The following is a 56,635-nucleotide window of genomic DNA, read 5'->3' as shown; positions in this document are numbered from 1 at the left end:
AGCTGACATCCGTGTCCGGCGGCCGGCGGCCACGGGACACCAGGTAATTCTTCGCCGTGTTGATCGCGATGCGGTACAGCCAGGTATAAAAGGCACTTTCACCACGGAAATTGGCCAGGGCGCGGTAGGCCTTGATAAAGGCCTCCTGGGCGACATCCTGGGCTTCATGGTGATCGTGCACAAAGCGCACGACCAGGGCGAAAATCTTGTGCTGGTACTTGATCACCAACAGGTCGAAAGCACGCTTGTCGCCAAGCTGCACCCGTTCCACCAGTTGCTGATCGCCTTCCGGGTTTTGCATTGAGGCTCCTTGTCGGACTCGAACCTAGCACCGGCGCAGTCAGGGCTACCCGGGAACAGATTCGTTGATTGATCGCATTGGGACATCAGAGTCCCGAAGCGTTCCGACAGTTCAGCCTAAATTATCGTCCCGTGCCCGGCCTCATTGGGCTGGGCGTCCCTGGATGGGAGGGTTGGAGCCGTTGGCCGCCGGCACATGTGCCAGGCCCGCGACACTTATCTGCGGCAGGGTGCCGCCGATAAATTCCAGGCTCTGGGTGGGGAAGGCGAACTGCACCTGCATCTCGGCAAAACGCTCCAGCAGCCCCAGGTTAATCTCCTGCTGGATATCCATGTAGCGGTTGTATTCGGCGCTGAGCACGAAATACACCACCTCGAACGTCAGCTGGTAATCGTCAAAGGTGGCGAAATGCGCCCGGTCGAAGCGCGTCAGCTCAATCCCCTGAATGATCTGCGCCACCACCGCGCCGATCTGGCGCACTTTCTGCGGCGGGGTGTTGTAGGTCACGCCGAACTTGAAGACGATCCGCCGCTGCTCCATGCGCTTGTAATTGTGCAGGGTTTGCTTGAGCAGCTCGGCATTCGAACAGACGATCTGCTCGCCGCTCAGGCTGCGAATCCGAGTGGTCTTCAGGCCAATATGCTCGATGGAACCGGCCACCTCGCCGAAGACGATGAAGTCGCCCAACTCAAAGGGTTTGTCCACGCCGATGGATAACGAGGCGAACACGTCGCTGAGCAACGTTTGCACCGCCAATGCGATGGCGATACCCCCCACCCCGAGACTGGCCACCAAGGCCGTGATGTCGACGCCCAGATTGGCCAGAACCGACAGCAGCATCAGGGTCCAGGCCAGCAGGCGCAGCAGGATCCCGATCAGCGTGGTGGTCACCGGGTTACGCACTTTGCCGGGTTCGTGCAGCAGACGGTCGACCCACAGGCGGATGCCACAATCGCACCACAGCGCCACCTGGAAGGCCAGGACGACGAACCAGCCATGGGCCAGGCTGCTTTCCCAGCGCGGCGGCAACCCCACTACCTTGAGGCCGATCATCAACGAAAAGACCAGCAGCAGGACGCCACTGGTGCGGCTGAGCATCTGCGCCGCGATGCCGTAGAAGGGTCCCCGCGACCCGCCGGACCAGCGCTCCAGCCGGCGACTGAGCAGGCCGATCAGCGTGCGCAGTATCAGGTGCCCGATCAGGGTGACCAGTAGCACCAGGGCGGCCTTGATCCACCAGGATTGCTCCAACAACATGTCCAGGTGTTCCACTGGGCGATAGCCTCCAAACCGAGCACGCCCCGTCGAGGGGCAACACTTGTTCAGGGGCCCGACAAACGGATAAGTTCACTCGGCAAGGCGCAGCCGGCCACCCTGCAGGGGTGGAGCTGGCGCACCCGGGCTCATTCAGGAGAGTCATATGAAGATCGAACAGCTACAGGGCGCCCTGACGTTTCTTAAAGAGGCCGAACGCCTCAAGGATGTGCTGAGAAGCTCGCACACTTCCAGCGGCCGTGCCGAAAGCACCGCCGAACACAGTTGGCGCCTGTGCCTGATGGCCATGCTGTTCGAGGACGCCTTCGCCGACATCGACTTCGCCAAGCTGCTGAAGATCTGCGTGATCCATGACCTGGGCGAGGCCATTGGCGGCGATATTCCAGCCGTGGAGCAACACCCCGATCAGCACAAGTCGGCGCAGGAGCGACGCGACCTGCTGACCCTGCTGGCCCCCTTGGAGATTGACCAGCAGGCGCGCTTCGTCGGGCTCTGGGACGAGTACGAGCATGCCTCCTCGCCCGAAGCACGCCTGGTCAAGGGCCTGGACAAACTGGAAACCATCCTGCAACACAACCAGGGCCTGAACCCGGACAACTTCGACTACGGCTTCAACCTGAGCTACGGCCAGAAACACACCGCGACTCACCCTTTATTCATCGCCCTGCGCCAGTTGCTGGATCAGGAGACCCGCGCCCGGGCGGCCGCCCGCGATGCCGATCGCTAAGAACCTAACGGCCATGACAGCTGTCGCCTGCCCACACCACCAATGCCGCGTGCGCGCTAGACCGGGGTCCAACCAGGGCGTAGCGAACGCTGCCAAGGAACGGCGGTCAGTTCACTTACGTCCCGCTGTTTTCCGGAGCCGTCTATGCCCCCCTCCTTGCTGTCGCGTGCCCTGCGCCACCTGCCCTCTGTCGTGCTGGCCTGCGGCATCATGCCGTGCCTGGCTGCCGACCTGATCGTCAGCCAAACCCAGGACAGCTACGATGGACTGTGCGATGCCGACTGCTCCCTACGCGACGCAATCAGCCAGGCTGCGACGCTACCAGGTCCGCAGCGCATCCGCCTCGCCGCCGGCACCTACACCCTGTCCCTGCCGCCGGCCCGCGCCGGCTTCGAGATCGTCGAGGAAAATGACAATCTCAACGGCGACCTGGATATTCGCGGCGATATCACCCTGGTCGGCGCCGGCAATGGCCTGACGTTTATCGATGCGGCGCAGATCGACCGGATCCTTGACGTGCAGCCCGGCGCGTTTTTTCGTCTGCAGCGCCTGACCCTGCGCAATGGCCTGTCTACGGGGTACGGCGGCGCGTTGCGCAATCAGGGCGAAACCATCCTGGATCAGGTCAATCTGCTCGACAACCGTGTGTATGCACCGGAACCCGCCGCCGGTGGCGGGGGCGCCATCGCCAACTTCTTCGTGCTGAGTCTTAGCAACGCCTTATTGCAGAACAACCATACCCACGCCGAGGAGCCGGGTCATGGCCAGGGCGGCGCCCTCTACAACACCAGGCAATTGAAGCTGCGCAACAGTACGTTGGATAACAACAGCAGCTCCGACGGCCTCGACACCGGCCGCGGCGGCGCACTCTACAACCAGGGCTTCGCCGATATCGCCCGCACCACCTTCACCCGCAATACCCTGGGTGAGTACGGAGCGGGTTCAGCCATTCTCAATGCCGAAGGTGGCGTGCTGCAGTTGAAAAACAGCACCCTCAGCCAGAATCGCGCGCACTACGGCCAGGGTGCGCTGGCCAATGGGCACGCCGCCAGCAATGGCAATTCCGGGACCCAGACGCTGCTGGTAAACGTCACCCTGGCCGACAACAGCGGAAATAACGCCTTGTCCAATTGGGCCTCGCTGGTGGTGCGTAACAGCCTGGTGGCCGGCAACTACTATATCCCCGATGAAGGCCCACGGCGGTCAAGTAACTGCAAACACCAAGGCAGTTATTACCTGGCCCGTGGCCTGCTGTTGGGCAGTGATGCCGGTCAGTGTCCGGCCGACCTGCCGATGGACGACAGCTTGACCTTCACCCAGGTGCTCGAGCCGCTCGCGGCGAACGGCGCGAGCACCTTTACCCACGCCCTGCGTCCGGCCAGCCCGGCGCTGGAGGCGGGCCTGGGCACTTGCACGCAAACGGATGAACGCGGCATCGCCCGCCCCCAGGACGGCAACGGCGACGGCGTGGCCGGCTGCGACCTGGGCGCCTACGAACGGGCGGCACCCTAAGTACGGAGGCCAAGACGCACCGTTTTAATCCAATCCGTATTTGACCTTGAGTGCCTTGACCGCGCGCGCCTCGCGGCGCAGGAACGCATCAAAACGCGCGATCAGCTCGGGGTGGCGGATACTGGACAAGTAGTAATGGCTGTCCTGCAGGGTCAAGAGGCTCGGCTCCACCACCAACCCTTGGGGTTTACCCATCAGGGTCAGGTGATAGCGAGCCACCTGCTGGGCCATATTGGCGCCGTCGATATAACCGGCCAGCGCCATGCGAATCAGCCCCTCAGGACCGGGGGACTCTTCGATCTTGACCTGGCCAGCGGCAATCTGCTCCTGAAATTTCCAGGGCGTGAAACCACGGACGAAACCCAGCTTGCGAAAATGTTCCAGGGGCTCGCCCAATCGGCTCGGCAACACCAGCATGGCGTCCTGGAACACCAGTACCGGTTGTGAATAGATCACCTTATGGGGCTGCTTTTGCGTGACATTCCAGCGCGGACTGTCGGGAAACACCAGGTCAAGCCGGCCAGCCCAGTAATTGTGAAAAAGCCTGCGTACCGGTAGCGCCACGTAACGCAGTTGAATGTGCTCGCGGGTAGCGAACAGGTCCAGCAGATCCCGGGCATACCCTCGGTACTGATAGTCCGGCGCCGTCACTGAGTAGATCGGGTAATAGTCGACGTCCTCGACGCCCACGCTGTACTCAGGGAGCGCCGCCCGGGCGGGCAACGTCATCAGCAGCAAAAGCCCTGACAGCAGCGACAGCCGGAACAACAGGGGGGAAGTGAACAACGACCACATGGCGGGGCTCGACGCTATCTACCGGCTCCAGTGTAGCCTGCGCCTGTCCACGTCGGTTCGTGACCGAGGGGACGGAAAAAGAAAACCCCGCCTAGGCGGGGCTTTGCAGACTGAATCCTGACATCCGTGATCTACCCGCCTTCCTGGCGGAACTCCTGCGTATCCCTGTTATTGCCTCTGCGCTTCCTGCGCTACGTCCATGGGCAGGCAGCGTACGCCGGGGTCGCGGGAGGCGCTAGCCGACATCTGCCGCAGACTGTGTAAGCCGTGACCTACACGAGAGCAAAGCGTTCAGGTGGCCGCTTTATTTTGTGACGCAAGTCTGGTTACACTGACTTGGTCCTACAAAAACAATAACCTTGGGACGGGTCGGGCTGAGGGTCACCGTATGCGCGTCGCCACTGCAATTGCCCTGACCTGCCTGACCGCCTGGGGCGCGCCCGTCATCGGGGCCGGCGGGCAGAACCGCCTGAGCGACCCCAAGGTCGCGGTGGAACAAGCCTTCTGGACCGAGCTGTATGGCGCAGGAGGCACCTCGCTCTACTGCGGTACGCCTTTCACCGCTGCGACAGACAGCCTGACCGCCAGCCGGATCTACAGCGTCAAACAGATCAAGAGCGCCATGCGCTGCAGCACCGATCGCCAATGCGCGGTGATGAATCCGCAGTACCTGTACATGCTCGCCGACCTGCATAACCTCTACCCCGCACTAAGCCGTATCGAAACAGCCAGGCGCAAGGCCCAGTTCGGTGAACTGGGTGACAGCGTGGTCAGCAAATTCGTCGAGAGCGACTGCGACCTGAAAACCAGCGTCTTATGGATCGAGCCACGCGATGGGGCCAAAGGCAATATCGCCCGGGCGCTGTTCTACATGCATACCGAATATGACCTCCCCCTGCCGGGTTCGCTGGAGCTGTTCAAGGCCTGGAACCAGCTGGACCCGGTAGATGCCGAGGAGAAACGCCGCAATGAGCGGATCGAGCAGTTGCAAGGCACGCGCAACCGCTTTATCGATGACCCGGCCGCCGCCGAGCGGCTGACCCCCTGAGCCGCTTCGGCAGCAAAGCCCAGCCATAAAAAAGCCCCGAACCAGTCGGGGCTTTTTTCATTCAACCAGGCGGATCAGAACTGCGCGGCGTCGAGCAGGAACAGCGACTCGCTACCGGCCTTGACCGAGGCGGTCAGCGAGTGGATGCGCGGCAGGATCCGCGCGAAGTAGAAGCGCGCGGTGCCCAGCTTGCTGGCATAGAACTGCTCCTGGCTTTCCTTGCCCAGCGCCGCCTTGGCCATCAACGCCCACATGTAGGCATAGGCGGTGTAACCAAACACGTGCAGGTACTCGACCGAGGCCGCACCAATCTCGTTGGGGTTGCCCTTGGCCCGCTCGATGACCCAGGCGGTCAGGTCGTCGAGGTTCTGCACGGCGGCCGTGAGCGGTTCGATGAATTCCGCCAGGCTGGCGTCGGCGGATGCGGCAAAGCTCTTGATCTCGTCGGCGAACAACTTGTAGAAATTACCGCCGCTGCCAACCACCTTACGCCCGATCAGGTCGAGTGCCTGGATGCCGTTGGTGCCTTCGTAGATCTGGGTGATCCGGCAATCGCGCACCAGTTGTTCCTGACCCCATTCACGGATATAGCCGTGGCCCCCGAAAACCTGCTGCCCCAGCACACAGGTATCCAGGCCCATGTCGGTGAGGAAGGCCTTGGCCACCGGCGTCAGCAGCGCGACCTTCTCGTCGGCCATCAGGTGGTCGACCGAGTCGTCGCTGAACTTGGCACAGTCCAGTTGCAGCGCCACGTAGCTGGAAAACGCCCGGCCACCCTCGTTGAGCGCCTTCATGGTCAGCAGCATGCGGCGCACATCCGGGTGCACGATGATCGGGTCGGCGGCCTTGTCCTTGGCCTGCGGGCCGGACGGCGAGCGGCTCTGCAAGCGGTCACGCGCATAGTCGACGGCGTTCTGGTAGGAACGCTCCCCCGAGGCCAGGCCCTGAATACCGACGCCCAGGCGCTCGTAGTTCATCATGGTGAACATGGCCGCGAGCCCTTTGTTCGGCTCGCCGACGATATAACCCAGGGCGCCGTCGAAGTTCATCACGCAGGTGGCCGAGGCCTTGATGCCCATCTTGTGCTCGATCGAGCCACAGGTCGCGGCGTTGCGCTCGCCCAGGCTGCCATCGGCGTTGACCATGAACTTGGGCACCAGGAACAGCGAGATGCCCTTGGGACCAGCCGGCGCATCCGGCAGCTTGGCCAGCACCAGGTGAATGATGTTCTCGGTCAGGTCGTGCTCGCCACCGGTGATAAAGATCTTGGTGCCGCTGACCTTGTAGGAACCGTCGGCCTGGGGCTCGGCCTTGGTGCGGATGATTCCCAGGTCGGTGCCGGCATGGGGCTCGGTCAGGCACATGGAGCCGGCCCAGACGCCGGAGTACATGTTCGGCAGGTACTTTTCCTTCAACTCGGCGCTGGCGTGGGCATTGATCGACAGGCAAGCGCCGGCGGTCAGCATCGGATAGAGGCCGAAGGACAGGTTCGCCGAGTTGACCATTTCCTCCACCTGGGCGGAGATCACCTTGGGCATGCCCATGCCGCCGTAGATCGGGTCACCGCCCACGCCAACCCAACCGCCTTCGGCATAGGTCCGGTAGGCCTCGGGGAAGCCGCTGGGGGTGCTGACCGCGCCCGCGCTCCACTGGCAACCTTCTTCATCGCCGCTACGGTTCAACGGGGCGATGCTCTTGGCCATTAACTTGCCGGCCTCCTCGAGGATGGCGTCGGCGGTTTCCGCATCCACCACTTCCGCCAACGCAGGCATCTCGGCCCAGAGTGTGGCCGCCTCGAATACTTCAGTGAGGACGAAGCGCATATCGCGCAGGGGCGCTTTGTAATCAGCCATGGCAAACCTCGTGAGAAAGTCTAGAAACGGCCCACAGGCCAGGCTGCAATTGTACCCGAACAACTTTTACGACACATAGAGTCACTGCGTGACCGCTTGTAACATCATAGTCACAGCATGCAACTCCCTGTCGCCCCCTGCCCGGTTCTGCACCCCGCGAGCCTGGCGGCCTGGCGCCTTACAGCAGAAAGTGCGCGGCCGGCAGATCCATCATGCAGGCACTGCCGGCCTGCACCGCGGCCAGATGAGTGGCGGTGCGTGGCAGCAGGCGCTGGAAGTAAAAACCGCAGGTTGCGACCTTGGTCTGGTAATACGCGGCCTCGTCGCTGCCCTCGGCCAGGCGCTGGTGGGCCACCAGCGCCATGCGCAACCAGAAGTAGCCGAGAATCACGTAGCCGGAAAACATCAGGTAATCCAGTGCGGCGGCCCCCACCTCGTCGGGGTTTTTCAGCGCGGCCAGACCGACTTGCTGGGTCATCTCGCCCCACTGCCGGTTAAGCCCGGCCAGTTGCCCGACCAAGGCCGCCAGTTGCGGATGCACCACCTGGGCCTGACAGAAGGCGTGGACGCGCTGGGTGAAACCGCGCAGCAAGCGACCCTGGCTGCCCAGCACCTTGCGTCCCAGCAGGTCGAGCGCCTGGATGCCATTGGTGCCTTCGTAGATCGGCGCGATGCGACAATCCCGAACCAGCTGCTCCATGCCCCATTCGCGAATAAACCCATGGCCACCGAAGACCTGCATGCCATGGTTGGTCACCTCCAGGCCCGTCTCGGTCATAAAGGCCTTGCAGATCGGTGTCAGCAGGGCCAGCAGGTCCTCGGCTTCCTGACGCTGATCGGCGTCCTCGGCCAGGTGCGCCGTGTCGATCAATTGCGCGCAAAAGTAAGCCAGCGCGCGATTGCCTTCGTTGAAGGCCTTCATGGTCAGCAGCATGCGGCGCACGTCCGGGTGCACGATAATCGGGTCGGCGGCTTTTTCCGGCGCCTTGGGTCCGCTCAGCGAACGCATCTGCAGGCGCTCGCTGGCGTAGCGCACCGCGCCCTGGTAGCTGCTTTCGCCCAGGCACAAGCCCTGCATGCCGGTGCCCAGACGGGCGTGGTTCATCATGGTGAACATGCAGTTCAGGCCCTTGTTGGCCTCGCCGATCAGAAAGCCGCTGGCGCCGTCGAAATTCATCACGCAGGTGGCCGAGGCCTTGATGCCCATCTTGTGCTCGATCGAGCCGCAGGCCACCGCGTTACGCGCACCGGCCTCGCCGGCCGCATCGGGCAGGAATTTGGGCACGATAAACAACGAGATGCCCTTGGTGCCCGCCGGGGCGTCCGGCAACTTGGCCAGCACCAGGTGCACGATATTTTCGCTGAGGTCGTGCTCACCGGCGGAGATGAAGATCTTGCTGCCGCTGATCGCGTAACTGCCATCGGCCTGGGGCACGGCGCGGGTCTTGATCAAGCCCAGGTCGGTGCCGCAGTGGGCCTCGGTCAGGCACATGGTGCCGGTCCAGCGCCCCTCGGTCAGGCGCCCCAGGTACAGTTGCTTCTGGGCCTCGCTGCCATGGGCATGGATGGCCGCCATGGCGCCATGGGTCAGGCCCGGGTACATGCCCCAGGAGGTATTGCTGGCGCCGATCATCTCGCTGATCAACAAGCCCAGTGACGGCGGCAAGCCCTGGCCGCCGTAGGCCGGATCGGCCGCCAAGCCGTTCCAGCCACCTTCGATGTACTGGACGAACGCCTGCTTGAAGCCAGTGGGCGTGGTGACCACACCCTGGTCGAACTGGCACCCCTCCTCGTCACCCGAGCGGTTCAGCGGCGCCAACACCTGCTCGCAGAACTTCGCGCCCTCCTCGAGGATGGCGTTGACCAGGTCCGGGGTGGCGTCGCGAGCGCCCAGCGCCGCGTAACTGCCGTGAAAGTCGAACACTTCGTCGATCAGAAAACGCACGTCACGCAGGGGGGCTTTATAGCTGGGCATGGCGATTCTCCGCGAACCAGGGGCATAAAGGCTCGACCCTACTGCGCGCGGTGGCAGGCAACAACAAGACTGCGGCTGCTGAATGCAGGGTCATAACCCGGCAGCAGCCACATCCGTGGGTTAACGACGGGCGCTGAGGCGATCTGGTTTGCGCCGTACCGGCGCCGCGTCGGCCGGTTCATCCGGCTCGTCCAGCGACAGGTCCAGAGCGGACGGCGCGTCGAGCGCCGCGACGCCCTGGACCGGCGCGCGCGCCTTGGCCGCTGGCGTACGCACCGCGCCGCGGCGATTTTGCCCCTGGGCCATGACCTTGTTACGTCCGGCGCCTTTGGCCGCGTACAGGGCCTGGTCCGCCGCCTTGAGCACTTCCTCGACCCCTCGCTGCTCGGCCTGCCGTTCAGCCACACCGATGCTGACGGTCACCGACACACTGGACGCGCCACGGGCGCCACGCTTTTGCCGGCCGCTTTTACCACTGGCCGGCCGCTGGCCCTGATCACGCAGTTGCAGCTGATAGGCCTGCACGGCCTCGCGAACCACTTCCAGGTGCGGCAGGCATTGTTCCAGGGTCTTGCCAGGAAAGACCAGGGTGAATTCCTCGCCGCCATAGCGGTAGGCCTTGCCGCCGCCACCGATCTTGCGCAGCTGCTGGGCGACCACCCGCAGCACCTGGTCACCGACATCGTGGCCATGGCTGTCGTTGAATTTCTTGAAATGGTCGACATCCGCCATGGCGATCACATAGGTGCGACCCAGGCGCTTGAGCCGTTCGTTCAGGGCGCGGCGCCCGGGCAAGCCGGTCAGCTCGTCGCGGAACGCCATTTGATAGGCCTCGTGCGCCACCGCGGCGACCAGGATCAGCATCACCTGGCTGCTGATCACCTGCAGCGCATGGGGCAGGCTGAAGACCTTGGGCAACATCCACAGCAGCCCCAGCAACCCGACCAACTGGGCCGCGTGCAACGGCCGGGGCCGCCGCAGGTATTGCATCAGCAGCAGCACGAAGGCCAGCGCGAAGGCCGGATACGCCAACTGGATCAGGCTCATGCCCGCGCCATGCAGCAGCGGCCAGCGGATCTCGCTCAGCCAGGCCTGCAGCGCCTCGGGATAGCGCTGCGCCAGCGCCAGCGCCGTGGCGGCCACCGCCAGCAACACCGCGCTGCGGGCGATCAGGTCCTGGACCAGGTGAGTGCGCTCTTCCCAGGCCGCGTACAGGCCATACAACAGCGGCAGCAACAGGCAACAAAGGTGGAACGTCAGGGCCGCGTCCGCCCGGGGCCGGCCCTGGGCATGGAAAAAATCGGTCTGGGTATCGAGCACGAAATACACCAGGTAGATCGCCAGCAGCAGGAACAGCTCACGCTGACGGCTATAGACCAGGCAATAGGCGCCCCCGAGCAACAGCAACAAGGTCGGCAGCACATTGAACAGCGACACGAAGAATTCGCTCAAGCCGCCCAGGGTGCCTGCCAGCACACCGCCGCCCAGCAACACCAGGGACGGTAGAAAATGACTCAGGCGCACAGCGGCTAGGGACGACAAGAGGACTCCGGACAGGCGAGGTGGACAACGCCCGGCATTTTGCCTGCTTGCACGGCATTAGGCACCCACCGCGCATGCATCCCCCGCCCGACGGCCGAATGGCGGGCGCCGCCGTGAAAACACAGCCCGAAAAGCAAAAAAAAGCCAAAAAAAACCGCTGACCCGAAGGTCAACGGCTTTTGTACAGGCCTTGAGTCAGCGCGGCACTCAGTAGCCCAGGGCGAAGTGCTCTTCGTCCATGTCCATCAGGTTGTTGGCGCCCGACAGCATGGTTTCGGCATGGGTGCGGGTACGCGGCAGGATGCGCTGGAAATAGAAGCGCGCGGTCTGCAGCTTGGCGTTGTAGAACGCCGCCTCCGAGGTGCCTTCGGCCAGTTTCTCGGCCGCCACACGGGCCATGTCCGCCCAGAAATAGGCCAGGCAGGCATAACCGGAGTACATCAGGAAGTCCACCGACGCGGCGCCGACTTCCTCGCGGTCCTTCATGGCAGCCATGCCGACCTTCATGGTCAGTTCGCCCCACTCCTTGTTCAGCTTGACCAGCGGCGCGACGAACTCCTTGATGGCGTCGTTGCTTTCGTGGGTCTGGCAGAACTTGTGCACGATCTTGGTGAAGCTTTTCAGCGACTCACCCTGGGTCATCAGGATCTTGCGACCCAGCAGGTCAAGCGCCTGGATGCCGGTGGTGCCTTCGTACAGCATGGAGATGCGGCTGTCGCGCACGTTCTGCTCCATGCCCCACTCGGCGATAAAGCCGTGGCCGCCGTAGATCTGCACGCCGTGGTTGGCAGCTTCGAAACCGACCTCGGTCATAAAGGCCTTGGCGATCGGGGTCATAAAGGCCAGCAGTGCATCGGCCTGTTTCTTCTGCTCTTCATCCTGGCCGTACTTAACGATGTCGACCAGCTTGGCGGTGAAGTAGACCATGGCGCGATTGCCTTCAGCGAACGCCTTCATGGTCAGCAGCATGCGACGCACGTCCGGATGGACGATGATCGGGTCAGCTGCCTTGTCCGGGGCCTTGGGGCCGGTCAGCGAGCGCATTTGCAGGCGATCACGGGCGTACTTCAGGCCACCCTGGAAACCGATTTCGGCGTGGGCCAGGCCTTGCAGCGCGGTACCCAGGCGAGCGGTGTTCATAAAGGTGAACATGCAGTTCAGGCCTTTGTTGGCCGGGCCGATCAGGTAGCCGGTGGCCGCGTCGAAGTTCATCACGCAGGTGGCGTTGCCGTGGATCCCCATCTTGTGCTCGATGGAACCGCAGGTCACGGCGTTGCGCGCGCCCACCGAGCCATCAGCCTGGGGCATGAACTTGGGCACGATAAACAGCGAAATGCCTTTGGTGCCGGCCGGGGCATCGGGCAGGCGCGCCAGCACGATATGCACGATGTTGTCGGCCATATCGTGTTCACCGGCGGAGATGAAGATCTTGGTGCCGGTGATGCTGTAGGAACCGTCTGCCTGGGGCTCGGCCTTGGTGCGCAACATGCCCAGGTCGGTGCCGCAATGCGGCTCGGTCAGGCACATGGTACCGGTCCACTCGCCAGACACCAGTTTGGTCAGGTAGGCGTGTTTCTGTTCGTCGGTGCCGTGCTCGGACAGGGTGTTCATCGCGCCATGGGACAGGCCCGGGTACATGCCCCAGGACCAGTTGGACTCACCGACCATCTCGCTGACGGCCAGGCCCAGGGACTCCGGCAAGCCTTGGCCACCGTGCTCGACGTCATGGGCCAGGCTCGGCCAGCCGCCTTCGACGAACTGTTTGTAGGCTTCCTTGAAGCCGCTCGGGGTTTTCACGCCGGACTCGCTCCAGGTGCAACCCTCTTGGTCACCCACGCGGTTCAGCGGTGCCAGCACTTGTTCACAAAACTTGGCGCCTTCCTCGAGGATGGCGTTGACCATGTCCGGAGTAGCGTCCTGGCAAGCCGGCAGGCTCTGATAATGCGCTTCGTAGCCGAGCAGTTCATCGCGTACGAAACGAATATCACGCAAGGGGGCCTTGTAATCAGGCATAGCGAATAACCTCTGCTGTAAATTCCTAATAAGGGTGACCGTCTTCTTCGGTCGCTTGCGGGATTACTCCCAGCCGCCCAGCAGCCCGCACGCGGCCTAGCGGTCAAACAGGCGTTTGAAACATACGTTTACGCCCCACCCTTGTCAAGCACCGCCAACGGCTGGATTACGCCACCAGGTCGACCCGCGGCGCGGACGACGACTCGGCGCTGCGTTGATAGAGGCTTAAATCGGCGATCGGCGCGCCAGCGGGACGCGCAGTTTTGTCCGCGGCGGTCGCTTCGGCGTCGGCCTTGGCCGCGGCCTTCTTGTCTTCCTCGGCTTTTGCGCTGTCGGCCTCGGTCTCGGCTTCGGCCGTGGCGCGCTGTTCCTCGGCCAGATCGACTCGGGCCTGGCTGGCCTGGGCTTGCGCCTGAGCGGCCACCTGGCGGTCCTGGCCGGAGGGCTCGGCGGGCGCCAGGGCGGCCCGCAGCACCACCGCCATCTTGCGCAGGGTGGCGGCGGGATCGTTGGCCACCGGGCTGGCATCGACGCTGACCTCGCCGTCCACCGCATAGCTCTTGCCGTCCGGGCCGCGCTTGAAACTGTAGGTCGGCGAACCGGTATAGCCGCCGCCAACCGCGGCATGGGCCTGCTCGTGCAGACGCACTTCGCGGTCGCGGCTGGAGAGATTCTGGATTTCCTGCAGTTCGCGCTGCTGCTCGGCGGTTTGCGCGCCGGCCGGCCGCGCCTGGGGGGCGCCCTCGCGATCAGCTTCTTCCCGGGCCGAAGCCTGACCAGGTGCGTCCTGGGCTTGAGCCGGGGTCGCCGGGGCCTGATTGCTGCGGGCCAGGTCGGGGGAAGCGTCAGGCGAAACCGGTCGCGCCGGAAGGGCGGACGGCGTGGGGGCAACGTAAGCAGAGGGGCTGCCGATCAGCATGGAAGTCTCCTTGCTCCGGGCAGCCAGCCATGGCCGTCACGGAGCCCAGGACGTTCTACTCAGGCGCGCGTATCGATCAGCGTGCCCAAGACGTCATCGGCGGTTTCGATCAGCTTGGCACCCGCCTGAGCCTGTACTTTGCCGACATTCAACTCGACCAGGCTGCTGGCCAGGTCGGTGGAGGCGCTGCGTTCGTCCGGAGCCGTGGGCGCGCTCTGCGGCGGCGCCATGCCCGGTGCGCGTTGTGCGGGGGGCAAGGCGGCACCGGCAATCTCGGTCGCGGCTTGCTCGACACGCCGCTGACCGGACTGCAGGCTGCTCAGTCCGGACGACATGACGCTGGGGGAAATTTGCATAAATGGCGCTCCGCACGATGGCGACAGATGGCACATGGCAATTAAAGCAGATACTGCTTAAAAAACGTACGACCAAAAGGCTATTGCCGCCTTCGCGGTTATATCGTCAAACCAGTGGCGCCAAATTCAGGTGCGCTGCCACCGAGGTCGCATCGGCACTCGCCAGCCAGGGTACCTGCCCCAGGCAAGGCGCCGGCAAGCGCGCGTCCAGGGTGGCCAGCACGGCCTCCAGGCGCGCCGTGTGCGGATCGACCAGGTTGGCCACCCAGCCGACCAGCGGCAGGCCGTCGCGGGCAATCGCCTCTGCCGTCAGCAACGCATGATTGATGCAGCCCAGGCGCACGCCGACCACCAGGATCACCGGCAGGCCCAAGGCCAGCGGCAGGTCGGACAGGTTGGCCTGAGCGGCCAGCGGCACTCGCCAGCCGCCCGCGCCTTCCACCAGGGTAAAGTCGGCGCCGCGGGCGAGCACCCGCTGCACCGGCCCCAGCAACGCCTCCAGGTCGAGGATCCGCCCGGCTTCCAGGGCCGCCAGGTGGGGGGCGATGGCCGGTTCGAAGGCCAGCGGATTGATCTCGTCGTAGCTCAGGCTCAGCGAGCATTCGGCCCAGAGCGCCAGGGCGTCGTCATTGCGCAGGCCCTGGGCGGTGAGCGCACAGCCGGACGCCACCGGTTTGACCGCAGCGGTGCTCAACCCGGCGAGTCGGGCGGCGTGCAGCAAGCCGGCGGCAACGGTGGTCTTGCCCACCTCGGTGTCGGTACCGGCGATAAAAAAAGCCTGGTTCATGCAGCCTCGGATGTCAGGGTGGGTGGCCTTGCCCAGCGATTCGCCGGGGGTGTTCGCGCGGGCACCAGGCCCGGCTCAACGCGGCTTCTGCAACACGCCATAGACCACCTGGTAAGTGGCCGGCAAGCCGCCGGGCTGGCGCTGCCGCTCATAGGCCTGGCGCAGGGCCTGGATCCGCGCCCGCCCGGTCAGGCCTTCCGGCCGACCCGGGTTGAGGTTGTGCGCGCCCAGGGCCTTGAGTTCCCCGGTCAGGCCGCGCAAGTCCGGATAAAACAGCACCCGCGCCTGTTGCCGCAGGCTGAACAGCTGCAGGCCACTGGCGGCGCACAGTGCCTGGTAATCCTCGAAACTACGGAAACGGTTGACATGCACCCGGCCGTCCACGGCCTGCCAGCTGTCACGCAGCTCCTGCAAGGTGCCGGTGCACAGGCTGCTGAACGCCAGCCAGCCGCCCGGGCGCAATGCTCGCCGGGCCTCCCTGAGCACCGCGGCGAAATCGGCGCACCATTGCAACGCCAGGCTGGAGAAAATCAGCTCGCAGGCGCCATCGCGCAGCGGCAGGCACTCGGCATCGCCCACCACGAATTGCCGTGCACCGCCCAGTGGCCTGGCGTGCAGCAGCATGCCTTCGGCCAGGTCCAGGGCCACCCCCTCGGCCTGGGGAAAACGCCCGGCCAACTGCCGGCTGAAATGCCCGGTGCCACAGCCCAGGTCCAACCAGCGCTGGGGCGTGCAGGCCGGTGGCAAGGTTTCGAGCAGTTGCGCGCCGACCGACCGCTGCAGTTCGGCCACGCTGTCGTAGCTGCCCGCGGCGCGGGAAAAGGACGCCGCCACCTGGCGCTTGTCCGGCAGTTCATTCATGGCCAGTCGTCACCCGATTCGTGCAGAAAGGCCTGGATCGCCGCCGCCAACTCATGGGGGCGTTCCAGCAGGAAGGCATGGGAGGCCTGCTCGATCAGACCGATTTCGGTGTCCGGCAGCAGCGCCAGCAGGTCGCCCGCCACCGTGCTGGGCAGCAGCGCGTCGGCACCGGCGAACAGGTGCAGTTGCGGCCCCTGGAACCCCTGCAACGCGCCGCGACTGTCCAGCGCGGCCAGCAGCGCCAGGCCCGCCAGCAGGTGCGGCGGCTGGCCCAGGGGCGCCGCGCTGACCAGCAGGCGGGCCAGGCCACGGGCCTCCGCGGCGCCCTGGGCGCAGAGCAGGGCAAAGCGTTTCAGGGTGGTCGCCGCATCGGCCGCACAGCCCTGCTGAAAGGTGGCGAAGGTCGCCGGCGGCATGCCGCTGGGCCAATCGGCGCGGGCCACGAAGCACGGATTGCTGGCCAGGCTGATCAGCCCGCAACAGCGCTCGCCGCGCCGCGCCGCCAGCTCGGCCGCCAGGCTGCCGCCCAGGGACCAGCCGCCCAGCCAGGTGTCCAGCGGCAGGTTGGCGTCCAGCTCATCCAACCAGTCCTCGGGGTCGCTCGAGTCGAGCAACGGCAAGGGCTCGATCTGCACCCGCAGGCGTTCATCGAGCCCCTGCAGTGCCGCGGCCAGTGGCTCGAGCGGCGCGCAACCGAGTCCCCAACCCGGCAACAGCAGCAGGCGATTACGCATCGCGGCACTCCTCAGACGGGGTCAACAACGGCCAGCACTCGGCCAGCGCTTCCAGCAACCGCGCCACCTGGGCCTCGCTGTGGGCGGCGGACAGGGTCACCCGCAACCGGGCGCTGCCCTGGGGCACGGTGGGCGGGCGAATTGCGGTGACCAGCAGGCCGCGCTCGCGCAGCAGGGCGGACAGCTGCAGGGCACGCGCGCTGTCACCGATCAGCAGCGGCTGGATCGGCGTCTGACTGTCCATCAGCTGCAGGCCGATGCGCTGGGCGCCCGCGCGGAACAGCGCGATCAGCTGCTGCAACTGGCTGCGTCGCCAATGCTCCGTCTGCAGCAGTTGCAGGCTCCTGAGCGTGGCGCAGGCCAGGGCCGGCGGCTGACTGGTGGTGTAGATATAGGGGCGGGCGAACTGGATCAGGGTTTCGATCAGCTCTTCGCTGCCGGCGACAAACGCGCCCGCGGTGCCAAAGGCCTTGCCCAGAGTGCCGACCAGCACCGGCACCTGCGCCAGGCTCAGGCCGGCTTGCTCCACCAGACCGCCACCGGTGGCACCCAGGGTGCCGAAGCCATGGGCGTCGTCGACCATCACCCAGGCCTGCCTGGCCTGGGCAGCGGCGCACAACGCCGGCAGGTCGGCCTGGTCACCGTCCATGCTGAACACCCCGTCGGTGACCACCAGGCAATTGCCCCGGGCCTTGTCCAGGCGCAGGGCCAGGCTCGCCGGATCGTTATGCAGGTAGCGGGAAAAACGCGCTCCGGACAGCAGGCCGGCATCCAGCAGGGAGGCATGGTTGAGGCGGTCTTGCAACACCGTGTCGCCAGCCCCGACCAAGGCGGTCACCGCGCCCAGGTTGGCCATATAGCCGGTGCTGAACAGCAAGGCCCGCGGACGACCGGTGAAGGCTGCCAGGGCTTCTTCCAGTGCGTGGTGCGGGCCGCTGTGGCCGTTGACCAGGTGCGAGGCGCCACCGCCCACCCCCCAACGCTCGGCACCGGCGCGCCAGGCGGCGACCACCTCGGGGTGATTGGCCAGGCCCAGGTAATCGTTACTGCAAAAGGCCAGCAGGCGCTGGCTATCGACCACCACCTCGGGGCCCTGGGGGCTGTCCAGCAGCGGACGCCGGCGGTACAACTGCTCGGCCTGGCGAGCGGCGAGACGGGCGGCAAGATCGAAACTCATGACGGTCGGCTTTCCCGGGGGGCCGCAAGGGGCGAATGGAGCGCCGCAGACCCACGGCCGCGGCGGCTCCGACAACGGCGGTCAGACCGCGGCGGCGTCGTAAAACAGCGCGCCGCTTTTCTGCTCGGTCAGCGCCTGCTCGATGGCCGCCTGGTGCACTTCGTCGGCATGCTCTTCACGCGCTTCCGGCTGGATACCCAGGCGCGCGAACAACAGCATGTCCTTGTCCGCCTGGGGGTTGGCAGTGGTCAGCAGCTTGTCGCCGTAGAAGATCGAGTTGGCGCCGGCAAAGAATGCCAGGGCCTGCATCTGTTCGTTCATCGCCTCACGCCCGGCCGACAGCCGCACATGGGACTGCGGCATCAGGATACGGGCGACCGCCAGCATGCGGATAAAGTCGAACGGATCGACGTCCTCTGCGTTGGCCAGCGGCGTGCCCTGGACCTTGACCAGCATATTGATCGGCACCGACTCCGGATGCTCCGGCAGGTTGGCCAGCTGGATCAGCAGGCCGGCGCGGTCGTCCAGCGACTCGCCCATGCCGAGGATGCCGCCCGAGCAGATCTTCATGCCCGCATCGCGCACATAGGCCAGGGTCTGCAGGCGCTCGGAGTAGGTACGGGTGGTGATGATGCTGCCGTAGAACTCAGGCGAGGTGTCGAGGTTGTGGTTGTAGTAGTCCAGGCCCGCGCCCGCCAGGGCGGCGGTCTGCTCCTGGTCCAGGCGGCCGAGGGTCATGCAGGTTTCCAGGCCCAGGGCCTTGACCCCTTTGACCATCTCCAGCACATAAGGCATGTCCTTGGCCGAGGGGTGTTTCCACGCCGCCCCCATGCAGAAGCGCGTGGCGCCGATGGCCCGGGCGTTCGCCGCTTCCTCCAGGACCTTCTGCACCTCCATCAGTTTTTCTTTTTCCAGGCCGGTGTTGTAGTGCCCCGACTGCGGACAGTACTTGCAGTCCTCGGGGCAGGCGCCGGTCTTGATCGACAGCAAGGTGGAGACCTGCACGCGGTTGGCATCGAAGTGCGCGCGGTGCACCGTCTGGGCCTGGAACAGCAGGTCATTGAACGGCTGTTCAAACAGTGCACGGACTTCAGGCAACGACCAGTCGTGACGCAGCACGGGAGAGAGGGAGGCGCTCATGGGCGGTTCCTTGTTGACCTTGGGGGAAGCAACTGCACCCGACTGCTAAGGTGCAGGGGCACGACACGGATGTTTGGCATAGTTAAGGAAGGCCCATGCACTGTCAACCCAGGCATTACCTGCAGGTTTACAACTGGTTAAAAATCACCCACACCTGCTTGCTGTGTGACGAGCGCTGCGCCGCGGCCTACCCGCTGTGCGCTGCCTGCCGGGCGGATTTGCCCTGGCTGGGCAGTCATTGCGACGTGTGTGCCTTGCCCCTGGTCACGTCGGGCCTGACCTGCGGGCAGTGTCTGAGGCATCCGCCGGCCTTCACCCAGGTGCAGGCCGCCTGGCGCTACGCCTTTCCGCTGGACAGCCTGATCAGCCGCTTCAAACACCAGGCGCGCTGGCCCTACGGCCGCCTGTTGGCGCAATTGCTGGCCGAGCAGCTGCTGTTGGCCTTCGCCGCCGGGCTGGCGTCACCGGATGCGTTGCTACCGGTGCCGCTGGCCCGTCAGCGATTGCGCCAACGCGGTTTCAACCAGGCCGGCCTGCTGGCGCGCTGGCTTGGCCAGGCCCTGCGGCTGCCCGTCGAAGACGACTGGCTACGCCGCACCCGGGACACCCCTGCGCAACAGTCGTTGGATGCCGCCAGCCGCCAGCGCAACCTGCGCAATGCCTTTGCCCTGAGCCCGCAGGCACGGGTGGCGGGCCGGCACCTGGCCCTGGTTGATGACGTACTGACCACCGGCACCACGGCCCACACCCTGGCGCGGCTGATGCTCAGGGCGGGCGCGACACGGGTCGATGTCTACTGCCTGGCCCGCACACCCAAGCCTGACGAACGACCAGGCTAGTCGCTGCCCTGGCTTGACTCGGCAGTCAATTGCTCGCCACACTTCGCTATATACAAAATCATATAGCGCCATTGCCATGAGCCTCTTGACCTCCCTCGCCCAGCATGGCGTACGCCGCCCGCAACGCATGGCCCTGCTGGCCCAGATCGCCGAGCAAGGCTCCATCACGCGCGCGGCCAAGGCCGCCGGGCTGAGTTACAAGGCCGCCTGGGATGCCATCGATGAACTCAACAACCTGGCCGAGACACCATTGGTGGAGCGCAGCGTCGGCGGCCGCGGCGGCGGCGGTGCGCGCCTGTCCGCCGAGGGCGAACGCCTGCTCGCCCTCTATCAGCGCCTGGAGGCACTGCAGGCCCAGGTCCTGGCGGACGCCGACAATGCCGACTTGCAGCAACTGGGCCGCTTGCTGCTGCGCACCAGCGCACGTAATCAGCTCAGTGGCCGGGTGCTGACGATCACCGCCCAGGGCGGCAATGACCTGCTGCAACTCGAACTGCCCGGTGGCGCCCAGGTCCAGGCACAAATCACCCACCCCAGCACGGAAAAGCTCGAACTGATGGCGGGCAGCCCCGTGGTGGCGCTGATCAAGGCGGGCTGGCTGACCCTGCATGCGCCCCATGACCCGCCAGCGCCCGGGCTCAATCGGCTGGACGGTCGAATCGAGCAGATCGTGGCGGACGATGCCGATCGCTGCGAAGTCCGCATCGTCCTGGCCAACGGGCAGACCCTCTGCGCCCAGGCCAGCCCAACCCGTCTGGCCGAACTGGCGCTGGGCGAAGGCGATGCGGTCTGCACCGGTTTTTCCCCCGAGCAGGTGCTGCTCGGCACTCAACTCTGATACCTCACTGAGGACGTGCGATGAAACTGCTGATGACCCGCCCCAATACCCTGCTGGCCCTGACCCTGCTCGGCGCCTTGAGTGGCGGCCCCAGCCAGGCTGCCGACCCGGTGCGTGTCGCAGTGGCCGCCAACCTGCTGCCGGTGATGGAAACGATCGCCGCCGACTACCAACGCCAGACCGGGGAGCAGGTGCAGTTGGCCGGCGGCTCCAGCGGCGCCTTTTTCGAGCAGATCCAGCGCGGTGCCCCCTTCGACCTGTTCTATTCGGCCGACGCCGAGCGGCCCGAGAAACTGTTGCAGGCCAAACATGGCGAGGCCGTCACGACCTATGCCTGCGGGCGCCTGGCCTTGTGGACCCCGAAAGCGCAACCCGACCTGACTCAGTTGCCGAACGGCAAGCTGGCAATCGCCCAACCCGACACGGCACCTTACGGCCGCGCCGCCCTGCAGGCCCTGGAGCGCAGCGGGCAACTGCCCGGCCTGTCGTCGCGCCTGGTGTACGGCCAGGATATCGGCCAGACCTTCCAGTTCGTCGCCACCGGTAATGCCAGCAGCGGCCTGGTCGCCCTCAGCCAGCTGACCGCGGCCAAGACGCCCGAGACGCAGTACCGACAGCTGGACGCCGGGCTGTACGAACCCCTGGTACAAAAGCGCATCCTGCTGGCCAAGGGTGACCGGCGCGCCGCGGCCGAGCGTTTCCTGGCCTATTTCGACGCCCAGGGGTCGCGCCTGAAACAGGCGGGTTATGCCCTGCCCGGCGAGGCCGGTTGTGCTGCTCAGTGACGGCGATTGGCAGGCCCTGCGGATCACCCTGCAACTGGCGGGACTCTCCACCGCGCTGCTGCTGCTGATCGGCCTGCCCCTGGCCGCCTGGCGGGTGCGCCGGGAGACGGTACTGCGCAAGGTGCTGGACGCCGTGCTGGCGATGCCGCTGGTGCTGCCGCCGACGGTACTGGGTTTCTACCTGCTGGTGGCCTTCGCCCCGGACACACCGCTGGGCTCGGCCTGGTCCTGGCTGACCGGCCATCAGTTGGCGTTCAGCTTCAGTGGCCTGCTGCTGGGCTCGATCATCTATTCGCTGCCCTTTGTGGTCCAGCCGTTGACCGTGGCCTTTCGCAATATCCCACCCAGCGTGCTGGAGGCGGCCGCCAGCCTGGGTGCCGGACGCTGGGAGCGCTGGTGGCGGGTGATACTGCCCTTGTTGCGGCGCGGCCTGCTGGTGGCCGGCACCCTGGGCTTCGCCCATACGCTCGGTGAATTCGGCGTGGTGTTGATGCTCGGCGGCGGTATTCCCGGGCAAACCCAGGTGGTCTCCATTGCCCTGTTCCAGCACGTCGAGGCGCTGCGCTACGCCGAAGCCCATCGGTTGGCCGCCTGGATGCTGTGCCTGTCCTTTATCCTGTTGCTGTTGGTGTACGGGATGCGCGATCCCCGTGGCCAGAGCACCTCCCACCCGGCGCTGTAACCCGCGCGGCAGTTCCCAGGCCGGGCCAGATGCCCCGGAAAAACGCACTGACAGCCGCGCCCACGGACGGCGGCAGCGTACACTGGTGCACCCTGCCGTCTGGAATACCCCATGTCCCATCCCTTCGCTGCCCTTACCCCCGATCTGGTTCTCGACGCTGTCGAGAGCATCGGCTTTATCAGCGACGCCCGGGTGCTGGCGTTGAACAGTTACGAGAACCGCGTGTACCAGGTGGGCATCGAGGACGGCGAGCCACTGATCGCCAAGTTCTACCGCCCGCAACGCTGGACCGACGCGGCGATCCTCGAGGAGCACAGCTTCACCTTCGAGTTGGCCGACTGCGAAGTCCCGGTGGTGGCGCCCTTGCGGCACAACGGCGAGACCCTGTTCGAACACGCCGGTTTTCGCTTCACCCTGTTCCCCCGCCGGGGTGGACGGGCGCCGGAGCCGGGCAACCTCGACCAGCTGTACCGCCTCGGCCAATTACTGGGACGCCTGCACGGCGTCGGGGCCACCAAGCCCTTCGCCCACCGCGAAGCGCTGACGGTGCAGAACTTTGGCCATGCCTCGCTGGACACCCTGCTCGAGGGTGGGTTTATCCCGCGCAGCCTGCTGCCGGCTTACGAGTCGGTGGCCCGCGACCTGCTCAAGGGTGTCGAGGCGTTGTACGCCCGCACGCCTTACCAGGCGATCCGCCTGCACGGCGACTGCCACCCCGGCAACATGATGTGCCGCGACGAGGTGTTCCATATCGTCGACCTCGACGACTGCCGCATGGGGCCCGCCGTGCAGGACCTGTGGATGATGCTGGCCGGCGATCGCCAGGAACGCCTGGGGCAGTTGTCCGAGTTGATGGACGGCTACCAGGAATTCCACGACTTCAATCCCCGCGAGCTGCCGCTGATCGAGGGCCTGCGCTCCCTGCGCCTGATGCACTACAGCGCCTGGCTGGCCCGGCGCTGGGACGACCCGGCCTTCCCCCACAGCTTCCCCTGGTTCGGCAGCGAACGTTACTGGGGCGATCAGGTGCTGGCCTTGCGCGAGCAACTGGCGGCGCTTAACGAAGAGCCGCTGAAACTGTTCTAGGGCCTAAGTAGGGACTGTGCGCGCGTGGCCCGTGCCAACCGGGTCCAGGGCCCACACGGCGGGCGGCAGTCGTAACGCAATATTTACGACTATCGCCCGTATCGGGCGATAAATCCCATGGGCGCCTCCCCGTACACCACGCAAGATGCTTAGAATGGCGGGCTTGTCGTTAGCAACCTAAGCAAGGACCTCCATGCCCACCGTCAACCCGCGCCGCGGTTACCTTCTGGGGCTGACCGCCTACGTGATCTGGGGCCTGTTCCCGCTGTATTTCAAGGCCATTGCCGCCGTACCGGCACTGGAGATCATCGTCCATCGGGTGCTCTGGTCGGCCCTGTGCGGACTCTTGCTGCTGATGGTCTGGAAACACCCGGGCTGGTGGCGCGAGCTGCGGCAGAACCCACGGCGGTTGGCGGTGCTGGCCGCCAGCGGCAGCCTGATCGCGGTGAACTGGCTGACCTATGTCTGGGCGGTCAATAACGGACGCATGCTCGAAGCCAGCCTGGGTTACTACATCAATCCGCTGCTCAATGTGCTGCTGGGCATGCTGTTGCTGGGGGAACGTTTGCGCCCCTTGCAATGGCTGGCGGTGGCCTGCGCCGTGGTCGGGGTGGCCCAGCAAGTCTGGCAGGTCGGCAGCCTGCCCTGGGTGTCGCTGGTACTGGCGCTGTCCTTCGGCTTTTACGGGCTGATCCGCAAGCAGGCACCGGTCGCTGCCCTGCCCGGCCTGGTAGTGGAAACCTGGCTGCTGCTGCCCATCGCCCTGGGCTGGTTGCTCTTGCACCCGGCCGCCACCAGCAGCCAGGCGGCATTCTGGAGCACCTCCCAGGCGTTGTGGCTGGCCGCCGCGGGCCCCATCACCCTGGTGCCCCTGCTCTGTTTCAACGCCGCCGCCCGGCACCTGCCCTACACCACCCTGGGGTTCCTGCAATACCTCGCCCCGACCCTGGTGCTGCTGCAGGCGGTCTTTCTCTATGACGAGCACCTCGCGCCCAGTACCTTGCTGGCCTTTGTCTTTATCTGGATCGGTCTGGCGCTGTACAGCGTCGATGCCTGGTTCAACCTGCGCAAAGCCAGTTGAGGCGCGCAGTGGAGCTCAAGGCTCGGTCCGCAGCTTGAGCTCCACCATCATCTCGTCCGCCAGGGTCTCCAGGTGGGTCTTGAGGGTATCCAGGGACAGGGTCAGCGGCACCGCCAGCACTGCCACCGCATGAAACAGCGATTCGCTGCTCATGGGCGCCGGTGTCACGTCGGTGGACAGCCGCTCGACATTGATGCCGTGCTCGCTCAATAAGCGGGTGATTTCCAGCACAATGCCCGGACGGTCGTTGCCCAGCAGATCGAGGGAAATCGGTTTCCAGGTACAGGAGGGTTCGATGCCGCTTTCGGCCACCAATACCCGGATGCCCTGGGCCGCCAACCCCTGGAGCGCATCGATCAGTTCTTCGTGGGCCTCGGCGGGCACGCCGATACGCAGGATTCCGGCGAACTGCCCGGCCATGCGCGACATGCGGCTCTCCAGCCAGTTGCCGCCATGCTCGGCGATGCAGGCGGCGATACGCTCCACTTGCCCGGGTTGATCCTGGGCGATGACCGTCAGTACCAGATGATTCACGGATGACTCCTTGGGTTTGGAACGCGCCGCCATCACGGCGGCGTCAGGCTCAGCCAATAGGTGTAGTACAACTCGTCCCTGACATAGCCTAGGCGCTCGTACAGCGCTTGCCCGGCCTGGTTGGTCCGCGCCGTCTCCAACTGCAGGCCGCAGGCGCCGCTGGCTTCGGCATGGGCCCGGGCGGCATTCATCAGCGCCTCGCCCAACCCCTGGCGCCGCGCCGCCTCGGCCACGTAAAGGTCACTCAGCAACCAGGCCGGGGCCAGCAGCAAGGATGAAAACAAGGGATACAGCTGCACGAACCCCTGGGCTTGGCCCGCCCCGTCGCGTGCCAGGTAGATGACCGACTCGCCGCGCTGCTGGCGCGCGGCGAGAAACGCGCGGATCTGCGCCAAGGGTTGGGGCAAGCGATAGAACTGCAGGTAGCCGGCAAATAATGGACAGAGTTCGTCGAGTTCCTCGGGGACCAGCGCCTTGACCGACATACAGACTCCCAACGCGATAAAAGTGGGTCCAGTATAGGCCGGTCGGTAACTGGAACGGCCACCTTAACAGCCGCGGCGCGGCGACAATAGTGTACGATTTCAGCATTTTATCGCGACAATATCGTTTTCTTCTGCGAACATTGCAGCCCCCGGTGTGACTGCACGAAGCCTTCCGGTCGCAGCGCGACGCGTACCCACTGATTTCCACCCTCTTCTTGATGTAGTATGCCGCGCCTCGGACTACAAGACGGCCCAGGCCGGTCCGTGACGGCTATCGAAACAGTCTGGAAACAACGCTGAAAAGCTGAGCAGAGTGAGGCAAGTGATGACTGAGCGCGTTCAAGTCGGTGGCCTGCAGGTCGCCAAAGTCCTGTTCGACTTCGTGAACAACGAAGCCATTCCCGGTAGCGGCATCAGTGCCGAGCACTTCTGGGCCGGTGCCGAAAGCGTCATTAATGACCTCGCACCGAAAAACCGCGCCCTGCTTGACCAGCGCGATGCGTTCCAGGCCCAGCTCGACGCCTGGCACCAGGCCCGTGCCGGCCAGGCCCATGACCCGGTGGCCTACAAGGCCTTCTTGCAGGAGATCGGCTACCTGTTGCCCGAGCCGGCCGATTTCCAGGCCAGCACGCAGAACGTCGACGACGAAATCGCCCGTATGGCCGGCCCGCAGTTGGTGGTCCCGGTGATGAACGCGCGTTTTGCCCTGAACGCCTCCAATGCGCGCTGGGGCTCGCTCTACGATGCCCTCTACGGCACCGATGCGATCAGCGAGGAAGGCGGCGCCGAGAAAGGCAAGGGCTACAACAAGGTCCGCGGCGACAAGGTCATCGCCTTCGCCCGTGCCTTCCTCGACCAGGCCGCGCCCCTGGCCGCCGGCTCCCATGTCGATTCCACCGGCTACCGCATCGAAGCCGGCCGTTTGGTGGTCAGCCTCAAGGGCGGCAGCAACAGCGGCCTGCGCGACGACAGCCAACTGATCGGCTTCCAGGGCGCCAGCGATGCACCCATCGCCGTGCTGCTCAAGCATAACGGCCTGCACTTCGAAATTCAGATCGACGCCAGCACCCCGGTCGGCCAGACCGATGCCGCGGGCGTCAAAGACCTGCTGATGGAAGCCGCGCTGACCACCATCATGGACTGCGAAGACTCGGTCGCCGCGGTGGATGCCGATGACAAGGTGGTCGTTTATCGCAACTGGCTGGGCCTGATGAAGGGCGACCTCGCCGAGGAAGTCAGCAAGGGCGGCAGCACCTTTACCCGCACCATGAACCCGGATCGCGTCTACAGCACGACCGGCGGCGGCGAGTTGACCCTGCACGGTCGCAGCCTGCTGTTCGTGCGCAACGTCGGCCACCTGATGAGCAACCCGGCGATTCTCGATGCCCAGGGCAACGAGATTCCCGAAGGCATCCAGGATGCGCTGTTCACCAGCCTGATCGCCGTGCACAACCTCAATGGCAACACCAGCCGCAAGAACACCCGGACCGGCAGCGTCTACATCGTCAAGCCGAAAATGCACGGCCCCGAGGAAGTCGCCTTCACCAGCGAAATCTTCGGCCGCGTCGAAGACGTGCTCGGCCTGCCGCGCAACACCCTGAAAGTCGGCATCATGGACGAGGAGCGGCGCACCACGGTCAACCTGAAAGCCTGCATCAAGGCCGCCAGCGAGCGCGTGGTGTTTATCAACACCGGTTTCCTCGACCGTACCGGCGACGAGATCCACACCTCCATGGAGGCCGGCGCCATGGTGCGCAAGGCCGCCATGAAGGCTGAAAAATGGATCGGCGCCTACGAGAACTGGAACGTCGACATCGGCCTGGCCACCGGCCTGCAGGGTCGCGCCCAGATCGGCAAGGGCATGTGGGCCATGCCCGACCTGATGGCCGCCATGCTCGAGCAGAAGGTCGCCCACCCCTTGGCCGGCGCCAACACCGCCTGGGTCCCCTCGCCCACCGCGGCCGCGCTGCACGTGCTGCACTACCACCAGGTCGAGGTGTTCGCTCGCCAGGCCGAGCTGGCCCAGCGTCCACGTGCGTCACTGGACGATATCCTCAGCATTCCGCTAGCGCCGAACACCGATTGGTCGGCCGAAGAGATCCAGAACGAACTGGACAACAACGCCCAGGGCATCCTCGGTTACGTGGTGCGCTGGATCGACCAGGGTGTTGGCTGCTCCAAGGTGCCGGATATCAACGACGTCGGCCTGATGGAAGACCGTGCCACGCTGCGCATTTCCAGCCAGCACATCGCCAACTGGCTGCGCCACGGCGTGGTCAGCGAAGCCCAGGTGCTGGAAAGCCTCAAGCGTATGGCACCGGTGGTCGATCGGCAGAACGCCAGCGATCCACTGTACCGCCCGCTGGCGCCGGACTTCGACAGCAATATCGCCTTCCAGGCCTCGGTCGAACTGGTGATCGAAGGCGGCAAGCAGCCCAACGGCTACACCGAGCCGGTGCTACACCGTCGCCGTCGCGAGTTCAAGGCGAAACATCCCTCTGCCTAAAACACAGCGCCCGTGACAGCCAAGCCGCTTCCAACCTTATTGGAAGCGGCTTTTTTATGCCCGAAGATCCGTACCACCCAGGGAACTCGGACCGGCCCTCTGGCGGTCAAAGCGGGGACTCTCGTGACGCCTCAGGAGCGGACGCCATGGATAACGACTCATTCTTCTGGCAGATCCAGGCCGGACGGCTACCCGTCCCACCGGCGGCCCGCACGCTGGGCATGCGCATCCTCGCGGTCGACACCGCGGCCGCCAGCATCGACGTGGAATTCCAGGCACAGCAAGCCTTTCTCAACCCCGCAGGGCAGATCCAGGGCGGCTTTCTCGCGGCCATGCTCGACGACTGCATGGGCCCGGCCCTGGCCGCCGGGCTGGCCGCCGGCGAGTTCGCGCCGACACTGCAGCTCAACGTGCAATTTCTCCGGCCGGCCCATATCGGCCGGATCCAGGGCCGTGGCCAGGTGGTGCGTCGCGGCCGCGACGTCTGCCACCTGGCCGGGGAACTACGCCAGGACGACCAGCTGATCGCCACCGCCACCGCCACGGCGCTGATCCGCCAAGCCCCCCGCGGCTGAGCAACGGATGCCTTTGCCGGACTAACCGGGCGCAGCCGCGTCGGGCCTCGCCACGTCGGACGCCGGCGCGCCGTCGACGAAGGCGAGGATCGCCGCGATCACCTGGTCGTCCTTGAGCAGGTCGAAGTGCCCCAGTCGCTCGGTACTCAGCAACTCGGCCTGGGCAAAAGCGGCGCGCAATTCCAGCGCCTGGGCATACTGGATAATGCTGTCGGCGCGGTCATGCACGATCAGGGCTGCCGTCTCCAGCTGCCGCGCAATCTGCGCGGGCGAGTACGCCTGCCAAAAATCCGTACCATGGCGCGCCTCCAGCAAGCCGCAAAACGCCTGCGCTTGCTCGGGGGACAACCGACAGCGCTGCACATGTTGGTCGACGATATAGCGGGCCCGGGCCGGGCCGCACAGGGTGACCAGCCGCTCGACCCGCAGCCCCTTGGCCAGTGCCCGGTACAGCCAAGCATTGCCGAAGGAATGGGCGATGGCGATATCGACGCCGGCCACCCGCTCGACCACCGCCTGGATCACCTCGGCGGACAGGTCGGTGTCGGTCTGCTCCCCGCCGGTAAAGCCGTGCCCGGGCGCATCGAACAGCACCGGAGTAATGCCCGCCGCCTGCAACCGGCTGGCCAGCTTCACCCACTGCGAGGCGCGGCCGTTGACCCCATGCACCAGCAGCGCCTTGCGCGGTCCGGCGTCGAAACGCCGGGCGAAGATCGCCTGACCGCGGTGCTCCAGGGCCACTTCGTGCCCTGAACGCAGGTAGGCCTCTGCCCGCGGGGAGATCGGCAGCGGCGGCAGCGTCCGCAAAAATGCCGCATGGGCCTGCAGGGTCTGGGGATCAGCGCGCATGTTCGACAACCTCTTGCTGAGCGGCGACCAGGGGGTCCATCACGGCAAACCAGAGAGGGGGTATCAGGGCCAGAAAAGCGCTGGCGAAATAGCCAAGCGGCAGGGTCGGCGCCGCCTGCAGATGCGCGAGTTGGGTGTGGGGACGTGCCGCGTTCAGGTGATGATCCGCGTGCTTGCCCAGCCCCAGCAGCATGCGGTTAGTCCAGCGTGCCCCGGTGCTCCAGGCATGGCGCGCCGAGACTTTCTCGACCCGCCCGGCCCTCACCTGCCGGCGCAAGCCGTAGTGCTCCACGTAGTTGACGGTCTCCAGGATCAGCACCGCAAACAACCCCTGGGCGATGAAAAAACACAGCCCAGCCAGGCCCCACAGCCCGTAACAGCCAACCGCCAGGGACAGGCTGACCAGCCAGGACGACAGCACCTGGTTGTGCAGGGACAGCGGTGAATGGCCACGCGCGCGCAATCGCCGCGTCTCGATGGCCAAGGCCGAACGCACCTGGCCGGGAATCGACTGCAGATAGAAGCCATACACCGTCTGCCCACGGCGTGCACTGGCCGGGTCCTCGGCCAAGCCGACATTGGCGTGATGGCCAAACACATGCTCGACGCGAAAATGCCCATAGTTGAGCAGCGTCAACAGCGCCACCCCACAGCAGCGGTCCAGCCTGCCGCGACGATGGATCAGCTCGTGAGCCACCACAAACCCCAGGGTACCGCCCACCAGCCCGGTGGCGTAGGTTCGCAGCCAGAACTCCAGGGAATCCAGGCGCAGTCCACGCACCGAGGCGGCGCCGTAGCCCAGCGCCACCAGGAACAGCAGGCAGAACCCATGCTCGGCGCGCAAGGTCTGCTCGCGAGGAGCGACCGCCGCCCGCGGCCGCGACGCGGCAACCGCCGGCTCCGGCGCCGCCAGCAGGTCCAGGCCGGGCATGACCAGCATATTGAGGATGATCACGACCAACAGGTAATAGCCACCCAGGTGCAAGGTGACGAGCAGTACCAGGGGATACAGCAGAAACAGGTTACGGGTCATCCCGCTCATGACTGGACCTCCAGCAGCATGCCCAAGGGGGTGAAGGTCTGCAGGCGGTAGGGCAAGGCGTGTTCGCGCAGCAAGCCGCGGACCTGCTCGACACTCAAGGCCCGACGGTGCGAGACCAGACCATCGTGGATGAACTCGGCGGAGAAGAACGGCGCGATCAGGCGCATCCACAGCGACCCGTAGCGGGTCTGCCGCAGATCGAAAACATAGACGTCGCGGGCGATCCGGCAGAACTCGCGCAGCAGCTGGGGAATCTGCGCCGGGGTAAAGTGATGCAGCGACTGCGAGCAGACCAGCACATCGAACTCGCCGCTGGCGAACCCGCTCTGGAACATGTCCCGGCGCAGCCAGTGAATGGCCGGCGCCTCCCGCGTCGCATTGGCGATATGCCGCTCCGACCAGTCCACCCCATAGACATCCAGCTGGCCGGGTTCGCGGGTACGGCTCAAGCGCGACCACAGGTAACGGGTCAGCCCGCCGCGCCCGCAACAGGCATCCAGTACCTTGAGCCCCTGGCGGGCGTCAGCCAGGCGCAAGGAGCGGCGGGCGATATGCCCATAGAGTTGGCGGTTAAGCCCACTCCAAAGGCCGATACGGTCGAGGTCGAGACTCACCCGGGAAGCTTCGGCGCTTTCCGGAAACAGGTCGAGTATTTCCTCGTCCAGCTGCCGCGCGACCTGCAGCAGGTCAGAGGCTTTCATGGGCAGGCTCCCGGCGCAGGTACAGCTCCTTGATCCGGCGCATCGTGCGTTCTTGCTGGAAGTAGTTGCGGGCCCGCGCGTGCATGTAACGCAGCGCCTCGGGACTGTGGGTGTCGTAGTAGATGATAAAATCCTTGAGGTGCGGCTGACCCAGCAGGGACAGCGGCGGATGCTGCACCGGGTTGATGCCGAAGGCGACGAAGTGCCGCAGAACCTGGTAACGGGTCAGTCCCACAATATATTGATAACTGTGCGCCACGGCCCACTTGGCACATTCATACATCAACACCGCCAGGGTATAACCGCCACGCGCCTCGTCGAGCACGATAACGTTATGTACTTCGCAGACCCGGGTATCTTGCGCCGACAAACCCTGCAGCTCGGGAATATAGCGAAAGTAATGTTCCCCCCGTTGCACCTGGCTCAGGGCACCGATGGCGGCGACCTGCTGGTTCCGGCGGATAAAAAACCGCTGCCCCCTGGGCGGCACTTTAATCCGTGCCAAGTCGAACCCAAGTTTATTATAAGCATTGGCGAGAATGTTTTCGTAGTGGTCGAATTCAGCGTCTCCGCGCAAGAACTGCATGCCGTATACAACACTGTCTTCGTTGTAGGGTAAGAAATGAGTATTCATCGTTACGCCACCCTCGAACAGAGAGAAACGGCAGGCTGAACGACTCCCTGCAGCCTGCCCATAAAAGAATCATGCCGGTTGCGCGCGAACCTGGGGCTCGGCAAGCACATCCATAAACAGCTGGTTATAGAATTTGAGGGTCATCCGCCGCGCATGGGCGATATCCAGCAGGGTTTCTTCGTCTTGCACCAGCTCGTTGACGGCACGCTTGGCCTCTTCCAGGTGTTTGATATCAAAACCGGCGTGGCTCTTGATAAAGGTGATCTGGTTGCTGGCGTAGCCATAGTGCTCGGTCAGGACCTTGCTGAAGGCCGGCCCGAAGTCCGCGCCGAGGCCTTCGGTGGCGGTCGCCACCCCCAGTATTCCGGCGGGATTGCCGTAGGTGGCCAGGTAATAGTTCTGACAGACCAGGCCCCAGGCCCCGCTCATGGGGTGGCCGCTGAGAATCACATCAGGGTTTTCCCCGAGGTTGCGCAGGTCCTTGATGCAGAACAGGTCATGGCCGTTCTCTTCCTGTACCTGCTCGAAAAACCAGTTGCGCAGGTCCCGGTGCTCGTCGCGCAGCCGCGCGCCGCCCAGCGCCAGGGCTCGCGAGGTGTGCCGCACCAGGTGATAGGTCTCGCGCAGGTAGGCGATGTAGTGCTGACGTTGCAGACCGCCGCTCATCACCAATTTGAACAAGGCATTCGAACCGATATAGTGCTGATATTCACTCTGGGTCATCTCGACCACCCGGGTAAAATTATTCATACCACCTCCTTTTTTCCGTGGTTGCTTATTGAGTGACAACGGCAGCATTGACAAGCGGAGCCATACAGCCCAATGGAAATACTCAATAACCGCTCGGCGCACCGAAGCCGTACGAATTGGCAAGCTCGGCGCCGCCGATCAGTTCAATAGCGCGACTTGATTGAATTGTTCCGCCGCTCCCGACAGCCCGCCGTCAAAGACGGCCAGTGAAGCAGGCCGAGCAGAGAACAGCCGATAGAGACATACGAAATTCACATATAGTCCATTATAAGAAAATACCTCCCTGCCAATACCGGGTAGTGCCAGACCAATGCCGGCTCGCTCCGATACAGCGCCATTGTCACCATTGGCAAGTGGCTTTTTTAAACCCGACTCCAAACACTGTCAATACTGGCTAAGTGCGTTTTTTCACACTACAACCCAAGCGAAACAATTTATAAAAACAACCAACTATAATGAAGCCGCTTATTAATAATGATTCGATAATAAGACCTGTGCCCCCAGCATCCTCGAACGCAGCGACTGGGCGATGCCGAAAACGCCAGGCCACGCCAGAGCGCCACGCCGTGCCCGTCCATGCCCGCGACCCAGAGCAGGTCAGCCGGAGCCGGGCCGCAAAAACCCGCACGGCGGCGAAAAAGAGGCACAGGACGACCGGCGCGCGCAGACACCACAACTGCTGCACCTAGACTTAGGTCCACTGGGCACCGCCAGCCACTCGACGGACCATCCCTGCTCCCGAACCTTGCGGACACTCCACATGAAGCACAGCAACGCTTTTGCCGAAGCCGGCAAGGTGGCGGTGCAGCAGAACCTTCACGGCCTCCTGGTGTTTCTGCAGCAATTTCCGCCGTTCAACCAGATGGACCTGGCCCACCTGGCCTTCCTGGTGGAGAACTGCCAGCTGCGTTTTTACGCCCAGGGCGAGAGCATCCTCAAACCCGACGCGGCGCCGGTCGAGCATTTCTATATCGTCAAGCAAGGCCGCGTGCAGGGCCAGCGTTCAGCCGACGCGCAGGCCGGCAGCACCTTCGAAATCAGTACCGGCGAATGTTTTCCGCTGGCCGCGCTGCTGGGTGAACGCGCCACCCGCACCGAACACCTGGCCGCTGAAGACACCTTTTGCCTGCTGTTGAACAAACCGGCCTTTATCAAGCTGTTCGCCCAATCCAATCCCTTTCGTGACTTCGCCCTGCGCGGCGTCAGCAGCCTGCTCGACCAGGTCAACCAGCAGGTCCAGCTGCGCGCGGTGGAAACCCTGGGCGCGCAGTACTCGCTCAACACCCGGCTAAGCGACTTGGCGATGCGTCAACCCGTCAGCTGCGCGCCAAGCCTGGCCCTTAGGGATGCGGTGCGGCTGATGCACGAGCGGCAGGTCGGCAGCGTGGTGATAGTCGATGCGGACCGTCGCCCACTGGGCATCTTCACCCTGCGCGACCTGCGCCGGACGGTGGCCGATGGTGCTGCCATGGAGCAGCCCATCGCGGCCCTGATGACCCCCGCGCCCTTTGCGCTGGGGCCCGACGCCAGCGCCTTCGACGCGGCCATCGCCATGACCGAGCGGCATATCGCCCATGTCTGCCTGGTCGACCAGGAGCGCCTCTGTGGCGTGGTCTCCGAGCGTGACCTGTTCGCCCTGCAACGCATCGACTTGGTGCACCTGGCCCGCACCATCCGTCACGCGGCACGGGTCGAGACCCTGGTGGCGCTACGCAGCGAGGTGCGGCAGCTGGTCGATCGCATGCTCGCCCATGGCGCCAGCTCGACCCAGATCACCCACCTGATCACCTTGCTCAACGACCATACGGTCTGCCGGGTGATCGAACTGAGCCTGGAGCAACTGGGCGATCCCGGCGTGCCCTTCACCTGGCTGTGCTTCGGCAGCGAGGGCCGTCGCGAGCAGACCCTGCACACCGACCAGGACAACGGCCTGCTTTTCGAGGCGACCGACGCCGTCCACGCCGAGCAGCTGCGGGCACGCCTGCTGCCGCTGGCCGCGCAGATCAACCAGAGCCTGGCCGCCTGCGGCTTCAGCCTGTGCCAGGGCGGCATCATGGCCGGCAATCCGCAGCTGTGCCTGTCCCACGCTGAATGGCGGCGGCGCTTCAGCGGCTTTGTCCGCGAGGCGTCACCGGAAAACCTGCTGGCCTCGAGCATCTATTTCGACCTGCGTGCGGTCTGGGGGCCCACCGAGGGCTGCGAGCAGTTGCGCGCAGGACTGTTGGACGAGGTCGCCGACAACCCGCTGTTCCAGCGTCTGCTGGCCGCCAACGCGCTGCGCCAGTCGCCCCCGGTGGGCCGCCTGCGCGATTTCGTGGTGGCCCGCAAGGGCGCCGAAAAAGACACCCTGGACCTCAAGGTGCAAGGCCTGACGCCCTTTGTCGACGGTGCGCGCCTGCTGGCCCTGGCCCATGGCATCGAGGCCTGCAATACCCTGGAACGCCTGCGCCAGCTGGTCCGCCGTGGCGTGATCGAAGCCTTGGACGGCGCGGCCTATGAAGAGGCCTATCACTTTATCCAGCAAACCCGTCTGCAACTGCACCAGCAGCAGGCTCGCCAGGGGCGGCCGTATGGCAACCGGATCGACCCGGACAGCCTCAATCAGCTGGACCGGCGCATCCTGCGCGAGTCCTTTCGTCAGGCCCAGCGCCTGCAGCGCAGCCTGGTGCTGCGCTACCAGCTATGAGGTGGCTACCCTGGGGCCGCACCGCGGCGCCGACCTTGAGCGCCGAACAGCGGCAACGCCTGGCGGCACTGCCGGTTCCGTTAGGCTCGAGCCAGCAGCCACTGAATCGGCAGCGATTTGTCGTGTTGGACCTGGAGACCAGTGGCCTGAACACCCAGCGCGACCGTGTCTTGTCGATCGGGGCCTGGGTTATCGAGGACGGCGCCATCGACTTGGGCCAGCAGTTCGAGTGCACCTTGTGCCACCTCGATCAGCCGGTCAATGCCAGTGTGCTGATCCACGGCCTGGCGCCCAGTACCCTGGCCGCCGGACGCGAGCCGGTGGCGGCCTTACTGGACTGCCTGGCATTTCTCGGCGACAGCCCGCTGCTGGCGTTCCATGCCCCATTCGACCAGCGCATGCTCGGCCGCGCCGTCGACCAGCAGCTGGGACAGCGGCTGGCGAGCGAGTTCCTCGACATCGCCGAACTGGCGCCGTTACTCAATCCCCAGGTGGTGCTGCGCAACGCCGGCCTGGACGACTGGACCGCGCATTTCGGCCTGCGGGCACAACAACGTCACAGCGCCAGTGCCGATGCACTGGTCACCGCCGAGCTGGCCTTGATCCTGTTCCACCAGGCGCGCCGCCAGGGCCTGGACAGCCTTGACGCCCTGCAGCGACGGCTGGCCCAGTGGCGCCGTCGACAACACAGCCCGGCCTTCTGAAACAAAGCTCGGGAGCGCAGTGTTGCAACGCACGCGGGGCTGTTAGGCTCGGGCTTTTATCCCTGGAGCGATCCCATGGCAACTCTCGGCATGACGCTGTTCCACTCAACCGGCTCACCCTTTGTCCGCAAGGTCATGCTCGTGCTGCATGAGACCGGCCAACTCGAGCAGGTGGCCTTGCACGGCGTGCAACTGAGCCCGATCAACCCCAGTGCGGCGTTGAATGCCGGCAACCCGGCGGGCAAGCTGCCGGCACTGGGCCTGGCCGACGGCAGCGTGCTGCACGACAGTCGAGTGATCTGCGACTACCTCGACCAGCAGCATGGCAGCACTCCGCTGATCCCTCGCGACGGCCCGTCGCGTTGGCAGCGCTTGACCCTGGCCTCCCTGGCCGATGCGCTGATGGATGCCGCAGTGCTGATTCGCTACGAAACCTTCCTGCGTCCCGCCGACAAACGCTGGGACGACTGGGTGCAGGCCCAACAGGGCAAGATCGACCGCGGCCTGGCGCAGCTGGAGCACGAGGCCGCGTCCGCCCCCCATGGCCCTTTCGATATCGCCGCCATCGGCATCGTATGCCTGCTCGGTTACCTGGACTTTCGCCAGCCGCAGCTGGGCTGGCGCACGCGCTGCCCGCAGTTGGCCGACTGGTACGCCGCGGTGCAGGAACGTCCTTCGGTGCAGGCCACCCAGCCCAGCGCCTGAATGGCCGCAGGGCTCAAGGCTGGCGCAACTGCGCCAGCATCCGGCGCGTCTGCTGGTCGATCTGCCGGGCCAACGTGGGCAACTGCGCCGATCCCTGGGCGTGAAAGTCATAGGCCAACACCAAGCGTCCCTGCAGCCGGTAACGAACACTGCAACTCAGGCCGAAATCACCATTGTCGTAACAGCGCAGCGTAAAGGGCTCACCCGCGGCATTGGTCCAACCGTCGCGGGCCACCCAATAGTGGTTGTCGTATCGGTCGAACGCTCCGACAACCTGCACTGCCAGCGGTTCGCCGCGCGCCAGGGCCTGGCGGCGCAGCTCGAGCAGGTCGGCATAACCGCCACCGCTGTCGAAGCCCAGGCGCAGGGAATCAGCTTCATCCGCCGCGAAGAGCCCAATTCTGGAGGGATAACCCGTCAGCACCGCGGTATCGCCGCGGCAAAGATCCTGCACCCAGGCCGCCTTGGGCGCCCGGCACCAGGTTCTGTCCGCCAGGTCACCGGAATAAGCCATCTCGCTCCAGTCGATCAACAGCAAACGAGCTTGGGCGAGTTGGGCGCCCCGGCTACTGCGCGCGCAGAAGTCCCGCAAGCTGTCGTACCGAGCGAAATCATACTGATCGTCGTCCCCCAGCCAAACCTTGAACAGGGGCGCGCTGGAGACCCGATAAATCACACCGGCGACCCGAACAGAGTGGCTACGCGCCAGGCACTCTGCCGGTGGCAGCGCCGCCTGACGATCGGGGTGGTAGTCCCAGCGGACCCACATGCCGAGCACGAGCAGCACACCCGGCACCAGACTGAAACCGATCAGCACTTCCACCAGACTGCGCAGCTTGCCCCTTCCAAAGCTTTTATCCGGTAACAGGCGCAGGCCGCACACCAGTAACCCGGACATCAGTCCGGTGGCGGCGATCAGCAGCAGCCCAACGGCGCCGAGCAGGCCAACACTTGACTCATTCAGTACGCCCGGCAGCGAGCGATCCAGCAACAGGACCATCGCGGCGCTGCCACAGGCCCCCAGCAACAGCACCGTCAGCGATTTATACCCCTGTACCAGCAGTGCCAGGACAAAGGGCAAGACATAAGCCACTAGCAACATCAGTAATAACATCATCGTTGCACCTGGCGTCGTGCTGGCGCCGCAATGGCAACCCCTGGTCGTGGTGGAAACAGGGCGCTGATCTTGGCTGCCAGCCAGCGCCCCCTGCGGGCATCCTCGCGCAACCCCAGATGCCCGCTCATCGCCAGCAAAACCCACGGTACAGGGCGGCCGCCACCAGCAGCGCGAGCTGCCCGAGGGCGGCGCACAGTTGCAGGAAGGAGCGTACCGAGGCGTTCTGCGCGGCGTCCGCGAGCCCGGTCAGGCCTTGCCAGAAGGCCGGCGACAGCCATTCAAGGCTCAGCCTCGCCAGTGGCAGGCCGCTCTGCATCAGCGCCTCGATCAGGGTGAAACTGTGGGTGAACATCAGCCCTACCAGGAGTCCCAGGGCGGCCAGCGCACCACAGGCCAGGCAGGCGAAACCCTGCAGCAGCATTTTCATCAACGAATCTCCAAAAAGGGCGCGGCATGCCGCGCCGGTAACCTCAGGCCGCGTCGGCCTTGCCGATGCCGTACCAGTCCAGTTTGCGGGTCAGCACCATCACGCAGGTCAACAGGCCAAACACCAGCAACGAACCCATCAGCAACGCGTAGTCCTCCGCGCTGAGCAGGCCGTAGAGCAGCCCGTAGAGGGCCGCCAGCGCGGCGGTAAAGCCGAGCCCGCGGCTCCAGCTGTGCAGCACATGGCTGACGTAGAAGCCGATCAGGCACACGCAGCCAGCCGCCGAAAGGCCATAGGCCAACGCGAAATCCAGGTGCTCGGCGAGCGACAGCAACAGCAGGTAGAACAAGGCCAGCGACAAACCCACCAGGCCATACTGGATCGGGTGCACCGACAGGCGCTTGAGCACTTCGAACAGGAAAAAGCCGGCAAAGGTCAGGCCGATAAACAGCAGCGCGTATTTGATCGCGCGGTCGCTTTTCAGGTACTGGTCGACCGGATCGATAAAGCCCACGCCAAAGCTACGGCTGCCGAAGGCGGCGCACTGCTCGCCATCCGCCGCGCAGCTTTGCAGCACTTCTTCCAGGTTGGTGGCGAAGAAACTGGTCTGCCAGTCGGCGGTAAAACCCTGGTCGTCGATGCTGTGTTTCACCGGCAGGAACTCGCCGCTGAAGCTCGGGTGCGGCCAGCTGGACTTGAGCGACACACGGCTGTCGCGCCCCACCGGGGTCACGCTGAACTGCTCGCTGCCCTGCAGGCTGAGATCGAGGGCATAGTCCAGCCGCACGGCTTCCACGCCACTCAGGCCGGGCAAAGGTGCATGCACGCCGTTGCCCAGCACCGGCGCCTGGGTGCCCGGCTGGAAGTTCAGGCTGTTGCCGTTCAAGCGCAGCTTCAGGGCATTGCCGATACCGCGGATATCACTGATGCCGAAGGCCAGCAGCGGCTGTTCGAAGCGATAGTCGGCATAGCCTTCCTCGATCCCGAAGTGCACCGGCAATTCGAAGTGGCCGCTGATCGCATTGTTGGCGTGGTACAGGCGCGCCTGGTAGATGCCGCGCTTGCGCACCTCGGTGCTGACCTCGCCATTGAGCACAAAGGTCTCGGGCAGGAAATACAGGCGCCCGGACAGCTGCCGCTCCTGCAGTACCCGTTGCTTGGAGGCTTCGTCGAACGTCCACTCGCGCACGGTCTTGCGGTACGGCACGACGATCAGCGGGCCGGTCAGCTGCTGGCTGTAGCTGGAGCTGCGGGCGATGTCCTGCAACACCTGATCACGCAGGCCCTGACGCTCCTCGATCACGCCATCGATCAGCAGGATGGGGATCATCAGCACCAGCATCAGCAACGCGATGGCGCCGAGTTTAAGCAACAGGTTGCGGTTCATGGGACGGTTCTCCTGGTTAGTCAGTGACCAGGAGTGTGGCGGGCCCGTGTCGCGGGTCCATGGACCGTCTGTGGAGACTGGATGGAGATTCGATGGTAACGGCCGCTGCTCAACCGCTGTAACCATAGACGATCAGCCCTTGCGTGGGGATCACCAGCAGCATCGCGTCGTGGGTAGTGCTGTAAAACGCTCCCGGGCGCCGCAGCGCTGCATGGATGCGCCGCTCCAGTGCCTGATCGACATCCGCGCAAGCAAAGGCCATCCAGCCTTCGCTGCCTATCAGCCGGTCAGGCACCGGGCTGTGCTGCCACGCCGCATAAGCGTTCAGCGGATCCGCATAACCGCGGGCCTGGCGCGCCGTGGCCAAGGTCGGCCACCCACCGCGTAGCAGTCGGGCCCGGGCGGCGGCAGACAAACGAAAGATCGCCACGCCACAGCCTTCGCTCAACCCGCTTTCGCCGCTGATCACCCGTACGCTCGCGGGCTCGATCGCCGTCGGCAGCAGGTCGATAAAATGGTTACGCTGGTAAAACTTCAGCGCCAGGTAGCCGAGCAACAGCAGCCAGCCGAACAGCAGCAGGCCATTGCCCAAGGAGACCCGTCGCCAGGACGCGGACGGGGCAACCGGAGGACGCGGGGAAGGAAAGTCGGACATCGGTTGCAGCCTCTTCAAGGGTACAGATAGCTCAGCAAAAAAGCGCCCATCAACAGGCTGCCGACCAATAGCCCCGCCTGCGCAGGCCGCTGAAAAACCACCGGCGTAGCCACAGGCCCGGCATGCGGATCCGTAGCGGTTGAAGCTGACGTCAGCCCGGCACCAGGCTCAGGCGCGATGGCCTGGCCTGCTGGCGATGACCTGTTGCCGGTGCGCCAGAGGCGCAGCCACAACAGGCCTTGCAGCAAGAGGGCCAAGGGGGTGAAAAAATCGTTGAACGGCAATAACGCCCCTGCTCCCGGCAACAACACGACCAGCACGTAGGTCAGGCTGCTGGCGCACATCACCCCCAGGCCAAACTGCCCGGGCACGGGGTCGTCCCAGCCACAGGCGTTCACGGGTCGCCTCAGCAACCGGCCCAATGCCCACAGCAAGAGCCCGCAGAGCAGCCCGCAAAGGGCCAGCCCGCCCAGCAGCAAGAGTATTGACAGCGCACCGATCGCAACGGAGCGCCCGCAAAACGCCCCCAGACCCAGCAGCGTCAACAGCGCCAGGACTGCGCCATAACACAGACGTCGAGTGGCCTTGAGCTTCGCGGGCGGCATCATCTGGGCGTGCTCGGCCAGTGGCTAACGGACAACGGTATGCGGCTCATGGGCGGGCGCTCCTGCTAAATGGACGGTCAGGAGTGTGACGGCGGACGATCAGGGGCCCATGAGCCTAGGGTGGAAACTTTATGGTGTTTGCGTGAGCGAACCGAAGGGCGAGCGACCGGGCGGGTCGTCAGGCCGCCTGCATCGGTACACGCCGGGCAAGCCCCGGGAGGGCTAGCGCGGCGCACGGGGTAAGCCGCAAGCGACAGATTGCATCCGTACGCTATCGCCCCCGCGAGGCACAGGCCCGTGGGCTACTCGCCGCGAATATATTGCTCGAGCTGCTGGATCAGGCTTTCCTGCTCGGCAATGGTTTGCTTGACCAGGTCACCGATGGACAGCAAGCCGATCAGCTCGCCTTCCGCCAACACCGGCAAATGCCGCAGGTGGCGATCGGTCATCAGCTGCATGCAGTCCTTGGTGGTGTGCCGGGGACCGACGGTAATCACGTCGGCGGTCATGATTTCGCTGACCTTGGCGGCAAAGGCCGAGCGTTCCAGCAGCGCGACCTTGCGCGCATAGTCCCGCTCACTGACGATGCCTACCAGATGACCGTTGTTCAGCACCACCAGGGCGCCGATGCCCTTCTCCGCCATCAGCGTGACCGCGGCGAGCACCGAGTCATCGGGCGCGACGCTGTACACCAGGGCATGGGCTTTGGACCTCAGAATTTCCGCGACTGATTTCATGCTATTCCCTCCAATTGAGCTTCCCTGTTGTAGCAGTACTTTACGCTTTGCACGAGTGGGCAGACCGACCTGTGGTCTGCCCAAGTGGATATTATCAGCCGCGGGGAGTCAGGCGCAGGGCAGTTCCAGGCTCACTTGTACGCCACCCTCGACATTGCCCAGCATCAGCGCGCCGCCGTGCAGCTGCGCGACCTCCTGCACGAAATTCAACCCCAGGCCGGTGCTCTTGCGCCCGGTGCCCGGCCGCGGCAAGGAGTAAAAGCGTTCGGTCAGGCGCGGCAGGGCATAGTCGGGAATCGCCTCGCCGGGATTGAACAGGCTCAGGATCAAGCGCCCGGGCCGGCGCTCGGCGTAAAAGCGCAGCCGGCCGCCACGGGGACTGAAATCCAGGGCATTGTCCAGCAGGTTGGCCAGCGCCTGGCGCAGCAGGAAACGTTCGCCCTGGGCCGTCATATCCGCCGGAATCTGGTTGTCGACCTGCACCGCGGCGCACTCGATACGGGCCATTTGCGCCTGCAGCAGCTCGTCGACCAGGGCCCGCAGTGGCACCTCCACGCGTTCCTCGAGGCCCTGGCGCTGTTCGACCTGGGCCAGGTTCAGCAGGCGTTCGATCAATTGCTGCAGGCGCCGACTTTCGCTGTCGATATTGCCGACGAAGCGCTCGCGTTGCGCCGCGGGCATCTCGCCTTGAAGCAACTCCGCGGCGCCACGGATGGCCGCCAAGGGGCTCTTCAACTCATGGGTCAGGGTGTGCACATAACGTTCGACATAGGCCTTGCCGTCCAGCTCGGTACGCATTTTCTGCACCGCCTGGGCCAACTGCGCCAGCTCGCCGCCGCGCAGCTGCGGCAACTCGACCCGCCGCCCGGCGCTGGCGGCTTCGGCGTAACGGGTCAGCCGGCGCAAGGAGCCACTCAGCCACCAGGACAACAGGCCGCCGACCAGCAGGCCGAGCAGGATCAGCCCGGCACCCAGCCAGGCCAGGCGCCGCTGCGAGCGCTCGATATAAGGTTGCAGGGTACGGCTCGGCTTGGACACCGCCACCACCCCGATGATCTTGCCGTCGTCCTTGATCGGCGCCGCCACGTACATCACCGAAGACTCCGGGTCGTTCGGGTCTTCCCGGGTCGAGCGCGCGCCGTATTGGCCCTGCAGGGTCAGGTAAACATCATTCCAGCGCGAATAATCACGCCCGACATCCGCCCCGCTGGAGTCCAGCAGCACGGTGCCACGGGCGTCGGTGACATAGATGCGGTGATTGACCTGGTTTTTCTGCACGCCCCAGATATCGGCTTGTGGCCGACGCTGGCCATAGGCCTGGAACAACCCCGGCAAATGGCTCTGTTCCAGGGTCCCGGCCTTCAGGTCGTCACGCAGGATTTCCGCCAGCAGGTTGACCGTGTCGACCAGGGTCTCTTCGGTGGACTGGCGCACCCCGGGGCGGATTTCCTCCATCACCGTGCTCAGCACAAAATAGCCAGTGAGTCCGACGAACAGGAAATACACCAGGAACAACCGAACGCCCAGGGGCATCAGACCAGGCTCAGGCTGTAGCCCAGGCCACGGTGGGTCTGGATCGGTTCGGCGTCGGCCGCCACCAGGCGCAGCTTGGCCCGCAAGCTCTTGATATGACTGTCGATATTGCGCTCGTAGCCGGCCTCGGCGGCCACCCCCAGGGCATCGAGCAACTGCTCGCGGCTAAAGACCCGCTCGGGCCGTGCCAGGAGCTGTTGCAGCAAGCGGAATTCGTGACGGGTCAGGTTGAGCAGCTGGCCGCGGTAGTGGATCTGCACCTTGTCCTCGTCCAACTGAAAGGGTCCGCTGGCCGAGGCCGGGGTCACTTCCGGCAGCGGGCGCGGCGCCACGCGTTTAAGGATGGCCTTGACCCGCGCCGCCACCTCCCGTGGGCTGAAGGGCTTGACCACGTAATCGTCGGCGCCGATCTCCAGCCCCACCACCCGATCGATTTCGCCGTTGCGCGCGGTAAGGAACATCACCGGCACCTCGGACACCCGCCGCAGGCGCTTGCACAGCTCGAAACCGCTGATATCCGGCAAACCGACATCGAGGATCAGCAAGTCGGCCGGCTGTTGCTCCAGCCAGGCCAGGGCCTCGCCCCCCACACTCAGCCAGGTGGTGGTGAAACCCTCGCTCTGCAGGGCGTAGACCAGGGTATCGGCAATGGCGGCTTCGTCTTCGACGATCAGAATATGCGGCATGGGGCGTCCTGCGGCGGAAGTCGATCTCGGCCCGCAGCCTGGGCCAGCGCCGCCGTCAGGTCAAGCCGGCGGGCTGCCACCAGCGCCTCGGGGCGCTGAGGCTCAAGCGCCCAGTTGGAACCGCCCGGTGTTCTGCTCCAGGCCTTCGCTGCCGCGGCGCAGCTGATCGGCCGCACGGCTGACCGCCTTGGCGCCCTCGAGCAGGTGGCTGGCTGCCTGGTCGACCTGCTGGATATTGCCACTGACTTCGTCGGCGGTGGCCGCCTGCTCCTCGGCTGCCGTGGCGATCTGCGCCAGTCGGTCACTGACACGCTGCACCGATTCCACTATGCCTTCGAGGTCCTCGCCCATGGCCAATACGCTTCCGACGTCAACGTCCGCCTGGCGAAAGGCATCTTCCATCAGCGTCACCGCCTGGCCGACCACTTTTTGCAGGTCGCCGACCGTCTGGGCGATTTCCTGGGTCGAATCCTGGGTGCGCTTGGACAGGCTGCGCACCTCATCGGCCACCACGGCAAAGCCGCGTCCCTGTTCACCGGCACGGGCCGCTTCGATCGCCGCATTGAGTGCCAGCAGGTTGGTTTGCTCGGCGATGCCCTTGATCACATCGACGATCCGGCTGATCTGCTGGGTCTGTTCGCGCAGTTGTTGCAGGGTCGCCGCGGTATCGCCCAGGCGGGCGCTGAGCTGGCGCATGCTGACGCTGGTACGGGCGCTGCGCTGGTTGCTCTGGGTGGCGATTTCACGGGTGTGCCCGGCATCCTGGGCCGCCTGCTCACAGCTTTCCGCCACGCTTTGGGCGGTGGCGGCCATTTCGGTGGCGGCGGTGGCGATCTGGCTCATCTGCGCCTGCTGCTGCTCCACCGCCTTGAGCGCATCGCCGGCCTGGGTGGTCAGCACTTGCACGGTGCCGCCCAGCTGCTGACTTTCCGAATTCACCCCCTGCAGCGAGCCGCGCAATTGATCCACCGCGGCATTCAAGGCCTCGGCGATGCGCGCCAGCTCATCCTGGCCAAGTACATCCATGCGCACCCGCAGATCGCCCGCGCGCAAGCCCTCGGCGGCCTGGATGATACTGCTGGTGCTGCGCCGGATCGAGGCATTCAGGCACAGCAGCACATAGAGGGCCAGCAGCGTCAGCAGGGTAAAGGCACCGATGACCTCGATCATGCTGTTCAGCGCCTGGTCGCGGTACTCGCCCAGGCGGTGGGCGAACTGCCGGTACTGGGCTTGCTGCAAACCGCGCAGCTGGCCCTGCACGGCCTCGATGCGCTCGATAAACTGGCCCGCGGTCAGGCTCATGGGCGAGGCCTCGAACATGTCGCGATCGATGCCCTGGAGAAAAGCCTCCAGGCCCGTTTGCGCCTCGGCGAAGGGCCCCTGCAGCGCCTTCATCACCGCGGGCGCTTCAGCCCCAAGGGTCGCCTGGGCCTTGGTCAACTGGCCACGGGATTCTTCCAGGGCGCGGCGCAAGTCGCGCACCGACACCCGGCTTTGCAGGGTGAAATGCTGGGAGACGACCGCGCCATGCCCCTGGCTGGCAAAGGTACCCAGTTGCTCGACCAGGCGCGGCAAGGTGAAGGTCAGTTGCTCCATCATCAGGTAAGCATCGAGTTTCGGATCGAGGATCAGCCCGCTGTCAGTCGCCACCTGCTCGCGCAGGGCCACCAATTGCAGCAGGGTCTTTTGGTAACGCTCCAGCGCGTCCGGAAGTGGCAATTTGCCCAGCGCTTCGACCTGCAAATCGCCGCGCAGGGCGCGCAAGGCGTCAAATTGCTGGCGGGCCTGGGCACTCGGCGGCTCGTTGGCCAGTTGCGCGGTGGCTTTTTCCAACGCCTCGTCGAGCTCGCCTGCGCGCTGCTTAAGCAAGGCTTGCGCCTCGGTTTCGGTGCCTTTCCAGCGGGCCAGCAGGGTCCGCTGATCGACCACCGCATGCTGCACCTGGCCCAGAGCCTCGACCGTGCGCATGCCGCCCAGTTCGCCATCGATCAGGCGCAGGCGTTCCAGGTAAGTGCCGCCAATGATCCACAAGGCATAGGCCAGCGGCAGTACAAAGAGTAAAAACAGCAGAAGAAATTTGTGGCCAAAGCTGAACCGCTCCAGCAGACGCGCGCCGGGTCTGAGTACTGCAGTCATATGACACCTCGAGCAATCCTGAACCACGCCCTACACAGGACGCACCGATAGACAGCACCAAGCAAGAAGCAGGCCCGCTTGCCGTCGTCAGTTCAGGAGGGCAAGGGGTGATTTAGACCAGCATAGTGGAGCGCATCAGCATTTCGGTTTGTCGGCGGTGAATTTACGCGCGGGGTCGATGGCCGCATCGAATTTGCGCAGCGCCGCGGCGCCGATCAACAGGGGGTAATTGAACCGGCTGCGGTCGGCCAGGTTGACTTCCACACGGTGTTTCTCACCGGCCAGGCAGAGTTCCAGATCGACCACCGGGCGCTGGCTGGGATCGACCTTTTCATCGTCCTCGAGGTCTTCCTCGGTGCGGTTCTTGATCTTGCTGATACGCGCGACCCGGTGTTCGTACAGGGTCTCGTCGGCACCGTCGGCGGCCAGACGGAAGCGCACCCAGTCCTCGCCATCACGCTTGAAGCGTTCGATGTCCTTGGCCGACAACGAGGCGGTCAGGGCACCGGTGTCCATCTTGGCTTTCAGCGTCTGGCCGATATCCATCACCTTGACGTACTCATAACGCCCGTAAAGCGTGGGTTCCTCGGCGGCGAAAACCGGCAGGGCCAACAATGGCAACAGCAGCAAGGCGCGTTTCACGCGATATTCCCCTTAAATTGATAGTGGCGTGCGCATAGGACTGAACTATGGGCTGATGGTTTCGTTTGCTTCTCGCACGCCCGTGGCCGGCGCTCAACTGTCGAAATAGGAGCCCGAGCGGGCGGGCAATCCCGACCAGAGCTCGTCCAGGTTGCGAAAGCCCCAGACACTGGCCGACTCGCGGCCGATGATCCGCTCCCGGCCGACCCACTTCGCCAGGTCGATGATTTCCTGGGGGATCGGCAGCTTCGAGGTGGCGGAGAAAAACACCTTGACCCGAGGCGTCAGCAGCGAGTGGCCGTGCTGCTCGAGCACGACCCCCAAACGACCACTTTGCAGCCGCACCAGGGAGCCGGTGGGATAGATGCCCAGGCTTTTGACGAACGCCTGGAATACCGCCTCGTCGAAATGGCTCTTGCTCCACTCGGCCATTTTGCGAATCGACTCCGCCGGGTCCCAGCCTTTTTTATAAGGCCGATCCGAGGTGATGGCGTCGTATACGTCGCAAACCGCCCCCATGCGCGCCAACAGGCTGATCTGCTCACCGGCCAGGCGGTGCGGATAGCCGCTGCCATCGAGCTTCTCGTGATGGTGCAGGCAGACATCCAGCACCAGCGCGCTGACCTGCCGGCTGGCCAACAGGATCGCGGTGCCGGCCTCCGGGTGGCCGCGCATGGTGGCGAACTCCTGATCGGTCAGGCTGCCGGGTTTGTTGAGGATCTCCAGCGGCACGGTCATCTTGCCGATGTCGTGCAGCAGCCCGGCCATGCCCGCCTCGCGCACCTGGGCCTCATCCAGCCCCAGCTGCCGGGCCAGGGCGATCATCAGCGCGCAGACCGCCACCGAGTGCATGTAGGTGTATTCATCGGAGTGTTTCAAGCGCGCCAGGCTGATCAGGGCATTGGGATGGCGCAATACCGAAGCCGAAATGCTTTCCACCAGTTCCTGCACATGGGCGGTGTCGATCGCCTGGCCCATGCGTGCGTCGTTGAACATGGCCACCACGGCCGCCTTGGACAGGTTGCAGAGTTTCACCGCACGGCCGACTTCATCCTCGAGGGACGTCTGGCGGACCGGTGGCGGGGCCTCCGCGGCCAACAGCAACGCTTCGGTCGCGGCCGCGACCTGTTCGATGCTCTCGCCACTGGCCAGGTCCAGCCCACGACTGGTGTCGATCCACAGCTCGCAGATGCCGCTGTCGCGGATGCGCTGCAGGTCCTTGTCGCAGTCGAGCAGGAACTTGGATTTCCAGAACGGATGCTCCATCCAGGACCCACAGAACTCGTGGATATACATCCCCTGGCACAGCTCGGAGAGGGTTATACGTTTGAGCACGGCAGGCACCACTGCAGAAGGGAGCGCCCCGTCAGGATAGATGATCGAAACACGTAGCAGGCGGCTGGGCGTCGTTAGAACAGAAAAGGCAGGAACATCCGCGTCCGGCGGCAGTATTCGCCGTACGCCTCGCCAAAGGTCCTGCTGTTTTCAGCTTCCTCGACCTTGGCCGTGGCCACCAGCGCCAGGCTGCCCACTAACGCCGCCGCCACGCCGGACAGGTCGGGGTGTTTGAAGAACAGCCCCCAGGTCAGCAGCAGCAACGAGCTGTAGAGCGGGTGGCGGATATAGCCGTAGATACCGCTCTGCACCAGCTGCGCGGTGTTCTCGAAGCGGAAATTGCTTTCCTCAGCCGCCCGTTCAGGCGCGTGCCCGCCCCGCACACGCAGCAAATAGAGGCTGTGCAACAGCAGATAGAGCGCGCTGAACAGCAGCACCCAGGACAGCAGTTGAGTGGGCGAGAAACGCTCGACGAACCAGAACGGCAGGTTGCGCCACAACAGAAAGACGATGGCCTCGAAGGCGAAGAAACGGAAAAAACCGTGGCTGCGCGGATCGGCCAGGGAGCGCCGCGAGACAAACGCCAGGGCCAGGCCCAGGATCAAAAACGCCCCGTGATAGAGTTCCTGCACCCAACGACCTCCCAAAAGCCGGTTCGCGCGCCGTCAGGGCGCGCCGTGGCAACACACGCAGAGTTTATTGCCATCGGGGTCGCGAAAATAGGCCCTATGGGAATCGGCATCAGAGGGCCGGCGCCTCTGACCTCGCCCAAGGCTCTCGCGGCAATCCTTACCCATAAAAAAGGGCGGCCCATGGCCGCCCTTTGGGTGTTATACCCCGACCATCAGGCCGCGCTGAACAAGCGGTGCGGATCGATGACGAATTTCTTCGGCACCCCGGCATCGAACTCGCCGTAACCGCGCGGCGCATCGTCCAGGCTGATTACCTCGACCCCGACCACATCGGCGATCTTGATCCGGTCCCACATGATGGCCTGCATCAGCGCCCGGTTGTACTTCATCACCGGGGTCTGGCCGGTGTGGAAGCTGTGGGACTTGGCCCAGCCGAGACCGAAGCGGATGCTCAGGCTGCCCATCTTGGCCGCCTTGTCGGTGGCGCCCGGGTCTTCGGTGACGTACAGGCCCGGGATGCCGATCTTGCCGGCGACCCGTACCACGCCCATCAGCGAGTTGAGCACGGTGGCCGGCGCCTCGTGTTGCGCCCCGGCATGACCATGGCCCCGGGCTTCGAAGCCCACTGCGTCCACCGCGCAATCGACTTCCGGCTCGCCCAGCAGGTCGGCGATCTGCTCGTGCAGCGGCGTGTCCTTGGACAGGTCGACCACCTCGAAGCCCTGGGCCTTGGCGTGCACCAGGCGCACCGGGTTGACGTCGCCGACTATGACCACGGCGGCGCCCAGCAGGCGCGCCGAGGCGGCGGCGGCCAGGCCAACCGGGCCGGCACCGGCGATATATACGGTGCTGCCCGGACCGACGCCGGCGGTGACCGCGCCGTGATACCCGGTCGGCAGGATGTCGGACAGGCAGGTCAGGTCGCGGATTTTTTCCATGGCCGCATCGCGGTTGGGCAACTTCAGCAGGTTGAAGTCGGCATAGGGCACCAGCACGAATTCGGCCTGGCCACCGACCCAGTCCCCCATGTCGACATAGCCGTAGGCGCCGCCGGCACGCGCCGGGTTGACGGTCAGGCAGACCCCGGTGTTCTGCTCCTTGCAGCTGCGGCAACGGCCGCAGGCGACGTTAAACGGTACCGACACCAGGTCGCCGACGCGCAGGTGCTCGACGTCACGCCCAGCCTCGATCACCTCGCCGGTGATCTCGTGGCCCAGCACCAGGCCGGTTTGCGCCGTGGTCCGGCCGCGCACCATATGCTGGTCGGAACCACAGATATTGGTCGAGACCACGCGCAGGATCACGCCATGCTCGATGCGTTTGCCCTGGGGCGTTTCCATTTTCGGGAAGGGAATGCTCTGCACCTCGACCTTGCCAGCGCCCAGGTACACGACACCACGATTACCAGACATGCGTTCACCTCGTTTTTTATTGTTGTGAAAGCACGGCGCCAGTGCCGTGCGGCCTTGCAGTTCAACGGCCGGTGCGGTTAGAGCACCACGGTGCGGTTGGCATTGAGAAAGACCCGTCGCTCGATATGAAAGCCGATGGCCTTGGCCAGGGTCAGGCACTCGATATCGCGACCCTTGGCGATCAGGTCCTCGGGGTAATGGCTGTGGTCCACCGACTCGACGCCCTGGGCGATGATCGGACCCTCGTCCAGGTCGTTGTTGATGTAGTGGGCCGTGGCGCCGACCAGCTTGACGCCTTTCTGATAGGCCTGGTGATAGGGTTTGGCGCCCTTGAAGCCGGGCAGCAGCGAGTGATGGATATTGATCGCCCAGCCGTCCAGCTTGCGGCACAGCTCCGGGGACAGCACCTGCATATAGCGGGCGAGTATCACCAACTCGGCACCGGAGGCCTGAATCAGCTCCCAGACCTTGCGCTCCTGACCGACCTTGTCCTGGGGGTCGAGCGGCAAATGGTGGTAGGGGATGTCGTGCCAGCGCGCCAGGGGCTCGAGGTCGGGGTGGTTGGAAATCACCGCCACCACGTCCATCGGCAACTGGCCGATGCGCTGGCGATAAAGCAGGTCGTTCAGGCAGTGGTCGGCCTTGGAGACCATGATCACCACCTTGCTGCGGTAGTTCGGCGGGGTCAGCTCGAAGACCATGCCAAAGCCGTCGCCGCGGGCGATCAGCCCGTCGCGAAAACGCTGCTCGTCGAAGCCTTCGGGTTGACGAAATTCGACCCGGATAAAAAAACGCCCGGACAGCCGATCGTCGAACGAATGGTGCTCGGTGACATAACAGCCCTGCTCGAACAGGTAACGCGTCACCGCGTCCACGGTGCCCAGCACGCTGGGGCAATCGGCGGTGAGGATCCAGCTATCGGGGGTGCGGCTCATCGGAAGCTCCAGAACGGCAGGGCACGGCAAAAGGACCCAACGGGCACGTCGGGGACGCGCCCCGGGCGATCAGGACTCCACCGCCAGGCCGTATTCGCCGCTGGCGTCCTGCAGCCAGAGCCAGATGTAATCGGCGAAGCTGCGTCGCACCAGCAGTTCCCAGGTGTGCTCGCCGGTATGGCGGATCACCAGCTGGGACTTGGCGAACACCGTGCCGACCGCCTTGCCCACCGGGAAGTTATTCGGGTGCACATCATAGGACGTGGATTTCATCAGCAGCTGGCGCACCTTGGGGCCCGACAGCTCGAGCAGGGTCTGGCCGCCGCTGACGTTGACCACTTGGTGGTGCAGCTCGCCCAATGCGGCGCGCAGTTGCTGCTCGGCGGCGAATTCTTCCCCGCGCGGCACGATCAGCAGCCATTCGTCCGGCCCCATCCACTGCAGCGAGCGCTCGCCGCCGCCGATCAGTTGCAGCGCGCCGGGCAGCTCCAGGCCCGTGGCCTTGTGCACCGCCCCGGCGAACGCCGTGTCATGGCCATCGCCGCGCAAGGTCAGGTGCCCCAGCAGTTTTTTCTCGCGCAGGCGGATCCCCGCGCCGCCGGTGGGCTTGCCCGCCAGCTCGTCGAGACCGGCGTGGAACAGCGGCGACTCGGCGTGGGCCGCGTCCGGGCGTTGTTGATAGACGTTTATGGAAGTCATAACAGCCTCGCTGTCTGGAGCAATCTGGAAAGCCCGGAGCTACCGAACGCCATGACGCAGGTCGCTGTGTGCACTGGATCCCCGCCTACGCGGGGATGACGGGGACAGGTGGTCCGCTGGCTAGACATTCTGGCGATCCCCTTTCGGGTCGTAGAACACCGCGCTGACGATCTCGGCCTCGATCAGGCTGCCATCGGCCAGGGGGGCGAAGACTTTCTCGCCCATGCGCTTGAGGCCGCCCTTGACCAGGGCCAGGGCGAAGCTGTAACCCAGGCTGGTGCTGAAGTAGCTGGAGGTGACATGGCCGACCATGGCCATGGGAATCGACTGCTGGGTGTCGAACACCAGTTGCGCGCCCTCGGGCAGCACCCGCTTGGGATCCACCGGTTTCAGGCCCACCAGTTGCTTGCGGTTGTCGCGCACGCAGTCCTCGCGGTTCATGCCGCGCCAGCCGATCCAGGAGAACGGCTTGGTCCGGCCCACGCACCAGCCCATATTGAGGTCGTCCGGGGTCACCGAGCCGTCGGTGTCCTGGCCAATGATGATGAAACCCTTCTCGGCCCGCAGCACGTGCATGGTCTCGGTGCCGTAGGGCGTCAGCTGGTATTTCTTGCCGGCTTCGACGATCTTTTCCCAGACGCCCAGGGCGTAGTCGGCCTGCACGTTGACTTCGTAGGACAGCTCCCCGGTGAAGGAGATGCGGAACACCCGCGCCGGCACGCCGCCGACCAGGCCTTCCTTCCAGGTCATAAAGGGGAAACCGTCGCGATCCAGGTCGATGTCGGTGACTTCGCTGAGCAGCTTGCGGCTGTTCGGGCCCGACAGCGTCATGGTCGCCCAGTGGTCGGTGACCGAGGTGAAATACACCTTTAGCTCCGGCCACTCGGTCTGGTGGTAGATCTCCAGCCACTGCATGACCCGCGCCGCGCCGCCAGTGGTGGTGGTCATCAGGAAATGGTTGTCGGCCAGGCAGGCGGTCACGCCGTCGTCGAAGACCATGCCGTCTTCCTTGCACATCAGGCCGTAGCGGGCCTTGCCCACGTCCAGCTTGGTCCAGGCGTTGGTGTAGACACGGTTGAGGAATTCACGGGCATCGGGGCCCTGGATATCGATCTTGCCCAGGGTCGAGGCGTCGAGGATGCCGACGCTGTCGCGCACCGCCTGGCACTCGCGGCCGACCGCGGCATGCAGGTCTTCACCGGCCTTGGGGAAGTACCAGGGTCGCTTCCACTGGCCGACGTCCTCAAACTCGGCGCCGTTCTGCAGGTGCCAGCTGTGCAGCGCGGTGTAGCGCACCGGATCGAACAGGGCGCCGCAGTTGCGCCCGGCCACGGCGCCAAAGGTCACCGGCGTGTAGTTGGGACGGAACATGGTGGTGCCCATCTGCGCAATGCCGATGCCCAGGGAACGGGCGGCGATCGCCAGGCCGTTGATATTGCCCAGTTTGCCCTGGTCGGTACCAAAACCCAGCGCGGTGTAGCGCTTGACGTGCTCGACCGACTCGAAGCCCTCGCGGGTGGCCAGCTCGATGCCGGCGGAGGTGACGTCGTTCTGCAGGTCGACGAACTGTTTCGGTCCGCGCGCCGTGGATTTTTCGTGGGGCACCTGGAACAGCGCCAGGCTGGCCTCCTCATGGCGCGTCGGCACCTTCGGCAGGGTAGCGCTGACCGGGGCGAAGCCCGCCTTGCCGGCCGCCTTGACGCCCGCTTCGAACCCATCGGCGAGCACGTCGCCCAGGCCGAACACCCCGTTCATGGCCCCGGCGCAGACCCGCGCCTGGAAGCCTTCGCCCGGCACAAAACCGAGGATATCCTCGCGCCAGGTCGGCTTGCCGCCCAGGTGCGACGCCAGGTGCACCACCGGGCTGTAGCCACCCGAGGAGCCGACCAGGTCGCACTCCAGCCACTCGCCCGGGCTGGTGACCTTGTGCGCCAGGCTGTCGATGGCCGCCACCCGCACCGCGCTGACGCGCTTGCTGCCACGGGTTTCGATCACCGCGCTGCCGGTGAGGATGCGGATGCCCTTGGCACGCGCCTCTTCGACCCAGGCACCGCGCGGGTTATGCCGCGCATCGGCGACGGCCACCACTTGCAGGCCGGCCTCCAGCCAGTCCAGGGCCACTCGGTAGGCGTAGTCGTTGGTGGTCGACAGCACCAGTTGCTTGCCCGGTGCCACGGCGTAGCGACGCAGGTAGGTGGAAATCGCCCCGGCCAGCATATTGCCCGGCACGTCGTTGTTGCCATAGACCAGAGGGCGCTCGTGGGCACCGGCGGCCAGCACCACGTGCTTGGCCCGTACCCGGTGTATGCGCTGGCGGCTTTCGCGCTGGGCGAAGGCGCCCAACGGCGCGGTTTCGCCCAGGTGGTCGAAGCGCCGCTCATGAATGGTCAGGAAGTTGTGGTCATGGTAGCCGTGCACCGTGGCGCGCGGCAGCAGCGTCACCTCGGGCATGGCCGCCAGCTCGGCCACGGCCTTGGCCACCCAGTCGGCGGCCGGCAGGCCGTCGAGGGTTTCGCGGCTGTCCAGCAGCGCGCCGCCGAATTCTTCCTGCTCGTCGGCCAGGATCACCCGGGCGCCGCTGCGTCCGGCCGCCAGGGCCGCGGCCAGTCCGGCGGCACCGCCACCGACCACCAGCACGTCGCAGTGCTGGTTCATGTAGTCATAACGATCCGGATCGTTTTCCTTGGGCGCGCGACCCAGGCCGGCGGCCTTGCGAATGTACTTCTCGTACGTCATCCACATCGACTGGGGAAACATAAAGGTCTTGTAGTAGAAGCCCGGCGCCATCATGTCACCGCCGACCTTGCCGAAAATGCCCATCAGGTCGTTGTTGACGCTGGGCCAGCCATTGGTGCTGGCCGCCACCAAGCCGCCGTACAGCGCCTGCTGGGTGGCCCGCACGTTGGGGATCTGGGTGTCTTCGCGCGAGCCCAGTTGCAACACGGCATTGGGCTCCTCGGCACCGGCGGCGACTATGCCGCGCGGCCGCGAGTACTTGAAGCTGCGGCCGATGATGTCGACGCCATTGGCGATCAGCGCGGCGGCCAGCGTGTCACCGGCATAGCCCTGGTAGTTCTGGCCATTGAAGCTGAAGGTCAGGGGCTTGCTGCGATCGATCCGCCCACCCTTGCCCAGACGATTGACCTGGCTCATGCCTGTTCTCCTGGGACATTGCGGGGCTTGGCCGTCACCGAAGGTTTCTCGCCAATCTTGTAGGTTTCATGGATTTCGTAGGAAATCGTGTCACGGGTCGCGTTGAAGTACTGACGGCAACCGGCGGCGTGGATCCACAGCTCATGGTGCAGACCACGGGGGTTGTCGCGAAAAAACAGGTACTCGCCCCACTCCTGGTCGGTGCAGGCATTGGGGTCCAACGGGCGCGGAATATGCGCCTGGCCGGCCGTGTGAAACTCCTCTTCGGAGCGCAGCTCGCCACAATGGGGACAGAAGATATTGAGCATTTCGGATTTCTCCTGTTAGTGGGCGACGCCGGCAGCGCCGTGTTCGTCGATCAGGGCGCCGTTGTGGAAACGGTCGAGGGAGAACGCCTTGGCCAGCGGGTGCATCTCGCCGCTGGCCAGGCTGGCGGCGAACACGTGACCCGAGCCCGGCGTGGCCTTGAAGCCACCGGTGCCCCAGCCACAGTTGAAGAACAGGTTCGGCACCGGGGTCTTGCTGATGATCGGGCAGGCGTCCGGCGTGGTGTCGACGATGCCGCCCCACTGGCGGTTCATGCGCACCCGGCTGAGGATCGGGAACAGCTCGACTATGGCCTGCAACGTGTGTTCGATGGTCGGGTAGGAGCCGCGCTGGCCATAACCGACATAACCGTCGATACCGGCGCCGATCACCAGGTCGCCCTTGTCGGACTGGCTGATATAGCCGTGCACGGCGTTGGACATGATCACGCTGTCGATGATCGGTTTGATCGGCTCGGACACCAGGGCCTGCAACGGGTGGGACTCCAGCGGCATACGAAAGCCCGCGAGCTTGGCCATATGCCCGGAGTTACCGGCCGTGACCACACCCACGCGCTTGCCACCGATAAAACCACGGCTGGTCTCGACGCCGATCACCACGCCGTTTTCCTTGCGAAAACCGGTGACTTCGGTCTGCTGGATCAGGTCGACGCCCAGGGCGTCGGCCGCCCGGGCATAACCCCAGGCCACGGCATCATGACGGGCCACACCCCCGCGACGCTGCAGGGAGGCGCCCATCACCGGATAGCGGGTGTTCTTGCTGCAATCCATGAAAGGAATCAGCTCCTCGACCTGCCGGGCATTCAGCACCTCGCCGTCGATGCCATTGAGGCGGTTGGCGCTGACCCGGCGCTCGATGTCACGCATGTCCTGCAGGGAATGGCCGAGGTTGAACACCCCGCGCTGGGAAAACATGACGTTGTAGTTGATGTCCTGGGACAGGCCTTCCCAGAGTTTCATCGCGTGTTCGTACAGGTGCGCCGACTCGTCCCACAGGTAGTTGGAGCGCACGATGGTGGTGTTGCGCGCGGTGTTGCCGCCACCCAGCCAGCCCTTCTCGACCACTGCCACATTGGTGATGCCATGCACCTTGGCCAGGTAGTAAGCGGTGGCCAGACCGTGGCCGCCGCCGCCAACTATGACCACGTCATAGACCGGCTTGGGGGTCGGGTTGCGCCACATGCGCTGCCAGTTTTCGTTATGGCTGAGCGAGTGCTTGAACAGGCCGAAGCCGGAGTAACGTTGCATGGTGGGACTCCTGCCTCGGACTTAACGGTAAACCGGGAATTCAGCACACAGGGCGGCGGCCTGTTGCGCCACCTGGGCCTCGACATCGGCATCGCCCAGGTGCGCGAGGATGTCGCAGATCCAGCCGGCCAGGGCCTGGCACTCGGCGACCTTGAAGCCACGGGTGGTCACCGCCGGGGTGCCGATGCGCAGGCCCGAGGTCACGAACGGCGACTGCGGGTCGTTGGGCACCGCGTTCTTGTTCACCGTGATGCCGGCCCGGCCGAGGGCCGCGTCCGCTTCTTTACCGGTCAGGCCCTGCTTGATCAGGCTGAGCAGGAACAGGTGATTGTCGGTGCCGCCGGAGACCACGTCGAAGCCGCGCTCGATAAACACCGCGGCCATGGCCTGGGCGTTGTCGATCACCTGCTGCTGGTAGGCCTTGAACCCCGGCTCCATGGCTTCCTTGAAACACACCGCCTTGGCCGCGATCA

Annotated in this window: 53 protein-coding genes and 1 pseudogene (1 of these 54 cut by a window edge); 14 read left to right on the top strand and 40 right to left on the bottom strand. The window is 64.9% G+C overall.

Features of this window, described 5'->3' with window-relative positions:
* Positions 1-301, bottom strand: partial view of an RNA polymerase sigma factor RpoE gene (rpoE, locus tag ABWY06_RS03895; protein ID WP_353924255.1) — the 5' portion only. Its footprint begins 278 nt before the window's first position; the window shows 301 of its 579 coding nt (coding positions 1-301); it begins with the start codon at positions 299-301; its stop codon lies off the left edge, out of view.
* Positions 302-442: 141 nt separating this feature from the next.
* The gene (locus tag ABWY06_RS03890) at positions 443-1,558 is read right to left on the bottom strand and encodes a mechanosensitive ion channel family protein (RefSeq protein ID WP_353924254.1); all 1,116 of its coding nucleotides are present in this window, start codon (positions 1,556-1,558) and stop codon (positions 443-445) included.
* 163 nt (positions 1,559-1,721) lie between these two features.
* On the opposite strand from ABWY06_RS03890, the gene ABWY06_RS03885 reads away from it, so the two are divergent.
* Together ABWY06_RS03885 and ABWY06_RS03880 are read left to right on the top strand one after the other, a co-directional pair.
* Positions 1,722-2,303: an HD domain-containing protein gene (locus tag ABWY06_RS03885; RefSeq protein ID WP_353924253.1), complete on the top strand. Its 582-nt coding sequence runs from the start codon at positions 1,722-1,724 to the stop codon at positions 2,301-2,303.
* 144 nt (positions 2,304-2,447) lie between these two features.
* A complete protein-coding gene (locus ABWY06_RS03880; RefSeq protein WP_353924252.1) occupies positions 2,448-3,815 on the top strand; it encodes a choice-of-anchor Q domain-containing protein in 1,368 nt (455 codons plus the stop codon).
* A 24-nt stretch (positions 3,816-3,839) separates the two neighbouring features.
* Here ABWY06_RS03880 and ABWY06_RS03875 read toward each other — a convergent pair whose 3' ends face one another.
* On the bottom strand, positions 3,840-4,610 hold the full coding sequence (locus ABWY06_RS03875; RefSeq protein ID WP_353924251.1) for a substrate-binding periplasmic protein: 771 nt from the start codon (positions 4,608-4,610) through the stop codon (positions 3,840-3,842).
* Between the two features lie 388 nt (positions 4,611-4,998).
* Here ABWY06_RS03875 and ABWY06_RS03870 point away from each other — a divergent pair, with 388 nt between their 5' ends.
* Entirely contained in the window at positions 4,999-5,658 is a 660-nt protein-coding gene (locus ABWY06_RS03870; RefSeq protein ID WP_353924250.1) for an endonuclease, read from the top strand.
* 74 nt (positions 5,659-5,732) lie between these two features.
* Here ABWY06_RS03870 and ABWY06_RS03865 read toward each other — a convergent pair whose 3' ends face one another.
* The 11 genes and pseudogenes from ABWY06_RS03865 to bioB form a co-directional block, all read right to left on the bottom strand.
* On the bottom strand, positions 5,733-7,511 hold the full coding sequence (locus ABWY06_RS03865) for an acyl-CoA dehydrogenase C-terminal domain-containing protein (protein WP_353924249.1): 1,779 nt from the start codon (positions 7,509-7,511) through the stop codon (positions 5,733-5,735).
* A gap of 178 nt (positions 7,512-7,689) precedes the next feature.
* On the bottom strand, positions 7,690-9,486 hold the full coding sequence (locus ABWY06_RS03860; protein ID WP_353924248.1) for an acyl-CoA dehydrogenase C-terminal domain-containing protein: 1,797 nt from the start codon (positions 9,484-9,486) through the stop codon (positions 7,690-7,692).
* Between the two features lie 258 nt (positions 9,487-9,744).
* A pseudogene (locus ABWY06_RS03855) lies at positions 9,745-11,028 on the bottom strand (GGDEF domain-containing protein); the annotation flags it as partial.
* A gap of 207 nt (positions 11,029-11,235) precedes the next feature.
* Entirely contained in the window at positions 11,236-13,041 is a 1,806-nt protein-coding gene (locus ABWY06_RS03850) for a phenylacyl-CoA dehydrogenase (RefSeq protein ID WP_353924247.1), read from the bottom strand.
* Positions 13,042-13,207: 166 nt separating this feature from the next.
* Positions 13,208-13,960: a putative metalloprotease CJM1_0395 family protein gene (locus ABWY06_RS03845; protein ID WP_353924246.1), complete on the bottom strand. Its 753-nt coding sequence runs from the start codon at positions 13,958-13,960 to the stop codon at positions 13,208-13,210.
* Between the two features lie 59 nt (positions 13,961-14,019).
* A complete protein-coding gene (locus ABWY06_RS03840; RefSeq protein WP_353924245.1) occupies positions 14,020-14,316 on the bottom strand; it encodes a hypothetical protein in 297 nt (98 codons plus the stop codon).
* 106 nt (positions 14,317-14,422) lie between these two features.
* A complete protein-coding gene (gene bioD, locus ABWY06_RS03835) occupies positions 14,423-15,103 on the bottom strand; it encodes a dethiobiotin synthase (protein ID WP_353924244.1) in 681 nt (226 codons plus the stop codon).
* 75 nt (positions 15,104-15,178) lie between these two features.
* On the bottom strand, positions 15,179-15,964 hold the full coding sequence (gene bioC, locus ABWY06_RS03830; RefSeq protein WP_353924243.1) for a malonyl-ACP O-methyltransferase BioC: 786 nt from the start codon (positions 15,962-15,964) through the stop codon (positions 15,179-15,181).
* Complete coding sequence (locus tag ABWY06_RS03825; RefSeq protein WP_353924242.1) at positions 15,961-16,698, bottom strand: alpha/beta fold hydrolase; 738 nt, start codon at positions 16,696-16,698, stop codon at positions 15,961-15,963. Before ABWY06_RS03825 ends, bioC begins: the two co-directional genes overlap by 4 nt.
* The gene (gene bioF, locus ABWY06_RS03820; protein WP_353924241.1) at positions 16,691-17,875 is read right to left on the bottom strand and encodes an 8-amino-7-oxononanoate synthase; all 1,185 of its coding nucleotides are present in this window, start codon (positions 17,873-17,875) and stop codon (positions 16,691-16,693) included. The genes ABWY06_RS03825 and bioF overlap by 8 nt, the downstream gene beginning before the upstream one ends.
* An 81-nt stretch (positions 17,876-17,956) precedes the next feature.
* Positions 17,957-19,015, bottom strand: a complete 1,059-nt coding sequence (gene bioB / locus ABWY06_RS03815; protein WP_353924240.1) for a biotin synthase BioB — start codon at positions 19,013-19,015, stop codon at positions 17,957-17,959.
* 95 nt (positions 19,016-19,110) lie between these two features.
* On the opposite strand from bioB, the gene ABWY06_RS03810 reads away from it, so the two are divergent.
* The 6 genes from ABWY06_RS03810 to rarD all read left to right on the top strand — a co-directional run bounded on the left by ABWY06_RS03810 (position 19,111) and on the right by rarD (position 24,326).
* The gene (locus ABWY06_RS03810) at positions 19,111-19,854 is read left to right on the top strand and encodes a double zinc ribbon domain-containing protein (RefSeq protein ID WP_353924239.1); all 744 of its coding nucleotides are present in this window, start codon (positions 19,111-19,113) and stop codon (positions 19,852-19,854) included.
* 76 nt (positions 19,855-19,930) lie between these two features.
* Positions 19,931-20,692 (top strand): TOBE domain-containing protein, encoded by a 762-nt coding sequence (locus tag ABWY06_RS03805; protein ID WP_353924238.1) that lies wholly within the window; start codon positions 19,931-19,933, stop codon positions 20,690-20,692.
* 20 nt (positions 20,693-20,712) lie between these two features.
* On the top strand, positions 20,713-21,477 hold the full coding sequence (modA, locus tag ABWY06_RS03800) for a molybdate ABC transporter substrate-binding protein (protein ID WP_353924237.1): 765 nt from the start codon (positions 20,713-20,715) through the stop codon (positions 21,475-21,477).
* Positions 21,464-22,159, top strand: a complete 696-nt coding sequence (modB, locus tag ABWY06_RS03795; protein WP_353924236.1) for a molybdate ABC transporter permease subunit — start codon at positions 21,464-21,466, stop codon at positions 22,157-22,159. The genes modA and modB overlap by 14 nt, the downstream gene beginning before the upstream one ends.
* Positions 22,160-22,270: 111 nt before the next feature.
* Positions 22,271-23,245 carry a serine/threonine protein kinase gene (locus tag ABWY06_RS03790; RefSeq protein WP_353924235.1) on the top strand — a complete coding sequence of 325 codons (975 nt, stop codon included), beginning with the start codon at positions 22,271-22,273 and terminating at the stop codon, positions 23,243-23,245.
* A gap of 193 nt (positions 23,246-23,438) precedes the next feature.
* The gene (rarD, locus tag ABWY06_RS03785) at positions 23,439-24,326 is read left to right on the top strand and encodes an EamA family transporter RarD (RefSeq protein WP_353924234.1); all 888 of its coding nucleotides are present in this window, start codon (positions 23,439-23,441) and stop codon (positions 24,324-24,326) included.
* A gap of 15 nt (positions 24,327-24,341) precedes the next feature.
* On the opposite strand, the gene ABWY06_RS03780 is transcribed toward rarD, so the two are convergent.
* Positions 24,342-24,860 carry a glycine cleavage system transcriptional repressor gene (locus ABWY06_RS03780; RefSeq protein ID WP_353924233.1) on the bottom strand — a complete coding sequence of 173 codons (519 nt, stop codon included), beginning with the start codon at positions 24,858-24,860 and terminating at the stop codon, positions 24,342-24,344.
* A 32-nt stretch (positions 24,861-24,892) separates the two neighbouring features.
* Positions 24,893-25,345, bottom strand: coding sequence for a GNAT family N-acetyltransferase (locus tag ABWY06_RS03775; RefSeq protein WP_353924232.1), 453 nt, complete (start codon positions 25,343-25,345; stop codon positions 24,893-24,895).
* Positions 25,346-25,670: 325 nt separating this feature from the next.
* On the opposite strand from ABWY06_RS03775, the gene ABWY06_RS03770 reads away from it, so the two are divergent.
* Positions 25,671-27,851 (top strand): malate synthase G, encoded by a 2,181-nt coding sequence (locus ABWY06_RS03770; RefSeq protein ID WP_353924231.1) that lies wholly within the window; start codon positions 25,671-25,673, stop codon positions 27,849-27,851.
* A gap of 146 nt (positions 27,852-27,997) precedes the next feature.
* Positions 27,998-28,426: a PaaI family thioesterase gene (locus ABWY06_RS03765; RefSeq protein WP_353924230.1), complete on the top strand. Its 429-nt coding sequence runs from the start codon at positions 27,998-28,000 to the stop codon at positions 28,424-28,426.
* A gap of 21 nt (positions 28,427-28,447) precedes the next feature.
* Here ABWY06_RS03765 and ABWY06_RS03760 read toward each other — a convergent pair whose 3' ends face one another.
* From ABWY06_RS03760 to ABWY06_RS03740, 5 genes are all read right to left on the bottom strand, one after another.
* Positions 28,448-29,275 (bottom strand): alpha/beta fold hydrolase, encoded by an 828-nt coding sequence (locus tag ABWY06_RS03760; RefSeq protein ID WP_353924229.1) that lies wholly within the window; start codon positions 29,273-29,275, stop codon positions 28,448-28,450.
* Positions 29,265-30,317 (bottom strand): alkane 1-monooxygenase, encoded by a 1,053-nt coding sequence (locus ABWY06_RS03755; RefSeq protein WP_353924228.1) that lies wholly within the window; start codon positions 30,315-30,317, stop codon positions 29,265-29,267. Before ABWY06_RS03755 ends, ABWY06_RS03760 begins: the two co-directional genes overlap by 11 nt.
* Positions 30,314-31,018 carry a class I SAM-dependent methyltransferase gene (locus ABWY06_RS03750; protein WP_353924227.1) on the bottom strand — a complete coding sequence of 235 codons (705 nt, stop codon included), beginning with the start codon at positions 31,016-31,018 and terminating at the stop codon, positions 30,314-30,316. Before ABWY06_RS03750 ends, ABWY06_RS03755 begins: the two co-directional genes overlap by 4 nt.
* Positions 31,005-31,652 carry a hypothetical protein gene (locus tag ABWY06_RS03745; RefSeq protein ID WP_353924226.1) on the bottom strand — a complete coding sequence of 216 codons (648 nt, stop codon included), beginning with the start codon at positions 31,650-31,652 and terminating at the stop codon, positions 31,005-31,007. The genes ABWY06_RS03750 and ABWY06_RS03745 overlap by 14 nt, the downstream gene beginning before the upstream one ends.
* A 69-nt stretch (positions 31,653-31,721) precedes the next feature.
* Positions 31,722-32,402, bottom strand: coding sequence for an iron-containing redox enzyme family protein (locus tag ABWY06_RS03740; protein WP_353924225.1), 681 nt, complete (start codon positions 32,400-32,402; stop codon positions 31,722-31,724).
* 760 nt (positions 32,403-33,162) lie between these two features.
* Between ABWY06_RS03740 and ABWY06_RS03735 the strand changes: the two genes are divergently transcribed.
* From ABWY06_RS03735 to ABWY06_RS03725, 3 genes are all read left to right on the top strand, one after another.
* Complete coding sequence (locus ABWY06_RS03735) at positions 33,163-35,088, top strand: putative nucleotidyltransferase substrate binding domain-containing protein (RefSeq protein WP_353924224.1); 1,926 nt, start codon at positions 33,163-33,165, stop codon at positions 35,086-35,088.
* Entirely contained in the window at positions 35,085-35,792 is a 708-nt protein-coding gene (locus tag ABWY06_RS03730; RefSeq protein ID WP_353924223.1) for a 3'-5' exonuclease, read from the top strand. Before ABWY06_RS03735 ends, ABWY06_RS03730 begins: the two co-directional genes overlap by 4 nt.
* Positions 35,793-35,867: 75 nt before the next feature.
* Complete coding sequence (locus tag ABWY06_RS03725; RefSeq protein WP_353924222.1) at positions 35,868-36,497, top strand: glutathione S-transferase family protein; 630 nt, start codon at positions 35,868-35,870, stop codon at positions 36,495-36,497.
* Positions 36,498-36,510: 13 nt separating this feature from the next.
* Here the strand turns inward: ABWY06_RS03725 and ABWY06_RS03720 are convergent, their stop codons facing one another.
* The 19 genes from ABWY06_RS03720 to ABWY06_RS03630 form a co-directional block, all read right to left on the bottom strand.
* A complete protein-coding gene (locus tag ABWY06_RS03720) occupies positions 36,511-37,614 on the bottom strand; it encodes a hypothetical protein (protein WP_353924221.1) in 1,104 nt (367 codons plus the stop codon).
* Between the two features lie 124 nt (positions 37,615-37,738).
* The gene (locus tag ABWY06_RS03715) at positions 37,739-38,041 is read right to left on the bottom strand and encodes a hypothetical protein (protein ID WP_353924220.1); all 303 of its coding nucleotides are present in this window, start codon (positions 38,039-38,041) and stop codon (positions 37,739-37,741) included.
* A 43-nt stretch (positions 38,042-38,084) separates the two neighbouring features.
* On the bottom strand, positions 38,085-39,428 hold the full coding sequence (gene creD, locus ABWY06_RS03710; protein WP_353924219.1) for a cell envelope integrity protein CreD: 1,344 nt from the start codon (positions 39,426-39,428) through the stop codon (positions 38,085-38,087).
* Between the two features lie 109 nt (positions 39,429-39,537).
* Positions 39,538-40,083: a hypothetical protein gene (locus ABWY06_RS03705; RefSeq protein ID WP_353924218.1), complete on the bottom strand. Its 546-nt coding sequence runs from the start codon at positions 40,081-40,083 to the stop codon at positions 39,538-39,540.
* Between the two features lie 14 nt (positions 40,084-40,097).
* Complete coding sequence (locus ABWY06_RS03700) at positions 40,098-40,691, bottom strand: hypothetical protein (RefSeq protein ID WP_353924217.1); 594 nt, start codon at positions 40,689-40,691, stop codon at positions 40,098-40,100.
* Between the two features lie 299 nt (positions 40,692-40,990).
* A complete protein-coding gene (locus ABWY06_RS03695) occupies positions 40,991-41,425 on the bottom strand; it encodes a CBS domain-containing protein (protein WP_353924216.1) in 435 nt (144 codons plus the stop codon).
* 108 nt (positions 41,426-41,533) lie between these two features.
* Positions 41,534-42,958: a two-component system sensor histidine kinase CreC gene (creC, locus tag ABWY06_RS03690; protein WP_353924215.1), complete on the bottom strand. Its 1,425-nt coding sequence runs from the start codon at positions 42,956-42,958 to the stop codon at positions 41,534-41,536.
* Positions 42,958-43,644, bottom strand: a complete 687-nt coding sequence (gene creB / locus ABWY06_RS03685; protein WP_353924214.1) for a two-component system response regulator CreB — start codon at positions 43,642-43,644, stop codon at positions 42,958-42,960. Before creB ends, creC begins: the two co-directional genes overlap by 1 nt.
* Positions 43,645-43,746: 102 nt before the next feature.
* Positions 43,747-45,780 carry a methyl-accepting chemotaxis protein gene (locus tag ABWY06_RS03680; RefSeq protein ID WP_353924213.1) on the bottom strand — a complete coding sequence of 678 codons (2,034 nt, stop codon included), beginning with the start codon at positions 45,778-45,780 and terminating at the stop codon, positions 43,747-43,749.
* A gap of 135 nt (positions 45,781-45,915) precedes the next feature.
* Positions 45,916-46,422 (bottom strand): retropepsin-like aspartic peptidase RloA2, encoded by a 507-nt coding sequence (gene rloA2, locus ABWY06_RS03675; RefSeq protein ID WP_353924212.1) that lies wholly within the window; start codon positions 46,420-46,422, stop codon positions 45,916-45,918.
* Between the two features lie 93 nt (positions 46,423-46,515).
* Positions 46,516-47,757 carry a cyclic di-GMP phosphodiesterase gene (locus tag ABWY06_RS03670; protein WP_353924211.1) on the bottom strand — a complete coding sequence of 414 codons (1,242 nt, stop codon included), beginning with the start codon at positions 47,755-47,757 and terminating at the stop codon, positions 46,516-46,518.
* Positions 47,758-47,831: 74 nt separating this feature from the next.
* The gene (locus ABWY06_RS03665) at positions 47,832-48,389 is read right to left on the bottom strand and encodes a methyltransferase family protein (RefSeq protein WP_353924210.1); all 558 of its coding nucleotides are present in this window, start codon (positions 48,387-48,389) and stop codon (positions 47,832-47,834) included.
* Positions 48,390-48,601: 212 nt separating this feature from the next.
* On the bottom strand, positions 48,602-49,801 hold the full coding sequence (fdhA, locus tag ABWY06_RS03660) for a formaldehyde dehydrogenase, glutathione-independent (protein ID WP_353924209.1): 1,200 nt from the start codon (positions 49,799-49,801) through the stop codon (positions 48,602-48,604).
* A 77-nt stretch (positions 49,802-49,878) separates the two neighbouring features.
* The gene (purU, locus tag ABWY06_RS03655) at positions 49,879-50,736 is read right to left on the bottom strand and encodes a formyltetrahydrofolate deformylase (protein ID WP_353924208.1); all 858 of its coding nucleotides are present in this window, start codon (positions 50,734-50,736) and stop codon (positions 49,879-49,881) included.
* 69 nt (positions 50,737-50,805) lie between these two features.
* Complete coding sequence (locus ABWY06_RS03650) at positions 50,806-51,435, bottom strand: sarcosine oxidase subunit gamma (protein WP_353924207.1); 630 nt, start codon at positions 51,433-51,435, stop codon at positions 50,806-50,808.
* A gap of 120 nt (positions 51,436-51,555) precedes the next feature.
* A complete protein-coding gene (locus ABWY06_RS03645) occupies positions 51,556-54,588 on the bottom strand; it encodes a sarcosine oxidase subunit alpha (protein WP_353924206.1) in 3,033 nt (1,010 codons plus the stop codon).
* A complete protein-coding gene (locus ABWY06_RS03640; RefSeq protein ID WP_353924205.1) occupies positions 54,585-54,896 on the bottom strand; it encodes a sarcosine oxidase subunit delta in 312 nt (103 codons plus the stop codon). The genes ABWY06_RS03645 and ABWY06_RS03640 overlap by 4 nt, the downstream gene beginning before the upstream one ends.
* 15 nt (positions 54,897-54,911) lie before the next feature.
* Positions 54,912-56,162, bottom strand: a complete 1,251-nt coding sequence (locus tag ABWY06_RS03635) for a sarcosine oxidase subunit beta family protein (protein WP_353924204.1) — start codon at positions 56,160-56,162, stop codon at positions 54,912-54,914.
* Positions 56,163-56,183: 21 nt separating this feature from the next.
* The coding region (locus ABWY06_RS03630) for a PLP-dependent aminotransferase family protein (RefSeq protein ID WP_502948144.1) at positions 56,184-56,635 on the bottom strand (452 nt) is incomplete at its 5' end.

Source organism: Pseudomonas sp. (genome assembly GCF_040514055.1).
GTDB lineage: Bacteria > Pseudomonadota > Gammaproteobacteria > Pseudomonadales > Pseudomonadaceae > Aquipseudomonas.
This window is presented reverse-complemented; position numbering and strand designations above follow the sequence as displayed.

Excerpts from the sequence above, each read along its gene's own strand:
- ABWY06_RS03890 (WP_353924254.1), bottom strand. The coding sequence starts at position 1,558 with ATGTTGTTGGAGCAATCCTGGTGGATCAAGGCCGCCCTGGTGCTACTG.
- ABWY06_RS03885 (WP_353924253.1), top strand. The coding sequence starts at position 1,722 with ATGAAGATCGAACAGCTACAGGGCGCCCTGACGTTTCTTAAAGAGGCC.
- ABWY06_RS03880 (WP_353924252.1), top strand. The coding sequence starts at position 2,448 with ATGCCCCCCTCCTTGCTGTCGCGTGCCCTGCGCCACCTGCCCTCTGTC.
- ABWY06_RS03875 (WP_353924251.1), bottom strand. The coding sequence starts at position 4,610 with ATGTGGTCGTTGTTCACTTCCCCCCTGTTGTTCCGGCTGTCGCTGCTG.
- ABWY06_RS03870 (WP_353924250.1), top strand. The coding sequence starts at position 4,999 with ATGCGCGTCGCCACTGCAATTGCCCTGACCTGCCTGACCGCCTGGGGC.
- ABWY06_RS03865 (WP_353924249.1), bottom strand. The coding sequence starts at position 7,511 with ATGGCTGATTACAAAGCGCCCCTGCGCGATATGCGCTTCGTCCTCACT.
- ABWY06_RS03860 (WP_353924248.1), bottom strand. The coding sequence starts at position 9,486 with ATGCCCAGCTATAAAGCCCCCCTGCGTGACGTGCGTTTTCTGATCGAC.
- ABWY06_RS03850 (WP_353924247.1), bottom strand. The coding sequence starts at position 13,041 with ATGCCTGATTACAAGGCCCCCTTGCGTGATATTCGTTTCGTACGCGAT.
- ABWY06_RS03845 (WP_353924246.1), bottom strand. The coding sequence starts at position 13,960 with ATGCTGATCGGCAGCCCCTCTGCTTACGTTGCCCCCACGCCGTCCGCC.
- ABWY06_RS03840 (WP_353924245.1), bottom strand. The coding sequence starts at position 14,316 with ATGCAAATTTCCCCCAGCGTCATGTCGTCCGGACTGAGCAGCCTGCAG.
- bioD (WP_353924244.1), bottom strand. The coding sequence starts at position 15,103 with ATGAACCAGGCTTTTTTTATCGCCGGTACCGACACCGAGGTGGGCAAG.
- bioC (WP_353924243.1), bottom strand. The coding sequence starts at position 15,964 with ATGAATGAACTGCCGGACAAGCGCCAGGTGGCGGCGTCCTTTTCCCGC.
- ABWY06_RS03825 (WP_353924242.1), bottom strand. The coding sequence starts at position 16,698 with ATGCGTAATCGCCTGCTGCTGTTGCCGGGTTGGGGACTCGGTTGCGCG.
- bioF (WP_353924241.1), bottom strand. The coding sequence starts at position 17,875 with ATGAGTTTCGATCTTGCCGCCCGTCTCGCCGCTCGCCAGGCCGAGCAG.
- bioB (WP_353924240.1), bottom strand. The coding sequence starts at position 19,015 with ATGAGCGCCTCCCTCTCTCCCGTGCTGCGTCACGACTGGTCGTTGCCT.
- ABWY06_RS03810 (WP_353924239.1), top strand. The coding sequence starts at position 19,111 with ATGCACTGTCAACCCAGGCATTACCTGCAGGTTTACAACTGGTTAAAA.
- ABWY06_RS03805 (WP_353924238.1), top strand. The coding sequence starts at position 19,931 with ATGAGCCTCTTGACCTCCCTCGCCCAGCATGGCGTACGCCGCCCGCAA.
- modA (WP_353924237.1), top strand. The coding sequence starts at position 20,713 with ATGAAACTGCTGATGACCCGCCCCAATACCCTGCTGGCCCTGACCCTG.
- ABWY06_RS03790 (WP_353924235.1), top strand. The coding sequence starts at position 22,271 with ATGTCCCATCCCTTCGCTGCCCTTACCCCCGATCTGGTTCTCGACGCT.
- rarD (WP_353924234.1), top strand. The coding sequence starts at position 23,439 with ATGCCCACCGTCAACCCGCGCCGCGGTTACCTTCTGGGGCTGACCGCC.
- ABWY06_RS03775 (WP_353924232.1), bottom strand. The coding sequence starts at position 25,345 with ATGTCGGTCAAGGCGCTGGTCCCCGAGGAACTCGACGAACTCTGTCCA.
- ABWY06_RS03770 (WP_353924231.1), top strand. The coding sequence starts at position 25,671 with ATGACTGAGCGCGTTCAAGTCGGTGGCCTGCAGGTCGCCAAAGTCCTG.
- ABWY06_RS03765 (WP_353924230.1), top strand. The coding sequence starts at position 27,998 with ATGGATAACGACTCATTCTTCTGGCAGATCCAGGCCGGACGGCTACCC.
- ABWY06_RS03760 (WP_353924229.1), bottom strand. The coding sequence starts at position 29,275 with ATGCGCGCTGATCCCCAGACCCTGCAGGCCCATGCGGCATTTTTGCGG.
- ABWY06_RS03755 (WP_353924228.1), bottom strand. The coding sequence starts at position 30,317 with ATGAGCGGGATGACCCGTAACCTGTTTCTGCTGTATCCCCTGGTACTG.
- ABWY06_RS03750 (WP_353924227.1), bottom strand. The coding sequence starts at position 31,018 with ATGAAAGCCTCTGACCTGCTGCAGGTCGCGCGGCAGCTGGACGAGGAA.
- ABWY06_RS03745 (WP_353924226.1), bottom strand. The coding sequence starts at position 31,652 with ATGAATACTCATTTCTTACCCTACAACGAAGACAGTGTTGTATACGGC.
- ABWY06_RS03740 (WP_353924225.1), bottom strand. The coding sequence starts at position 32,402 with ATGAATAATTTTACCCGGGTGGTCGAGATGACCCAGAGTGAATATCAG.
- ABWY06_RS03735 (WP_353924224.1), top strand. The coding sequence starts at position 33,163 with ATGAAGCACAGCAACGCTTTTGCCGAAGCCGGCAAGGTGGCGGTGCAG.
- ABWY06_RS03730 (WP_353924223.1), top strand. The coding sequence starts at position 35,085 with ATGAGGTGGCTACCCTGGGGCCGCACCGCGGCGCCGACCTTGAGCGCC.
- ABWY06_RS03725 (WP_353924222.1), top strand. The coding sequence starts at position 35,868 with ATGGCAACTCTCGGCATGACGCTGTTCCACTCAACCGGCTCACCCTTT.
- ABWY06_RS03720 (WP_353924221.1), bottom strand. The coding sequence starts at position 37,614 with ATGATGTTATTACTGATGTTGCTAGTGGCTTATGTCTTGCCCTTTGTC.
- ABWY06_RS03715 (WP_353924220.1), bottom strand. The coding sequence starts at position 38,041 with ATGAAAATGCTGCTGCAGGGTTTCGCCTGCCTGGCCTGTGGTGCGCTG.
- creD (WP_353924219.1), bottom strand. The coding sequence starts at position 39,428 with ATGAACCGCAACCTGTTGCTTAAACTCGGCGCCATCGCGTTGCTGATG.
- ABWY06_RS03705 (WP_353924218.1), bottom strand. The coding sequence starts at position 40,083 with ATGTCCGACTTTCCTTCCCCGCGTCCTCCGGTTGCCCCGTCCGCGTCC.
- ABWY06_RS03700 (WP_353924217.1), bottom strand. The coding sequence starts at position 40,691 with ATGATGCCGCCCGCGAAGCTCAAGGCCACTCGACGTCTGTGTTATGGC.
- ABWY06_RS03695 (WP_353924216.1), bottom strand. The coding sequence starts at position 41,425 with ATGAAATCAGTCGCGGAAATTCTGAGGTCCAAAGCCCATGCCCTGGTG.
- creC (WP_353924215.1), bottom strand. The coding sequence starts at position 42,958 with ATGCCCCTGGGCGTTCGGTTGTTCCTGGTGTATTTCCTGTTCGTCGGA.
- creB (WP_353924214.1), bottom strand. The coding sequence starts at position 43,644 with ATGCCGCATATTCTGATCGTCGAAGACGAAGCCGCCATTGCCGATACC.
- ABWY06_RS03680 (WP_353924213.1), bottom strand. The coding sequence starts at position 45,780 with ATGACTGCAGTACTCAGACCCGGCGCGCGTCTGCTGGAGCGGTTCAGC.
- fdhA (WP_353924209.1), bottom strand. The coding sequence starts at position 49,801 with ATGTCTGGTAATCGTGGTGTCGTGTACCTGGGCGCTGGCAAGGTCGAG.
- purU (WP_353924208.1), bottom strand. The coding sequence starts at position 50,736 with ATGAGCCGCACCCCCGATAGCTGGATCCTCACCGCCGATTGCCCCAGC.
- ABWY06_RS03650 (WP_353924207.1), bottom strand. The coding sequence starts at position 51,435 with ATGACTTCCATAAACGTCTATCAACAACGCCCGGACGCGGCCCACGCC.
- ABWY06_RS03645 (WP_353924206.1), bottom strand. The coding sequence starts at position 54,588 with ATGAGCCAGGTCAATCGTCTGGGCAAGGGTGGGCGGATCGATCGCAGC.
- ABWY06_RS03640 (WP_353924205.1), bottom strand. The coding sequence starts at position 54,896 with ATGCTCAATATCTTCTGTCCCCATTGTGGCGAGCTGCGCTCCGAAGAG.
- ABWY06_RS03635 (WP_353924204.1), bottom strand. The coding sequence starts at position 56,162 with ATGCAACGTTACTCCGGCTTCGGCCTGTTCAAGCACTCGCTCAGCCAT.